Origin of the sequence: Paenibacillus pinihumi DSM 23905 = JCM 16419, from assembly GCF_000422505.1 — a bacterium.
In the GTDB taxonomy this organism is placed as follows: Bacteria; Bacillota; Bacilli; order Paenibacillales; family Paenibacillaceae; genus Paenibacillus_D; species Paenibacillus_D pinihumi.
The window spans coordinates 1-57671 of sequence record NZ_AULX01000018.1; the positions used below are offsets into that span (position 1 = coordinate 1).

The 57671-nt window shown below is 45.5% G+C and carries 41 protein-coding genes, 1 other RNA gene and 1 pseudogene (1 of these 43 running past the window's edge); 30 read left to right on the top strand and 13 right to left on the bottom strand.

The window, feature by feature from the left end; translation table 11 throughout:
• The first annotated feature begins 479 nt into the window (after positions 1-479).
• The 13 genes from H583_RS0103785 to H583_RS0103840 all read left to right on the top strand — a co-directional run bounded on the left by H583_RS0103785 (position 480) and on the right by H583_RS0103840 (position 16071).
• A complete protein-coding gene (locus H583_RS0103785) occupies positions 480-1508 on the top strand; it encodes a sugar-binding transcriptional regulator (RefSeq protein ID WP_028559301.1) in 1029 nt (342 codons plus the stop codon).
• A 106-nt stretch (positions 1509-1614) separates the two neighbouring features.
• Complete coding sequence (gene gap / locus H583_RS0103790; protein ID WP_028559302.1) at positions 1615-2619, top strand: type I glyceraldehyde-3-phosphate dehydrogenase; 1005 nt, start codon at positions 1615-1617, stop codon at positions 2617-2619.
• A 145-nt stretch (positions 2620-2764) separates the two neighbouring features.
• On the top strand, positions 2765-3946 hold the full coding sequence (locus H583_RS0103795) for a phosphoglycerate kinase (protein WP_028559303.1): 1182 nt from the start codon (positions 2765-2767) through the stop codon (positions 3944-3946).
• A 196-nt stretch (positions 3947-4142) separates the two neighbouring features.
• Complete coding sequence (tpiA, locus tag H583_RS0103800; protein WP_028559304.1) at positions 4143-4895, top strand: triose-phosphate isomerase; 753 nt, start codon at positions 4143-4145, stop codon at positions 4893-4895.
• A 1-nt stretch (position 4896) separates the two neighbouring features.
• Entirely contained in the window at positions 4897-6435 is a 1539-nt protein-coding gene (gene gpmI, locus H583_RS0103805; RefSeq protein WP_028559305.1) for a 2,3-bisphosphoglycerate-independent phosphoglycerate mutase, read from the top strand.
• Between the two features lie 38 nt (positions 6436-6473).
• Complete coding sequence (gene eno / locus H583_RS0103810) at positions 6474-7769, top strand: phosphopyruvate hydratase (protein WP_028559306.1); 1296 nt, start codon at positions 6474-6476, stop codon at positions 7767-7769.
• 200 nt (positions 7770-7969) lie between these two features.
• Complete coding sequence (locus H583_RS0103815; protein ID WP_028559307.1) at positions 7970-8731, top strand: sugar phosphate isomerase/epimerase family protein; 762 nt, start codon at positions 7970-7972, stop codon at positions 8729-8731.
• Between the two features lie 132 nt (positions 8732-8863).
• Complete coding sequence (gene secG, locus H583_RS0103820) at positions 8864-9100, top strand: preprotein translocase subunit SecG (protein WP_028559308.1); 237 nt, start codon at positions 8864-8866, stop codon at positions 9098-9100.
• 265 nt (positions 9101-9365) lie between these two features.
• The gene (gene rnr, locus H583_RS0103825) at positions 9366-12404 is read left to right on the top strand and encodes a ribonuclease R (RefSeq protein WP_028559309.1); all 3039 of its coding nucleotides are present in this window, start codon (positions 9366-9368) and stop codon (positions 12402-12404) included.
• A 184-nt stretch (positions 12405-12588) separates the two neighbouring features.
• Positions 12589-13068 carry an SsrA-binding protein SmpB gene (gene smpB, locus H583_RS0103830; protein ID WP_028559310.1) on the top strand — a complete coding sequence of 160 codons (480 nt, stop codon included), beginning with the start codon at positions 12589-12591 and terminating at the stop codon, positions 13066-13068.
• A 253-nt stretch (positions 13069-13321) separates the two neighbouring features.
• Positions 13322-13686, top strand: a transfer-messenger RNA (tmRNA) gene (ssrA, locus tag H583_RS35895).
• Positions 13687-14095: 409 nt separating this feature from the next.
• Positions 14096-14848 carry a spr1630 family ClpXP-sensitive toxin gene (locus H583_RS0103835; protein WP_028559311.1) on the top strand — a complete coding sequence of 251 codons (753 nt, stop codon included), beginning with the start codon at positions 14096-14098 and terminating at the stop codon, positions 14846-14848.
• A gap of 23 nt (positions 14849-14871) precedes the next feature.
• A complete protein-coding gene (locus H583_RS0103840; RefSeq protein WP_028559312.1) occupies positions 14872-16071 on the top strand; it encodes a spr1629 family repressor/antitoxin in 1200 nt (399 codons plus the stop codon).
• 606 nt (positions 16072-16677) lie between these two features.
• Here H583_RS0103840 and H583_RS0103850 read toward each other — a convergent pair.
• On the bottom strand, positions 16678-17430 hold the full coding sequence (locus H583_RS0103850) for an SDR family NAD(P)-dependent oxidoreductase (RefSeq protein WP_028559314.1): 753 nt from the start codon (positions 17428-17430) through the stop codon (positions 16678-16680).
• A gap of 546 nt (positions 17431-17976) precedes the next feature.
• Here H583_RS0103850 and H583_RS0103855 point away from each other — a divergent pair.
• Positions 17977-18423 carry a MarR family winged helix-turn-helix transcriptional regulator gene (locus tag H583_RS0103855; protein ID WP_028559315.1) on the top strand — a complete coding sequence of 149 codons (447 nt, stop codon included), beginning with the start codon at positions 17977-17979 and terminating at the stop codon, positions 18421-18423.
• A gap of 229 nt (positions 18424-18652) precedes the next feature.
• Here H583_RS0103855 and H583_RS0103860 read toward each other — a convergent pair whose 3' ends face one another.
• From H583_RS0103860 to H583_RS0103890, 7 genes are all read right to left on the bottom strand, one after another.
• Positions 18653-20047 carry an extracellular solute-binding protein gene (locus H583_RS0103860; RefSeq protein WP_028559316.1) on the bottom strand — a complete coding sequence of 465 codons (1395 nt, stop codon included), beginning with the start codon at positions 20045-20047 and terminating at the stop codon, positions 18653-18655.
• A gap of 84 nt (positions 20048-20131) precedes the next feature.
• Positions 20132-20977 carry a carbohydrate ABC transporter permease gene (locus H583_RS0103865; protein WP_028559317.1) on the bottom strand — a complete coding sequence of 282 codons (846 nt, stop codon included), beginning with the start codon at positions 20975-20977 and terminating at the stop codon, positions 20132-20134.
• 20 nt (positions 20978-20997) lie between these two features.
• Positions 20998-21783 (bottom strand): carbohydrate ABC transporter permease, encoded by a 786-nt coding sequence (locus H583_RS0103870; protein ID WP_245585836.1) that lies wholly within the window; start codon positions 21781-21783, stop codon positions 20998-21000.
• 272 nt (positions 21784-22055) lie between these two features.
• Positions 22056-23090 (bottom strand): LacI family DNA-binding transcriptional regulator, encoded by a 1035-nt coding sequence (locus tag H583_RS0103875; protein WP_028559319.1) that lies wholly within the window; start codon positions 23088-23090, stop codon positions 22056-22058.
• Between the two features lie 19 nt (positions 23091-23109).
• On the bottom strand, positions 23110-23802 hold the full coding sequence (locus H583_RS0103880) for a glycerophosphodiester phosphodiesterase (RefSeq protein WP_028559320.1): 693 nt from the start codon (positions 23800-23802) through the stop codon (positions 23110-23112).
• Between the two features lie 19 nt (positions 23803-23821).
• Positions 23822-24820, bottom strand: coding sequence for a CehA/McbA family metallohydrolase (locus H583_RS0103885; protein WP_028559321.1), 999 nt, complete (start codon positions 24818-24820; stop codon positions 23822-23824).
• A complete protein-coding gene (locus H583_RS0103890) occupies positions 24817-25284 on the bottom strand; it encodes a hypothetical protein (protein WP_028559322.1) in 468 nt (155 codons plus the stop codon). The genes H583_RS0103885 and H583_RS0103890 overlap by 4 nt, the downstream gene beginning before the upstream one ends.
• A 515-nt stretch (positions 25285-25799) precedes the next feature.
• On the opposite strand from H583_RS0103890, the gene H583_RS0103895 reads away from it, so the two are divergent.
• The 8 genes from H583_RS0103895 to H583_RS31820 all read left to right on the top strand — a co-directional run bounded on the left by H583_RS0103895 (position 25800) and on the right by H583_RS31820 (position 37778).
• The gene (locus H583_RS0103895; RefSeq protein WP_028559323.1) at positions 25800-26672 is read left to right on the top strand and encodes a hypothetical protein; all 873 of its coding nucleotides are present in this window, start codon (positions 25800-25802) and stop codon (positions 26670-26672) included.
• On the top strand, positions 26618-26878 hold the full coding sequence (locus H583_RS38055; RefSeq protein WP_161631186.1) for a helix-turn-helix domain-containing protein: 261 nt from the start codon (positions 26618-26620) through the stop codon (positions 26876-26878). The genes H583_RS0103895 and H583_RS38055 overlap by 55 nt, the downstream gene beginning before the upstream one ends.
• Before the next feature lie 915 nt (positions 26879-27793).
• Positions 27794-29437, top strand: coding sequence for a sigma-70 family RNA polymerase sigma factor (locus tag H583_RS0103900; RefSeq protein WP_028559324.1), 1644 nt, complete (start codon positions 27794-27796; stop codon positions 29435-29437).
• A gap of 16 nt (positions 29438-29453) precedes the next feature.
• Positions 29454-30368 (top strand): ParB/RepB/Spo0J family partition protein, encoded by a 915-nt coding sequence (locus H583_RS0103905; protein ID WP_028559325.1) that lies wholly within the window; start codon positions 29454-29456, stop codon positions 30366-30368.
• Positions 30369-30628: 260 nt separating this feature from the next.
• Complete coding sequence (locus tag H583_RS0103910; RefSeq protein WP_028559326.1) at positions 30629-30991, top strand: hypothetical protein; 363 nt, start codon at positions 30629-30631, stop codon at positions 30989-30991.
• A 190-nt stretch (positions 30992-31181) separates the two neighbouring features.
• A complete protein-coding gene (locus tag H583_RS0103915; RefSeq protein WP_028559327.1) occupies positions 31182-33968 on the top strand; it encodes an AAA domain-containing protein in 2787 nt (928 codons plus the stop codon).
• A gap of 192 nt (positions 33969-34160) precedes the next feature.
• Positions 34161-35255, top strand: coding sequence for a GntR family transcriptional regulator (locus H583_RS0103920; protein ID WP_028559328.1), 1095 nt, complete (start codon positions 34161-34163; stop codon positions 35253-35255).
• A gap of 348 nt (positions 35256-35603) precedes the next feature.
• Positions 35604-37778, top strand: a complete 2175-nt coding sequence (locus tag H583_RS31820) for a glycosyl hydrolase family 95 catalytic domain-containing protein (RefSeq protein WP_051235957.1) — start codon at positions 35604-35606, stop codon at positions 37776-37778.
• A 216-nt stretch (positions 37779-37994) separates the two neighbouring features.
• On the opposite strand, the gene H583_RS0103930 is transcribed toward H583_RS31820, so the two are convergent.
• Positions 37995-38390, bottom strand: a complete 396-nt coding sequence (locus tag H583_RS0103930) for a VOC family protein (RefSeq protein WP_028559329.1) — start codon at positions 38388-38390, stop codon at positions 37995-37997.
• Between the two features lie 338 nt (positions 38391-38728).
• On the opposite strand from H583_RS0103930, the gene H583_RS0103935 reads away from it, so the two are divergent.
• From H583_RS0103935 to H583_RS0103945, 3 genes are read left to right on the top strand one after another with little or no spacing between them, the layout of a single operon-like run.
• Positions 38729-39604 carry an ABC transporter ATP-binding protein gene (locus tag H583_RS0103935; RefSeq protein WP_028559330.1) on the top strand — a complete coding sequence of 292 codons (876 nt, stop codon included), beginning with the start codon at positions 38729-38731 and terminating at the stop codon, positions 39602-39604.
• The gene (locus H583_RS31825; protein WP_036708432.1) at positions 39601-41253 is read left to right on the top strand and encodes a hypothetical protein; all 1653 of its coding nucleotides are present in this window, start codon (positions 39601-39603) and stop codon (positions 41251-41253) included. Before H583_RS0103935 ends, H583_RS31825 begins: the two co-directional genes overlap by 4 nt.
• Positions 41234-42034 carry a DUF4097 family beta strand repeat-containing protein gene (locus H583_RS0103945; protein WP_028559331.1) on the top strand — a complete coding sequence of 267 codons (801 nt, stop codon included), beginning with the start codon at positions 41234-41236 and terminating at the stop codon, positions 42032-42034. Before H583_RS31825 ends, H583_RS0103945 begins: the two co-directional genes overlap by 20 nt.
• Positions 42035-42130: 96 nt before the next feature.
• Here the strand turns inward: H583_RS0103945 and H583_RS0103950 are convergent, their stop codons facing one another.
• The 4 genes from H583_RS0103950 to H583_RS0103965 form a co-directional block, all read right to left on the bottom strand.
• Positions 42131-43237, bottom strand: a complete 1107-nt coding sequence (locus H583_RS0103950) for a sensor histidine kinase (RefSeq protein WP_028559332.1) — start codon at positions 43235-43237, stop codon at positions 42131-42133.
• Positions 43234-43965, bottom strand: a complete 732-nt coding sequence (locus H583_RS0103955) for a response regulator transcription factor (RefSeq protein ID WP_028559333.1) — start codon at positions 43963-43965, stop codon at positions 43234-43236. The genes H583_RS0103950 and H583_RS0103955 overlap by 4 nt, the downstream gene beginning before the upstream one ends.
• Positions 43966-44228: 263 nt before the next feature.
• Complete coding sequence (locus H583_RS0103960) at positions 44229-44579, bottom strand: hypothetical protein (protein ID WP_028559334.1); 351 nt, start codon at positions 44577-44579, stop codon at positions 44229-44231.
• Between the two features lie 298 nt (positions 44580-44877).
• Entirely contained in the window at positions 44878-45228 is a 351-nt protein-coding gene (locus tag H583_RS0103965) for a hypothetical protein (RefSeq protein ID WP_028559335.1), read from the bottom strand.
• A 527-nt stretch (positions 45229-45755) separates the two neighbouring features.
• Here H583_RS0103965 and loaP point away from each other — a divergent pair.
• The 5 genes and pseudogenes from loaP to H583_RS35125 form a co-directional block, all read left to right on the top strand.
• Entirely contained in the window at positions 45756-46406 is a 651-nt protein-coding gene (loaP, locus tag H583_RS0103970) for an antiterminator LoaP (protein WP_081666974.1), read from the top strand.
• Positions 46407-47189, top strand: coding sequence for a 4'-phosphopantetheinyl transferase family protein (locus H583_RS31830; protein ID WP_051235959.1), 783 nt, complete (start codon positions 46407-46409; stop codon positions 47187-47189).
• On the top strand, positions 47186-50458 hold the full coding sequence (fabD, locus tag H583_RS0103980) for an ACP S-malonyltransferase (RefSeq protein WP_028559337.1): 3273 nt from the start codon (positions 47186-47188) through the stop codon (positions 50456-50458). Before H583_RS31830 ends, fabD begins: the two co-directional genes overlap by 4 nt.
• Before the next feature lie 114 nt (positions 50459-50572).
• Entirely contained in the window at positions 50573-56656 is a 6084-nt protein-coding gene (locus tag H583_RS35120; protein ID WP_051235962.1) for a beta-ketoacyl synthase N-terminal-like domain-containing protein, read from the top strand.
• Positions 56657-56680: 24 nt separating this feature from the next.
• A pseudogene (locus H583_RS35125) lies at positions 56681-57671 on the top strand (SDR family NAD(P)-dependent oxidoreductase); its annotated part runs 6506 nt beyond the window's last position; the annotation flags it as partial.

The following is a 57671-nucleotide window of genomic DNA, read 5'->3' on the forward strand; positions in this document are numbered from 1 at the left end:
GAGGAAGGCTGTTCCTCCGTAAAAGGTTAGGGCCTCCGATCGCTGTTGATCCCCTGATTTCTCCCGAATGTAATCTGTATGGATGATGAAAGGATGTTGAAATCAGGGTATCAAAGGCGACCGGCCTCGGCTGCTTCAATTTTTATGCTAAGGATGGCTCCTTTGTTCTTTAATTTAGAAAAGATATAAATTTTGCTTGGCGTAATAGAGGCGGGATGATAGGGCAGACTGGACAAGGGATTGCTTTTTTGTGATTTTCAGCGGACTGCAAATGGGTAATAGGACAAAGGCTGGGGTGGACAGTCCTATGCTGCCAAGTTCAGACAGGATGAAAAGCATGGTTGCACTTTGCGATAAAATTCGATACAATATTAGTGGGACTTAAAACTGCAATACTGGGACACGAAATGTCCAGGTGTTGTTGCAGAACTGTCATAGCAGTCTGCCCGTTAAACCGGGCTACAGGAGTGAACTGCCAAATGCGCAACAGTATTGAACTGCAGAAACGGCTCATGCCTGACGTCATGGAGATTATGAAGAAACGCTACACTATTCTCCAGCAGGTCAGACACTCGAACTTGATTGGACGCAGGGCGCTGGCTGCTTCACTGTCAATGTCGGAACGGGTGCTAAGAGCTGAGACAGATTTTTTGAAATCACAAGGTTTGCTTGAAATTCATACTTCCGGCATGCAAATCAGCGAAGCTGGTATCCGGCTGTTGGAAGAGCTTGAACCTGAGTTGAAGGGACTGTTCGCGTTATCCGAGTTAGAGGAGAAGCTGCGACGGCACTTTAACCTGAAGCAGGTGTGGGTGGTAGCAGGAGATTCTGAGACCTCACTGCACACGAAGAAGGAGCTTGGGAGAGTTGCTTGCGAAGCGCTGAAGAAGGCCATGTCCGGCGATGATATTATCGCGGTAACGGGCGGGACAACGTTGGCGATGACGGCAGATCAGCTTCATTCCCAGGTACCGCTGAAGGGTGTTAAATTTGTACCCGCACGAGGCGGCTTGGGCGAGAGTGTGGATTATCAGGCCAACACGATTGTTTCTACCATGGCCAAGCGGATTGGTGCACAATACCGTCTGCTGCATGTACCTGACCATCTGGGTGAGGAAGCCTATCAGTCCTTGATGCAGGAGCCTAATATTCGCGAGATTGTTGAGGTTATCCGCAGCGCGCGTATCGTGTTTCATGGGATCGGAGATGCCATGGTAATGGCACGGCGCCGCAAGGTCCGAGAGGAAATGATCACCGCTTTGAAAGAGGAAGGCGCACTTGCTGAGGCTTTTGGGTTTTATTTTAATAAGGAAGGCTCGGTCGTACACCGGATGCAGACAGCGGGACTGCGGCTTGAAGACATTCAGGATGCAGAAGTTGTAATTGGCATTGCGGGGGGCCGCAGCAAGGGTGAGGCGATCGGCGCAGTGATGAGCTTTGGACATAACGATATTCTTGTTACGGACGAAGCGGCCGCCGAGGAAATCATCGCCAACTACCAGTTATAATTAATAAGATTTAATTGCAATCATGACACTAGCGGTACAGGAAGCATAAAGCGCCGCCGGTGTTGAGATAAATGAAGTTCAAACCCAATTCTAGGAGGAAATCACAATGGTTAAAGTGGGTATTAATGGTTTTGGTCGTATCGGCCGTAACGTATTTCGCGCAGCTCTGAACAATCCGGATGTACAAATCGTAGCAGTAAACGATCTGACAGATACAAGCACACTGGCTCATTTGTTGAAATATGATACGACTCACGGCAAGCTGGATGCAACAGTTGAAGCTAAAGAAGGCGCGCTGATTGTTAACGGCGTAGAAATCAAAGTATTCGCTGAGCGCGATCCTGGAAACCTGCCTTGGTCTTCCGTTGGCGCAGAAATCGTTGTTGAATCCACTGGTATCTTCACAGCGAAAGAAAAAGCTGAGCTTCACTTGAAAGGCGGAGCGAAAAAAGTTATCATCTCTGCTCCTGCTAGCAACGAAGATATTACTGTTGTTATCGGTGTTAACGAGGACAAATATGATCCTGCTGCACACACAATCATCTCGAATGCTTCCTGTACAACAAACTGTCTGGCACCATTTGCTAAAGTGTTGAACGACAGCTTCGGAATCGTTAAAGGTATGATGACAACTGTTCACTCCTACACTAACGACCAATCCGTACTGGATGTTCCTCACAAAGACCTGCGTCGTGCCCGTGCAGCTGCTGAGAACATCATTCCTTCTTCCACTGGCGCAGCTAAAGCTGTATCCCTAGTTCTGCCAGAGCTGAAAGGTAAACTGAACGGTATGGCTATGCGTGTTCCTACACCTAACGTATCCGTAACTGACCTGGTTGCTGAACTGAAAGTAGATGTTACTGTTGAGCAAGTTAACGCTGCTCTGAAGGCTGCTTCCGAAGGTCCTTTGAAAGGTATCCTGAACTACTCCGAAGAGCCGCTTGTATCCAGCGACTTCAACGGCGACCCAGCTTCCTCCACTGTTGACGCTCTGTCCACAATGGTAGTTGAAGGCAACATGGTTAAAGTTGTTTCCTGGTACGACAACGAGTGGGGCTACTCCAACCGCGTAGTTGACCTGGCTGCTTACATCGCTTCCAAAGGTCTGTAAGAACCTATATATGTGATGCATCTGCCTTAGCCAAGGCGGGCGGATGCTCACCTTATTGTCCCGGATTTGCCAGCAAATCCGGGACAATGTCATGATTTAAGCTATATAGCCTTCTACACCCCATAACCTAAGGAGGTTTTTGCAAATGAACAAGAAAAGTGTAAGAGATGTTGAAGTTAGCGGAAAACGCGTATTTGTACGCGTAGACTTCAATGTACCGGTTGAGAATGGTGCGATTACTGATGACACACGGATTCGTGAAACACTGCCAACGATTCAATACTTGATCGAAAACGGTGCAAAGGTCATCCTTGCGAGCCACATGGGACGCCCAAACGGTGAAGTTGTGGAAGCTCTCCGCTTGACTGCTGCTGCTGTTCGTCTGTCCGAGCTGCTTGGCAAGTCAGTTGCAAAGGCTGATGAGGCAGTAGGCGAAGCGGTTAAAGCACAAGTTGCTGCTCTGAACAACGGCGATGTGCTGTTGCTTGAAAATGTTCGTTTCTATGCGGGCGAAGAGAAAAACGATCCTGAGCTGGCGAAGCAGTTTGCAGAACTGGCTGACCTGTTCGTGAATGATGCATTTGGTGCTGCTCACCGTGCACATGCTTCCACTGAAGGCATCGCTCACCACCTGCCGGCCGTATCCGGCCTGTTGATGGAGAAAGAGCTGGCTGTACTGGGCAAAGCACTGAGCAATCCTGACCGTCCGTTCACAGCGATTGTCGGTGGATCCAAGGTTAAAGACAAAATCGAAGTCATCAACAAAATGCTTGAAATTGCAGATAATGTTTTGATCGGCGGCGGCTTGTCCTACACGTTCTTCAAAGCTCAAGGTCACGAAATCGGAAAATCCCTCGTAGATAACGAGAAGCTGGACCTGGCTCTTGGCTTTATTCAGAAAGCAAAAGACCTGGGCAAAAACTTCTTGCTTCCGGTTGATATTATCGTAACTGATGATTTCAGCCCGACTGCAAACACAAATGAAGTAGGCATCGATGCGATCCCTGCGGACTGGGAAGGCATTGACATCGGACCGAAAACACGCGAGCTGTATGCAGACGTGATTAAAAACTCCAAGCTGGTTGTATGGAACGGACCGATGGGCGTATTCGAAATCGAGCCATTCTCTCACGGTACACGCGCTGTAGCTCAAGCATGTGCTGAAACTTCGGCTTATACGGTTATTGGCGGCGGTGATTCTGCTGCTGCTGCTGAGAAGTTCCATCTGGCTGACAAAATGGACCATATCTCCACAGGCGGCGGCGCTTCCCTGGAATTCATGGAAGGCAAGAAATTGCCGGGCGTAGAAGCTCTTAACGATAAATAAGATCTGCTTTATTAAATGACAAGGCTGATGGATGGCCTGAGTGCCAATAAGCAGCCTTGTCATTCCAACAAATGTGCGACGCATTTTCTTTAATGAAAATGACGTCGTTTTAACGCGAAAAATAGGCTATTATAGAACATGGAGTTTATTTTTCGCTAGGCTTACCCTTCTCAAAATGGAAAGGACGTGTACGTAAGTGAGAAAACCGATTATTGCGGGCAACTGGAAAATGTTCAAGACAGTTTCGGAGGCAGAGGCCTTCCTGGCTGAAGTAAAGGGCAAGGCTGAAGTAGAGGGCGTTGACAGTGTCATTTGCGCACCTTACATTGCGCTGCCTGCTTTGACAAAAGCAGCTCAGGGCACAAAGATTGGCATCGGCGCACAAAATCTTCATTTTGAGGACAATGGCGCATATACCGGTGAAATCAGCGGCGTTATGCTGAAGGATTTGAATGTTTCATATGCGATTATTGGCCACTCCGAGCGTCGCGCCTATTTTGCGGAAACTGATGAAATTGTAAATAAAAAAGTTCATGCAGCGTTCAAGCACGGGATCACTCCAATCGTTTGTGTAGGCGAAAAGCTCGAAGAGCGTGAAGCGGATCAAACGAAGGAAGTTTGTAACGTACAAACGACAGCTGCATTCCAAGGCCTGTCGGCTGAGCAGGCGGCACAGGTTGTCATTGCTTATGAGCCAATCTGGGCGATCGGTACAGGCAAATCCTCTACCGCTGCTGATGCTGAGGATGTAATTGCATATATCCGTGGTGTTGTTGCAGGCTTGTACAATCAAGAAACGGCTGATGCGGTACGCATTCAATACGGCGGCAGCGTTAAACCGAACAATATCAAGGAATATATGGCACAACCGAACATTGACGGTGCATTGGTAGGCGGCGCGAGCCTGGAGCCTGCTTCATACATTGAGCTTGTTCAGGGGGCTAAGTAAGATGACAGCGCCAAAACCAGTAGCGTTAATTATTATGGATGGCTTCGGTCTTCGTGATACTGAACACGGCAATGCTGTGGCACAAGCGAACAAGCCGAATTATGACCGTTATTTGGCCAATTTCCCGCATACGACGCTGACGGCTTGCGGGGAAGCGGTAGGTTTGCCGGAAGGGCAAATGGGCAACTCCGAGGTTGGACATCTCAATATCGGTGCAGGACGTATTGTGTACCAGGATCTGACCCGGATTACGAAGTCGATTCGTGAAGGGGATTTCTACGAGAACGAAACCATCCTCGGCGCAATCAATCATGCCAAAGCGAACAAAAAGAAGCTGCACCTGTATGGCTTGCTCTCTGACGGGGGCGTACACAGCCACATTGCACATTTGTTCGCGCTGCTTGAGCTGGCGAAAAAACAGGATTTCCACGATGTGTACATTCATGCATTCATGGATGGACGTGACGTTTCATTCGATAGCGGTAAAGACTTCATGGAGTCCTTGCAAGCGAAGATTGAAGAGACAGGCGTAGGTAAAATTGCTACGGTTCATGGGCGCTACTATGCAATGGACCGCGACAAGCGCTGGGATCGTGTGGAAAAGTCTTACCGTGCAATGGTATATGGGGAAGGACCTGCATTTGTCGATCCGGTTCAAGCTATTGTACAATCGTATGAGGGCAAAGTATATGATGAGTTCATCGTTCCTTCTGTCATCGTTGGTGAAGACGGCCAACCGGTCACAACGGTTGAATCTGAAGATGCTGTTGTCTTCTTCAACTTCCGTCCTGACCGTGCGATTCAGCTCTCACAGGTATTTACGAATGACGAGTTCCCGGGCTTCGACCGCGGAGAGAAGTGTCCGAGAAACCTGTACTTTGTATGTCTGACACTGTTCAGCGAGACTGTCGGCGGCCTGGTTGCTTATAAGCCGAAAAACCTCGACAACACGCTGGGTGAAGTTCTCGTTCAGCATGGCAAGAAGCAATTGCGTATTGCCGAAACCGAGAAGTATCCTCACGTAACGTTCTTCTTCAGCGGCGGACGCGATGTTGAGCTGCCTGGAGAGACCCGTATCCTCATTAATTCGCCTAAGGTTGCAACGTATGACCTGAAGCCTGAGATGAGCGCTTATGAGGTTGCTGAGGCAGCTGTGAAGGAAATCGAAGCAGACAAGCATGATGCCATCATTCTGAACTTCGCTAACCCTGATATGGTAGGTCACTCCGGCATGCTGGAGCCGACGATCAAGGCGGTTGAAGTGACAGATGAGTGTATGGGCAAAGTGGTTGAGGCTGTTTTGGCAAAAGGCGGCGTGTGCATCATTACTGCTGACCATGGTAATGCGGATCTGGTACTGGATGATAATGAGCGTCCATTCACGGCGCACACGACAAACCCGGTTCCTCTGATTATCACTTCCAAGGATGCCAAATTGCGTGAAGGCGGAATTCTGGCTGATATCGCACCTACCATTCTGGATCTGATGCAGCTTCCGCAACCGAAAGAAATGACAGGCAAAACCCTGATTTCCGAGTAAACCAAAAAATTAACGATAATAAAGGAGTGTTTTTTTTCATGTCTATCATTACTGATGTGTATGCACGCGAAGTGCTTGACTCCCGTGGTAACCCAACTGTAGAAGTAGAAGTTACACTTGAATCCGGCGGCAAAGGCCGTGCAATCGTACCATCCGGTGCTTCCACTGGCGCATACGAGGCTGTTGAGCTTCGTGACGGCGACAAAAGCCGTTACCTGGGTAAAGGCGTTCTGAAAGCTGTTGAGAACGTAAATGTATCTATCGCTCCTGAAATTATCGGTCTGGATGCAGTGGATCAAGTAGCTATCGACCGCAAAATGATCGAAATCGATGGTACGCACAACAAAGGCAACCTGGGTGCTAACGCAATCCTGGCTGTTTCCATGGCTGTTGCCCGTGCTGCTGCTGATGCTCTGGATGTGCCTTTGTACACTTACCTGGGCGGATTCAACTCCAAAACATTGCCAGTACCAATGATGAACATCGTAAACGGCGGCGAGCATGCTGACAACAACATTGATGTTCAAGAGTTCATGGTTCTGCCTGTAGGTGCTGAAAGCTTCAAAGAAGCTCTGCGTATCGGTGCAGAAATTTTCCACAGCCTGAAAGCTGTTCTGAAAGACAAAGGCCTGAACACTGCTGTAGGTGACGAGGGTGGATTCGCTCCTAACCTGAGCTCCAACGAAGAAGCAATTACTACAATTATTGCTGCTATCGAAAAAGCAGGCTACAAGCCGGGTGTAGATGTATTCCTGGGTATGGACGTTGCTTCCACTGAGTTCTTCAAAGACGGCAAATACCATCTGGAAGGCGAAGGCCGTTCCTTCACTTCCGCTGAGTTCGTAGACTACCTGGCTTCCCTGGTAGACAAATACCCAATCATTTCGATCGAAGACGGTTGTTCCGAAGACGACTGGGAAGGTTGGAAATTGCTCACTGAGAAACTGGGAGACAAAGTTCAACTCGTTGGTGACGACCTGTTCGTTACAAACACGGAGCGTCTGTCCAGCGGTATCGACCAAGGCGTAGGTAACTCTATCCTGGTTAAAGTTAACCAAATCGGTACATTGACTGAAACTTTCGATGCAATCGAAATGGCAAAACGCGCTGGTTACACAGCTGTTATCTCCCACCGTTCCGGTGAGAGCGAAGACAGCACAATCGCTGACATCGCAGTTGCAACTAACGCTGGCCAAATCAAAACAGGTGCTCCTTCCCGTACAGACCGTGTTGCGAAATACAACCAATTGCTTCGTATCGAAGATCAACTGGGCTCCACTGCAATCTACGGCGGAAAAGCTGCATTCTACAACCTGAAAAACTTTAAAAAATAAGTCTTTTTTATCAGACTGAAAAGTATCCCTGTGCCGCTTCAAGCGGTGCGGGGATATTTTTTTGTCTATTACGCAACTGCTGCATGCTTTTTTTTGATACCAAATTATTGAATATTCAAAGTTAAAGCGGGTATGCTTCTGCTGTCTTCATCTCATACTAGAAGCAAAGGCGATACGATGGGTTCAGGAGGCATGTGATTATGGCAAAAGTTGCACTACAGCTCTCCATGCTGCGGGATTTTGCCCAAAAGGATTTATTAGGGGTGATTAAACGGGCGGGAGAAATGGGGTATCCGGCTATTGAATTTTCAGGTTATTATGGGGCCAAAATCAGTGAAGTCAAAAAGGCACTGTCGGAATCCGGGCTGGAGGCCATAGGCAGCCATTATAGCATCAACTGGCAGGATCTTAAAAATATGGGCAGGGATTTAGCCAGAGAAATTGACTATGCTCAGCAACTGGGTATCCCCAATATTGTGACACCCTGGGTGCCGATTCAGGAAAATCCTGCAATGGACGACGTAGACCATCTGGCATCAGTTATTGAAAAAGTGGCTTTGCAGGTACATGCCGCAGGTTTGAAATACGGCTATCATAACCATGTGGGTGAATTCATCTCTGTTAATGGCAAGCCGATAATTGATCATCTGATGCACAGAATTCCGTCAGAACTAATGTTTTTGGAGCTGGATTTGGGCTGGGTTTATATAGCCGGATACAAGCCTGCGGAATACATACGGACATATGCGGGACGGGTGCCGTTGATTCATTTCAGAGATTTGGGGCAGCAGCGCAAGGACACCGAAATCGGGAACGGGATTGTGAATTTTAATCAGGTATTCAAGGAAGCTGACCCTGCCGGTGTACAGTATTTTATTGTAACCCAGGAGCAGTTTGAGGTTTCTTCGATGGATAGTGCGAAGCTGAGTCTGCTTTATTTTAAAAGCCGGGGATTGGTATAAAAAAGGGAGTGGAGCGGCGATGGCACCGGATTTTGGAATTGCCATTAGGCTATTGTTTATGATAAACTGAGGATAGTATGTTTTGATATGGCTTGGGTTAGCTTTATAGCTCCTGAAGCAGGAGGTGGAACTGTGGTTGCATTGAAGATTCTGTTGGTGATTTTCTCGCTGGGACTGATTACGGCTGTTCTCTTGCAAAAAGGGAAAAGCGCTGGATTGTCCGGAGCAATCTCGGGCGGAGCTGAGCATTTGTTCGGAAAACAAAAGGCTCGCGGTCTGGATCTGTTTTTGCAGCGTTTAACTGTTGTACTGGCTGTCGGGTTTTTCCTATTGTCATTGACTGTGGCTTATTTGGTCAAGGCTTCTTAACGTACAGAATAACAAGCAAAAAGCGGGGAGTCCCCCGCTTTTTTTGTTTCAAAGGTATGAAATGGTGTGAAAAGATAATAAACTTCCATTCCTTATTTTGAAACCGCTTTTTAATTTGCAAGTATAAAGGATGACCTGCGTGCAGTGATGAAACGGATGACAGACCAGGTTTTTGTATATACTTACGGATAGATGTGTAAATGAAATTGCTGTTTAGGTATGCAATGACCTCAATATACAGGGCAGGCTGGTGAGAAGAGAGATTATGGTAACAGAACAGGAACTGCTTGATTTTATGCGGGAGACCGCTTATAAGCCGATGACCTATCAGGAGCTGGAGCAGCATTGGGGAACGGAGGATGCTGAGGAAATCAAGTCTTTTTTGAAGCTTCTGAATCAGCTCGAGGAGTCGGGCCAAATTTTGCGTACGCGCAATGACCGCTATGGTGTCCCCGAGCGCATGAACTTGGTACGGGGCCGGGTTCAAGCCCATGCGAAGGGCTTTGCTTTTCTGATTCCGGATGATAAAACGCAACCGGATATCTATCTGCATGCGAATGACTTGAAGAGTGCGATGAACGGGGATATTGTGCTAGTCCGTGTTACCGCCCAGAGCCAGGGCGGCGGCCGCATGGAAGGCGAGGTTGTGCGTGTTGTCACGCGCGCAGTGACACAGGTGGTCGGTACCTTTGAGAGCCATGAAACGTATGGCTTTGTATTGCCGGATGATAAACGGATTAACCGGGATATTTTCATAGCAAAAGAAGGCTTCCAGGGCGCGGTGACCGGCCAAAAGGTTGTTGTGCGCATCGTTTCTTACCCTGAAGGCAGATCGGCGGCAGAAGGCGAAATCGTAGAAGTGCTGGGACACAAGGATGACCCGGGAATCGATATTCTATCGATTATCCGCAAGCATCAGCTGCCGGAAGGCTTCCCGGATGAAGTGCTGGCTGAGTCGGAGAGTGCTCCGGATTCCATTACGGAAGAGGAGATTATTCAGCAGGGACGTCGTGACTTGCGTGACAAGGTAATCGTCACCATAGACGGTGAAGATGCGAAAGACCTTGATGATGCGGTTAACGTGGAAATTTTGGAGAACGGCAACTATTTGCTTGGGGTACATATTGCGGATGTAAGCTATTACGTGCGGGAGAAGTCTGCTCTTGATCAGGAAGCTTTCCGCCGCGGATGCAGCGTCTATCTGGTGGACCGGGTCATTCCGATGCTGCCGCACCGGCTTTCCAATGGCATTTGCTCATTGAATCCACAGGTTGACCGATTGACGATGTCCTGTGAAATGGAATTTGATGCAAAAACTTTAAAGCGTGTCCGCCATGACGTATTCACGAGTGTAATCCGCACCAAGGAGCGTATGACGTATACGAATGTCCGCAAAATTTTGCAGGATGAAGACGAGGAAGTCAAGGAACGCTACGCGGATCTCGTTGATATGTTCAAGCTGATGGAACAACTGGCCATGCGGCTCCGCTCGATGCGCATGAAGCGCGGGGCAATCGATTTTGATTTTCAGGAGTCCAAAGTCCTTGTCGATCAGGATGGCAAGCCGACGGATATTGTGAAACGGGAGCGTTCGGTAGCAGAACAGATTATCGAGGAATTCATGCTTGCTGCAAATGAGACGGTTGCTGAGCATTTCCACTGGCTGCGTGTTCCGTTCCTGTACCGGATTCATGAGGATCCGGATGCCGAGAAGCTAATGCATTTTGTGCAGTTTGCCTCCAACCTGGGTTATACCGTCAGAGGCAAAGCGAATACTGTCCATCCGCGTGCATTGCAAACCTTGCTTGAGGAAATTAAAGGTGTCAAGGAAGAGACTGTGATCTCGACAATGATGCTGCGTTCGATGAAGCAGGCGAAGTACGATGCGCAAAGCTTGGGGCACTTCGGCCTCGCGGCGGAGTTCTATTCGCACTTTACGTCCCCGATCCGGCGTTACCCCGACCTGGTCATTCACCGGGTCATTCGTGAGGTGCTGGAGAATAAAGGAAGCTTGCCGGCGGTCCGTCAGGAAGCACTGGAAGCCCGGATGCCGGATATTGCCCAGCATTCCTCGGAGCGTGAACGTGTGGCGGTTGATGCCGAGCGTGATACAGATCAGCTTAAAAAATGCGAATTCATGTTGGACAAGGTCGGCGAGGAATTCGAGGGCATTATCAGCAGTGTTACGAGCTTCGGCATATTCGTCGAGCTGGATAATACCGTTGAAGGCTTGATCCGCCTGAGTGATCTGCATGATGACTATTACCATTTCCATGAACTGCATATGGCCCTGGTTGGAGAGCGGACCTCGAAAGTCTACCGCATTGGCGATGAAGTCAAAATTCGGGTCTCCCGGGTTAACATGAACGAGCATACGATTGATTTTGAAATGGTCGATGCCAAGTCCCGCAGCGGCGGGGAGTTCTGGAAAGGGAAGGGCGGTAAGGGCAAGCTCGCCCCAAGAGGCGGCAAAGAGCAAAACGGCCGTGACGGTAAAGGAAAGCCCGGCAAAGGCTTCAGGGAGCGGCCTTCAGCAGGCACTGGCACTGCTGCCGGAGCAGGCGGCAAACGGGGCGGCCCGGCGAAAGGGGCTGGCTGGTCCAGCAATGGCAAGCAGGACAAAAAAGGTGCACAGGGTAATGATGCGTTACGGCTTGCTCCGGGTGGACCTGGGGCTGGTGAGCGGATGCAACATGCAGAAACGCCGTCCGGCGGAGGTTCCGGAAGAAGGAAAAGAGGCCAGAGGGGTGCTGCCGGAGCGGATGCTTCCCAGGTGCAAGCGCCGACGAACTGGGCGAGTCCTGAAGAAGAGCAGCAGTGGACGGCTGCAAAGCCGCCACGCAAGCAGGGCAGCGAAAAGGCGCAGCAGGGCGGCGATTGGATTGATGCCGCTGCGAAGGCTCTGAACGAGAGCGGCAAGGCTGTGCCTGCGCCGACGCGCCGCAGCAGCGGCGGGCGCGGAGGTGACCGGGCAGGCGGCCGGAACGGCAGGCCGGCAGGGCCGGAACGGCAGAGCGACCGCATAGCCGAAGGCGGGGCGCGAGGCGGTTATGGCGGCCAAGGCGGAGCTGGTCGCGGCAGCAGGGCGTCCGGCCGTTCAGGCGGACGCAAGGATATGTGGGGCTTGCCGATAACCGCGCAAGCCCAGCGCGGCGGTGAGGACGGTTCTGGCGATGCTCCCCGCAGCAGAAGCGGGAGTGCCGGGGCTGAGGGCAGCGATGCTGCTGCGAAGCCGAAGCGCAAGAAGAAAGGCACGGGTACCAGTATGGCGGCCTTTGTGAGAAAGAAAAGCAAGCGCCAGTAACTGTTGCAAGGAATAAGGTGAATCCGGACAGCAGTGCTTGATTTCCAATTATAAACTTGTTACAATGGACTCCTGATACCATTAGGAGTCCATTGTTTTCCTGCTATAATGATGGGGATATATGCACCCTGTCCGGCAAGGTTTGCAATCATGCTGACTTCATAAGAAAAGGAGTGAATAATTCATGGGTAAGAATAAGAGTAATGATCGTCCGCTCGCCCAGAATAAGAAGGCTTCCCATGATTACTTCATTGAAGAAACTTATGAAGCAGGGATGGTCTTATCGGGAACAGAAATCAAGTCTTTGCGTCAAGGCAGAGCTAACATTAGCGATGCATTTGCAACGATTCGTAATGGCGAGATTTTCATTCACAACATGCATATCAGTCCGTTCGAGCAGGGGAACCGGCATAATCCGGACCCGTCCAGAGCGCGCAAGCTGCTGCTGCACAAGGTGCAGATTCATAAGCTGCTTGGGCAGTCGAAGCAGGAAGGTTATGCAATTGTTCCACTGAAGATTTACACGCGGAATGGTTATGCGAAGCTGCTAATTGGCCTTGGTAAAGGTAAGAAGCAGTATGACAAGCGCGATACCGCGGCGAAGCGTGACGCACAGCGTGATATCCAGCGTGCACTGCGCGAGAAGCAGAAGGTCGCCAGATAATATTGGCGGATTTTTGTTGCAAAACATGAGAATAGCAATGTTTCCAGTAGTCGCTACCGGTACCAGTAATCCTCCGAGCAAGACGAAGGGAAACGTGTTATACTATATATATGACGGTGATATACGTCATGTATGAATGTACGTCATGCATGTGCGAGTGCCGTTGAGCACCTGCTCGGTATTTAGCAAGCGGCTAGTGCAGTGAACGATGCTGCATGGCAGGCTGCCCCGAAACGGAGCGCCTTTATAACTCGGGGGCGTTTTTTGGATTCGACGGGGATAGTACGAGCAAGGGTTGCGGGTAGTGGGGACGCGGCCGCTTTATCAACGCTAAAGCCTATTAAATGGCAACCAACGTACAACTTTAGCAGCAGCTTAATAACCTGTATGCTAAGCTCCTGCCTAGCATCGCCCATGTGTTAGAATAGGGGCTCACTCTTAGTGGGATACGCCGTTTGGTCTCCGCCTGGGGTCAAACGGAAGAAGACAATCAGGCTGACCCTAGCGATAGCCGGTTACGGGGCGCTTGTTAGGGTGACATCAAATCTGTGACTACACCCGTAGAAGCCTTTGTGGCGTGATCTTCGGACAGGGGTTCGACTCCCCTCGCCTCCATAGATAGCAAGAGGGCCTCAGCATTTGCTGAGGTCCTTTTGCTATCTATGGATTGGCCAGAGGGGTCGAACCCGGGGTTCAGCCCGCGCGGAGGGAACGATGAGATGCTTCTATGATCAGCTTCGTGAGTGAGCACGGCATTGGAATCTACCGCTAAGGTCGTCATCGGGGAAAAGACTTCGTGAGGAGGTTAATCAGGATTCCAATACTCCCCTCGCCTCCATATCTAATGAACGAAAGGACAGTTGGAAATAGCCAGAGCAATGTGCATCATAGAGTCGGATATGTTTAAGTTTAAGATTTGTCCTATATTTCAGAAAAACTTTAATAAATTTAAAAAAAATCATTCCCATATGTGTGATTTTGATTTAGACTAAAGGAGAGTTATTTATCATGAATAGGAGCGATTAATTTGGAACAATATAAATTTAGTTCTGAGCATAATAAAATGATTGTTGAAGCTATTGTAGAAGGATATCATGATTACATTGAACATCGTAAGGATAGAAAAGCTAAAATGAAGATAAGTTCTGCTTTTGCTTGGACTAAAGGAAATTTTATTGAAAGTAAAGTTGCAGACGAGTGTGTTGATTACGGTTTTAAATATAGAAAATCTAAAGCAGGCTTAACATGGGACTATCTTCAATTCATTCATGGTGAGTGTAAGATTCTCTTCCTGATTAAGAATGCAGCCTATTTTAATGAAAAATGCTTCTCGCAATCTAAATTACCTGCGAATACAGGTAGTAAAGGATTTCATCGAACATATCTACATGAGTTGTCTAAAATCAATAAAGATGTGGTGTTCTCAGAGTTTCGTCAAGTAACGGATGGTGAAATATTCGAGAGTTACGAACAACTTTCATTTTTCGTTTCTGAGAACCAAGTAAAAGAGGAATTAGAAAATTTTCAATCATCCTTTACTGAATTTCATATCCTAACATATACGCTTGATGAAGCATATCAGATTTCTGAAGTAAAACATTATTTACCTAATCCAAGTGATAATGTGGCCTATTTAGTTGAAGATATGTCTGATTTTATACATGGTGCCGAATTAACTGATGAGGATCGTGAAGTGATAGCACCAGAAATGGGTGAGGAGATCATGGATCCAGCAGCTTATGATATCGGAATATTGGATGAAGAACAACAAATTGAGTAGTTAGAGGTAAGGAGGGAGCAAGCATGTTCATTGGTGAGAATCTTACCAATTTACGAATCATGCATGGATACTCTAGAAAACAGCTCTCTGAAATGTTAGATGTGACAGAACAAGCGATCTGGCAGTATGAAAATTCGTATACAGCCCCTAAAGTGCAAATTGTAAACGAGTTAAAAAGGATATTTAAAGTGAAGAGTAAATATTTTTATACTCGGGATATGGTATCGCTGTATAATGTGACCTCGAATGTCGAAGTAATGAATATCGCTTATCGTTCAAAGATCATAAATACATTCTCAAAGACGCAGTCGGAAGCAAAACATGTTGAATATTTAGATGCTTTTGTAGAACAAATTACAGCTAAGATTAGTCTGCCGACCTTGAAAATTGTTCAGTTGCGTGATGAAGTAGTGGATTACCTAAACAGAACAGATGACAATAGGATGACTCAAATAAATAAAGTAGCCCAGTTAGCACGAGAAAAGCTGGACTTTTCACATGATACAAACGATGAACTTATGTATTTAATTGAAAAAAGCGGAATTTTTGTGTTTGAAAAAGCAATTGGCGAAGAAATTGATGCATACAGTTTATGGACCCGAAAAAATCGAGCTTATATTATTTTGGGTAACATAAAACAATCCGCTGCACGTAGAAACTTTGATCTCGCACATGAGTTGGGTCATTTATTGCTTCATTATCGGGTTGAATTTGTAAATTTAGATAGGAAAGAACATAAACATTTTGAGAATGAAGCAAATTTATTTGCAGGGGAATTTTTGTTGCCAGAAAATGATTTTATAAATGATATAGTAGAAGTTACTGCTATTACAAATCCAGATGCTTACTTAGATTTAAAACGAAAGTGGAAGGTGTCATTGCAAGTATTAGGTTATCGAGCTCATAAATTAGGTTTTATTGAAGCCAAGAAACATCGGAATTTTTATGCTGCATTACACCGAAAGAATTATTTGGAAGTTGAACCTTTGGATAAATCAATTCCACTCCAGAAACCAATGAAAGTTAAAACAATTATTGAATTTTTAGCGAATAAGAAACTTGTAGATGTTCGTCAAATGATAGAAAAGGATTGGAATGTCGAAGTATCTTTTTTTAATCGAATGACAGGATTAGATGGTGGTTTTTTTGATAAATATGTAAATAAGGAGTTAGATTTTGATCTCCAGAAAGTAATTACGATTCCTAATCGTAAATCACAGTAGACACGGAGTTTTATAAACAAAGAACTCAAGGCAAGGAATTATAAGTGGAATAAGCTGATTTAGATCATGTACGATGAATAGTATGTGATTCAAGAAGCATAGCTGTGGGATGGGACGAATTAGTCCGAAACACATGCGGGGGGAGAAAAGCTTCGTTCATCAGCTTACTGCGGGTGACATCAAAACTGTGACTACACCCGTAGAAGCACATATGCCGTTATCTTCGGACAGGGGTTCAAATCCCCTCGCCTCCATAGATAGAAGAAGAACTCCAGCATTAAGCTGGGGCTCTTTTTCTATCTATGGATTGGCTAAAGGGGTCGAACCCGGGGTTCAGCCCGCGCGGAGGGAACGATGTTCTCCTTGCCTCCACTTATATACATAAAATTCTTTTATGTGTTTAAGTGGGTGGCAAGTGGTTTAGAGCCATTGTCCTTAATGACAAAAAAGGTTAGCACTATGGGAACTGACCCCATAATGGTGCTAACCTTTCTTGTTTTCCCCTGGGCAATTAACTACCAAATGATCCGATAATTTGCCCCTTTGCTTTATGAAAGACCCAACTTCAGTGCAATTGACCTCTGACAGCACAATACGGCGAACCGATTACCAAGGGATCGTTCCAAATGTTGCACTCGTGAACGTACCTGTCGGGCCGTCCGGTCCGAGCAGCGCAACGCGCACTATCTCGGAGGCGCCATTCTCGACAGTCTGCGTGCCCTGTCCATTGAGAGCCGTCTTGGTGAAGCCTGGGGAAACTGCGTTGACCTTAATTCCGGTCGGCTCCAGCTCGATCGCCATGGCGAGCGTCATAGCGTTGAGAGCCGTCTTGGAAGCAGGGTACCCGGGTCTGAAGAACGAGCGGTATTCATAGGCCGGATCCGAGTTACTCGTCAGCGAGCCAACGCCACTTGATACGTTGACTATGCTTGCTTGAGGTGCTTCGCGAAGGAGCGGCAGCATCGCCTGGTAAACGGCGAGGACGCCGAACACGTTGGTTTCCCACACTGCGCGCACTTCATCTAAGGACACATTGCTCGCAAGGCTCAATTTAGAATACTCCTCGACGGACATGGAACCCTTTCTTGTATTTGAGATAGCTGCGTTTTGGATGAGCACGTCGAGGCGGCCAAGCTCCTTGCGGATGCGCTCTGCTGCTGCGGTGATTGAAGCCTGATCTGTCACGTCCAGTTGGAGCGCGATGGCGCCCGGCCCAATCTCCTTGGCTGCAGCCTCGCCTCGCTCGAAATTGCGCGATCCGACCAGCACAGTGAGGCCGTTTGCTACAAGATCCTTTGCGACCTGAAGACCGATTCCTTGATTTGCCCCGGTAACCAAGGCCACACGTTTATTATGCATTGTAATACCATCCTTTCTTGCATCAATGTGCAACCTTGTAATATATCTGACAAGTCAATTGAGTTGACGCATCAACCTTATTGACAAGTTCACTGTAACATAATAAAGTTGACACGTCAACCTATAGAAAAGTTTACTATGAATATATTGAAGTTGGCACATCAACAACAATGGGTACTAGCCATTTACCGAATGAAGAAAATAGGGTATCCTTGTCCATGTGTTGAACCTTTTCGGTGCGTTTGGTCTTTGTAGACCAAGATGACGTTGTTCCTAAAAAAACTGTGATGATGAAAGCAAGGCGTTAACCGATGAGATCGTTACATCGGTCGGTATCGTACACAATGGGTCATGAAACAGCATATTTGGATTAAATCGTTTTATGGCACAAGCGAGCATGCAGTAATGAGTTGTTCAAGCAGGAAGCCGGATCATCACATCCTGTTTTAAAGCTATATTGTTGGCTAAGAGTGCTGTTCTTTATGAAACGCTAGTAATAATTTTCCCATGAATAATAACGAAACTAAATGAAAAGGATATGAGAATATGGATAAGAATGAGCTAAATGAAGAGGAAATGCAATTATGGTATATGTGGAAAAACACCTTTAAGAAAATCATGGATCGTGTAGTAAAAGAAATGTCCGAGAAAACAGGACTATCAGAAGAGGGTGATTTTGGAGTATTAGTTAGGTTAGTTGATTTAGGGAATGGTGAGCTTCGCCAACAGGAATTAGTCGAATCGATGGAGTGGACGAAGAGTCGATTGTCCCATCATCTAACGCGGATGGAACAACGTGGGCTTGTTCTAAGGAAACCTTTAGACACAGGTAATGGTGTTCAAGTCATCATAACTTCCTCAGGAAAATCAGCAGTGGATGCTTCTCGTCCCATATACGCAAAGGCAGTACACAAACATTTTCTTGATCAATTAACAGATCAAGACATTGAGTTGATTACTAAGTTGGCGGAAAGAGTAGATAAAATGTCTTAAAATTGATCAGTAATAAAATACGATTCATATCATTGTGACACATTAAAAAAGAAGTTATACTATTCTATTAATTAAATAAAAAACTGCTTTTATGGATTAGAAAAAACTCCGATAACGGTATCAATATATAGATTCAGGTAACAATCTTGCAATTTCCGTACTTGTGCTTAAAGAAGCTGCCGGAATGTTACTCCCCGGCAGCTTCTTCGTTATCTTTCTGATTTCCTGATTATTGAGACGAGATCCAATCGGTCGAATCTTTTTGAGCTTTGTCCAAGGCTTCCTTAGCCGTTGCTTTATTAAGCAATGCTTTCTCTACGTTTTCGGACAAGATGTATCTTGGTTGACCAGAACGGTAAGGGTAACGCGGCGTCCATAGTTGGCTCATTTGTTGCAGAATGACACTCATTTGTGGGATAGCTTTCACTTCATCCCAATTTGCAGCGGATTTGATGACTGGCATGCTTTGGTTGCGTTGCGATTCCCACATATACTTTTGGAAGAATTCACCGCCGCTGAATTTCAACCATTCCCAAGCGAGGTCTTTGTTTTTGCTAGTATTACCGATTGCAAAAGGGCTGCCTGCGAACATACCTCCCATGCCTTGGGTAGGGTTTTTGAAGAGAAGAGCGGCGTGGAAACGATCTTGAGTACCGGTTACTGCAATATCATTGACGAATCCCGGCGGCATGCGCAGGGCAATAGCGATATTGTTTTTGGCTGTCAGGAAGTTCTCTGAGCCTTGCCCGGCAAGGACACCTGTCGGTGCATATTTCGTTGCTTCAACCAACCAGTTCAGAGAATCTACCATAGTTTGGCTATTAAAATCAATCTTCATATCTTGCCAAAGAAATCCTGTTCCCCATTGACCGCCTTTGGATTCGTTAATGTTCATGACGGAATCCGCAGCGTCACCGGCTTTGTATGTAATACCGAAGTTTTGTTCGCCTGTCTTCGGGTTTTTACCCGTCATCTTTTTGGCTTTTTCCATGAGTTCTTCAGGAGTTGGCGCTTCCGATAAATATTCGACTCCCCAATCGTCAAACAATTGCTTGTCATATACGATAAGGCGAGCATCACCGATGAAGGGCAAACCGTAGATTTCCGGATTTTGATCCTTTGACCCCATCGCTTTCCAACCGTCGATTTGTCCCGTTAAATATTGATCGAGATCAAATTTATCACGATCGATGTAGGATTGAAGCGGCTCAAGCAGATCTTGTTCAGCGAACTTCGCGATGCCGGGCACTTGATAAACATCGGCTGCGTTGGATTGCAGCATGGTTTGTGTTTTTTCGTTGTAGTCGTCCCATCCCATCGTAATGAATTCAACTTTAGTTCCTGGAAATTGCTTTTCGAATTCTTCTTTGACGACGTGAAGTCCTTTCGAAGTGACTCCTGTTTTAGGATCAGTTTTATCCTCGACCGAAAAATCACCGATGACTTGAACTTTTAACGTTCCTGTGAGATTGGCATTTGGACTGGAGCTGGAAGATGCATCTGCTGAAGGGGAAGAAGTACCCGGCACGGATGATGCGTTGTTATTGCTTCCGCATGCGCTGAGCATTACAGTCAAAATGGTCATTAAAGTGATGATAAAAGAAACGGATTTCATTCTTTTCATGTTAGACGCCTCCGAATGAGATGGTTTTGTTTTTTTGTAATCCGATCTGGCTATTGTCTCTCCCACTCCTATATCCTCCTAGCGTCACTCTCCTTTCAAGCCGCTTAGTGCGACGCTTCGGATAATGTATTTTTGGAAAAACAGGAACACAAGAAGGATAGGGAGAATGCTCATTGTCGCAGTGGCCATCGTCAATCCGAGAAGACGCTGACCGTCTTCGCCAGAGAAGCTGGACAAAAATAAGGGTACGGTTTTCAAAGCTTGATCGTTAATGACCACAAGCGGCCATAAGAAGGAATTCCAGCTGTCTTGGAAGGCTAGAATCGCCAAGGTAGCTGTAATGGGACCCGTTAATGGGACGAAAATACGGATAAAGATGGTGAATTCCCTAGCGCCGTCGACTTTGGCTGATTCTCTTAATCCTTCCGGTAACCGGTCAAAGTATTGCTTAGCCAGCAAAATACCTAGAGCATTTAAGATGGAAGGGAAGATAAGCGGTGCCTTCGAATTGATCATTCCGGCGCTGTTGAACATCGTGAACATAGGAATCAATCGTGTTTCGAATGGAATCATCATGGTCGCCAGCACAACGAAAAACAATATTTTCTTACCGGGGAAGCTGCCTCTGGAGAAAGCATATCCAGCTAATAGTGCAGCTCCGACGCTGAGTAGTACGTTGAAGACGGCGACGGTCAACGAGTTGAGATAGGCTTTGATCAGCATGCCGTTCTCGAAAACGAGCTTATAGTTGAACCAAGAGAAGTTTTCCGGAATTAAGCGGGGAGGGAACGGCAGTTCCACATTGGCCAGTCTTTCAAAGCTGACACTCAACATCCATAGGAATGGATAAATGATCATGATACCTAAAGCAAGGAGGAATAGGGTAACCGCATAATCGACTGTTTTACGTTTTAATATGAAGTTGAACATAAATCGCAGCTCACTCCTTCTCAAATTTTCATTTTAGATAGTTTCGTATTCAAGAAAGTGATGAAAAGGATAAACGCGAAGAGGACGTAGGATGCAGCTGACGCCAGGCCATATTCATGTCCACCGAAGCCTCTTTCGAAAATAAAGCCCACAATCGTATGCAAAGATCTCGCTGGACTCCCTTGAAGACCGCCCAGCATGTAGGCATCCGAGAAACGTTGCAAGCCGCCGATCCATCCTACGATGAATAGAATGCCTAAACTTCCTGTCATGTTGGGTATCGTAATTTTCCACCACTGTTGAAACCGGGTAGCCCCATCGACGGATGCTGCTTCGTAGTAGTCCGATGAAATGCTCTGCAAGTTAGCGAGATTGATAATGATGACGAATCCCAGCCAGTTCCAGACAGACAGAAGGATAACGCCCCACTTGGCTGTAGTCGGATGGGCAAGCCAAATCGTCGCGGGAAAACCAAGCTTGCTTAGAGCGAAGTTCAGCAGTCCTTCCGGGTGCAAGACAGCTAAAAATACGGTTGCTGCTGCAACCATAGATGTAACGTTAGGCAGGTAGAACAACACTTTAAAGAAGTTCTTTCCTTTTGAAAGCGAGTTAATGAGACAGGCGATGATGAAGCCTAGCGGCAACGCAATCAAAAGTTGGAATACGGTTATGTACAAAGTGTTATATACGGCATGATAGAACGTCTCGGATGTGAGAACACGAGAGTAGTTATCGAGACCTACGAATTTCTCATTTCCACCGCGCGTCATGCTTAGACGAAACGATTCAATCATGGGATAAAGCATGAACAAGGCTATCCCCAAAATAGTAGGAAGGAGAAACATGTACCAGAATAGATAAGATTCCCTTTTGGATCTGAAGCGGTTGAGTGATTTCAGCATTTCAGTCGGACGGATGTGCTCCTGTCCATTCCCCCATTTCATTCCTTAATTCAAGATTATTTTGTTGGTGCAATAAAATTGGTATCGATACCAATTTGGCATGACACGGGCTCTCCATTCGGATTTGTTGCCATGGGCTCGCCCGCAAGCCAATTTGCCTTTTTTCTGTCATTCCATCAATTCCGCTCTCTATCGCTGTCTGACTTGCGGCAACTGCTGCCTACATGCAGGTGATGTGGCAAGACGACCCTTTTGAATTTTCCAGCATCAATTGTATCGTTTACGGATTCAATAAGATCGAGCAGGAGCTCGACTGTGACCTGACCCATCTGCTTGATCGGTTGCCGGATCGTTGTCAGAGCGGGTTTGATAATATCGGCGATTTGGCTTCCGTCGAAGCCGATGACCGAGACATCGCCGGGAACCGAGAGCCCGCGATCATGGAGGCAATTGATCGCACCGACGGCCATTTCATCGCTCGCTGCGAAGACAGCTTGTACCGGACTTCCTTCATCCAAAAGTTCATTCATTAATCGGTAGCCGGTATTGATTTTATAGTCTCCGTACTTAATCATGGAAGAGTCCACTTCGATTTGATAGTGCTGACAAGCAGCCAAGAAGCCCTCAAGCCGGTGCTTTCCTGCGCTAATATCGCGCAGATCGCCGGTGATCATAGCAATGCGGCGATGTCCGTTGTTGACCAGATAGGAAGTGGCTTCATAGGCTCCCTGATAGTCGTCAATATGTACGGAAGTGAGCGGAATGCCCAAGTCTGCTTGGGTCACCACAGGGATTGTTGTTCGTTCTAAAAATGTTCGAATGTCCTCGTTCATTTTACCGTGCATCAGGATAATGCCGTCTACACGCATCTCCTGGTAGATGTTCAAATACTTCACGACTTTATCTGTATCCTCGACAATGTTGGAGATGAGCAGGTTATACCCTTTTTTACCTGCCGTATCTTCAATATAACTTAGTATGGATGCCTGAAAGTTAGAGGTGATATCAGGTATAATAACCCCAATTAGATTTGTTTTGTTCCGTTTGAGACTCTTGGCGATAAGACTGGGGGAATAGTTCAATTCTTCGATCGCGCGTCGCACTTTTTTTTCGAGTTTCGCACTGATGTGTTCCCCGCCATTAATGACTCGCGACACACTTGTCACGGAAACGCCCGCAACTCGCGCTACATCTTTGATTTTGGCACTCAATAGAGCCTCTCCTCTCTGTCTATTCATGTTGCAAGCTTAGTTGTCGCATGGACACGAATTCGGTTACCTCGAATACGGATATTGCATCGACTCCCATTCCCGCATAAAGAGCGAATAGCTCTTCTTGGCAAGGGAGCGTATAAATCCATATTATTATGTCAGAAGCGTGGGCTAATCTGGTCAGTGTAGGCGTGCAAGCTTCATAATGAACATTTAGGCCTGCGAATCCCCGTTCTGTGGCTTGAGCACATAGTTGTTGCACCCATTGCTCGTAGTCGCCATCTGCTACTCCGTCATATTCGGGAACATTCTTTACGACCCGATTGGCATAGGGAGAAGATTCGATAGCCTGAGTATCGCCTGTAAAGTAGATTTGTTCCCACATGTCTAATGAATGAATGAGTGCGATGGCCGGATCGGCTGAAAAGGTGGTTTTCAAGTCCAAATTGAATTGAACGGAATCTCCTTTAAAAGCTTTCAAAACCGTGTCCAGCCGCTCTAATCGTCTTCCGTTTCGGGTTAATTCTTCGTAGGTGTATTGTGAGAACCCTGGCTCCTCGTCATGACTAAGAATACAGACGAGATCTTTAGTTACCCGAACATCGACCTCGAGCAGTTCTGCTCCTGCACGCCTGCCGGCTTGAGCCGAAAGGAGCGTGTTGTAAGGGGTATTCTCGCCCCCTGTATGCGCGATGATTAAAGGATAATTCATGGTCCTTGCCCACTCTCCATCAGTGACTTTCCAAATAAATCGGATTTGTAAATGCCAGCGTCGCTAATAGTCCTTCCTGCAAGCCATACAATCTGGCCCGTACCCACAGCAAATTGTCCGCTTCAATCGTTTCACTGAATTGGAAGTCCTCACCCGATAAAGGACCTCGGCACAGCTCACCTTGATTCGATTCAATGATAACGGAGTGTGCCTCCGTAGCGATCCATTGCCGCTCGGGAATATTTGCTTGCTGGAGCGAAACGTTAATCGTTAAAGCTCTCTTGCGCTCTTCTCCAGTTCGCCCGATGACTTCCCCAATTCCGTATGCGCGTTGATCCGACAGGATCTTGAAGAGCAGCAAAGGGCCCATGCTAATGCACAATCTGCCGCGGCTTATCGCGTCAACGACACTGAGAGCTGACAGTGGTTCAGAATCTTCAATGCCTAAATAGGTATAGGCGGCCAAGTTTTTGTCGTTGTCGGAACGATGCCAATCACGTCCGGCCGTAGCAGCTATTCGAAAGCCCTGGTTCAATAAATCGGTCCACAGCCTGAATGCTTGTGCGTTGTGGTTCCGCAGAGAAGGCATTGTCTCATGCCAAACTTCGATATAGTCAATCTGATTCCAATCGGTAATTTCGTATTCCCAGTGGCATCCCGTGCAGATTGGACTTCCCATGCTGTAGGGGTGAGCAATCCCCACAATTCCGCCTTTTTGATGAACCCTTTCTATTCCCTTGCCGATATCGGCAGGACCCAGATCACGCCATTCACAATAAGGCGCTCCGAGTGTCAGCATGTGTCCGTAGAACGTCGTCCATTCCATACCAGGAATAATGGCCACTCCGGTCTCTTTGGTTACCTCGTCCGAATCGATTAATCCAGAAACCGTATTGTGGTCGGTGAGCGCGATGCCGCTTAATCCGAGTTCCTTCGCTTGTTTGCACATTTCCAGCAACGTGTGAGTACCATCACTATGCGGCGTATGCGTGTGAAGCTCGAAAGGATGCCATTTCATAGGTGTTGTTCTCCTTCCGTAACTCGCAACAGGTAATTGCAGTCGGGGGTAACGACGCAATGGACGCTTATGGTTATGCGCCAGATGCCTTCGAGGATAGCACCCGGAATAAAACCAGGCGATGCTGACGATGTTGCAAGGAGATAACTTTGCTTCTCGGGGTGGCGATGGGCCGATCCCCGAAATTCACTCGGATCGTCCACCGAAATCGTCAATAAGTTCTGCAGAGGCATATACTGTTCCCATTTATCCATATAAGCTGCTTGCATGGAGGGGTGTACATATTGCTCGATGGATTGCTCAATTAATCGGCGGGACCCACTCTTGTCCTCTGACTTCTTCGGAGCGTACTGAAAATCGATTTGAAGTGATGGAAGTGGAGTGGGAATATGGAATTGATACGTAATATGGGTTTTGGAGCTCGATGGGTACAGCTTGCCTTCCACCGCCAGTAATTCGTGCACTCAGGTCAACTCCTAATCGGGTGTTTATTTTAATTGGTATCGATACCAATTAAGTTTGTAAGGTATAAAACTATGTATTTGTTCTAAATTTAACAGTCAATTGTAATTTGCGATCTTGCCATTTGTAAAATGTATATAAAACTTGAGGTCTATTTCACGTACTTTTAGGGATACTTTGAGAGGGTAGCTCACATTCTGAAATACACGGAAGATATGGAAGTCAACAGACAACATGGTTTAAACAGAAGTATCTCCCCGGCCTATTCATGATTCTTCTATTTATTATTAAAAAGAAGGATAATTTGATCTGGCATTCTTGTAGTCTGCTATGAATGATTTCGATTTGCCTTGTTATAACACATCATAGAAAAAATGTATGGATACAAAGATTTTATATAAATAATATTAATGTTTATTTTAATTCAAGCTAATACAATTCCACATTCTTCCTTGTAAACTATAGTTGAGGTTGCGAATACCGCACTTTAAAATTAACAAATAAGGAGATGTAATTGATGAACATCCGTAAAAGCATTACCTCTGTAGTTGCCGCTGCTGTACTCGGTACCGCTTTAATCGCCAGCTTGGTCAATGTAGGACCCGGTACTGCTGTTGCAGCGAAGCCTAACATGACGCCGAATTATGAGATTCACGCGCTGCTGGATCCTAATGCAGCTTTGAATCCGGATCACACTTTGAATAGCACGGTGCTGAGTGTGTTCAACATTACCGCCGCTCCGGTCCAAATGAATGTTCAGTATATGGATACTAACAATCAAGACCTCAATAAAGAAGGCTGGTCCGCACGCATTCGCAAAATGACCGGTGACACCAAATTTAAATTAAACTATAAGAAGCGTTACCCGATCACAGGCAACAACATTACCGCAGCTTTGAATCAAGCCAATAAGGATGGCTTCGACTCCAGTGACACGAACTATGATGCACAGGTAGAATGGAGTTATAGCTCTAAGACACTCAGCATCTCGATCGACAAGAATGTCAGCATCGCCGGTTACAGTGGCGTGACCCTGCCTAACCAGGCAGATTCGGTCGCTGCAATTGTCAACAACATTCCGGGCAAGCTGAATAAATGGACAAGCCCAGGCTGGGGAACTTCGGTTCTGAGCCAATCGCGAGTATACGGACCCGTATATGCTACACGTTACACAGGCACATTTAACGGAATGAAGACGTACATTGAAGTCTGGCCGATCAAAAATACGTCCGGAACAGGATACGATTATATTGTAGAGGCTTCGTTCAAAGTTGACACAGAGACCGATGCAGCTAATTCTTCCAGCCAATTGTTTTCTTTCCTGCAGTCCCACGGTTGGTTCCTTCCACAGGACGCATTGAAAACATCAACCATCTTGCAGCGTTATTAATTATAAGAAAGAGCTTTGCAGCCCTTGGGTGCAAAGCTCTTTTTCGTTTAGCGGCCAAAGTAGGACATCATCAAGAGTCTATTACACATATTGAGAATGGCGGATCAATCGCTCGGTTAGACATTGTGTTTCGACTAGCAATTGCTCTTGGAATGAAATTAAGCTTGCATAGTTTGATAGATGCTGCCAAGACAAGAGTAGGCTGATTAAAGGGGGGGGATGACATCCAAACTGTGACTACACCCGCAGACGCCTTTGTGGCGGGATCTCCGGACGGGGCTCAGCCCGCGCGCAGGAAAAGAATGAAAAACTCGATGATGATAGACTTCGTGTACGAGCACAGCATCCAAATCTACCAATAAGGATGTCATCGTGGCAAAGACTTCAACTACAGTTTAATAAGGATTTGTATACTCCTATCGCCTTCATTTGTATGATTTAAAAAGCTATCTTAATCGATCGTTTTTTTGTGTTCTTTATGTGTTGGGGCTAGTAACACCGTGCGAATTACGTGCGCAAAATAAAAAAACTAGCTCTGATGACGAAGGAGGGGAAGGTTTTCAAGAGTATAGTCAGCTCTTGCTAATGAAGTGGAGAAGCTATACTCAGCCTTATTATTTCTCTATAATCATAGTGTTATTTGTGAAACTAAAGTCAAGTTTTTTCTTTGGCCACATAGACATTTGAAAATCAATAATGAAGTTAGGCTCAGTGGTAACAATGAAGCATCTGAATCTGAGAAATACAGACATTCAGAGTATATGATACAAAATAGAAATCTTTTCGCCAATTGCCTCAAAATAAAGAGCTACCCGCCACAGATATCTGTAACGGGTAGCTCTTTGATGTATTATACAAGATAATAAAATTATTTCAATCCACAGATGTATATCTGACTCTTACATGATACCATGTGTCTGAAATAAGTTCAATTTAATTATTTTGTAATTTTATATTGAAGTATATTTTTGGTAAGTGTATACTAATTTAGAAAAATATAATTTCCAAAAAGAGAGAAAGATAAAAACTATTGTTAAATGAATCATCAAATGAAAATGTAATGCTAAGGGAAAATGGGTTAATAGTGAATGAAGTCTTGGGTTCAATAGACCAGGAGAGGAATGAGGACTATTTTAGCACCTAATTGCCGTAAGGTGGAAGAATCGGACGAAATAGTCTACCGCTACTCAAAACACATAGAAAGGAGAGCGCATAGATTTATTAAACAGTGGAGAGGCAGTAAAGATTTAAAAGAAGAATTAGTTCAACAGGGATATTTAGGACTTTTGGAGGCTCGTGAAGGATTTAATAGTAGTAAAAATAATAATGGCTTTTGGAGTTATGCGTGTAGTTTTGTAATAGGAAGAATGAAGGATTTTATAATATACAATATGAATCATATTCGTCCAAGCCAAAAACTAAATTCAATTATCCTTCAAATTTATAAGGAAGATTTAGTATATTCTAAACCTGAATATATTGCTAACTACCTTGGCTGCACACTCGGCATGGCTAAACAGGGGTTGGAATATATTAGAATTCGCAATGTTAAATCACTTAATCAGCCGTTATTGCATAATGATACTCACGGAACCTTGGAATTAATCGATTTGATAGAATCTAATGAAGAACGAGATATTCTATTTCAAATAGAAGTGATTAATGAATTTTCAGCAATTGAACAAGATGTCATAAAAATGTTGATAGACCGATATAGCGTTAGGGATATCATTAGGCATTACAAAATATCAAAGTATACTCTAAACAACATTTTGAAGAAAATAGTAATTAATTGTGGGTATGACTGCACAGCTATTTTGAATAGAAATGAGGGATGGTTAATGAATCTTGATCAAATAGATTTGGATGATGGTGAAGAAAAAGCGAGAGCCCAACTGAAGTGGGTATCTTTGAACCAAGTGTTGCCTAATCCGAAAAATCCAAGAAGGGATTTAACTGTCAAGACAAAGCATTTACAAGATCTAATAGAATTAATTGGCTGGGAAGAGCCGCTTACGTGTTATGAGTCGGGAAATAACTTTATTATTATATCAGGACATCGAAGATGGAATGCAGCGGTACAGTTAAAGAAAACAATAATTCCAGTGTACATTGTTGAGGCTCCAAAAAGCGAAAAAGAGGAATTGGATCGCATTGGTTCGGTACAAGGTGGACAGGTGGAATGGAGTCAATATGATCAGGTCAAATATACCTATGATAGGTGGGTTGCTTCTGGAAAAAGATCTTGTGATTATCTTGGTAATGAACTAGGTATTTCAAAGGGAGTGGTTGCGGCAAGAATTCGTATATACAAATACTATCCAAAGGATGAAATTGAGGATAAGCTAAATAATCGGATGTATTCTATAACGATGTTAGATTATATTTATACATGGATCAAACGGCTTGATAAAAATCATCCTGACTTAGTCGAATCGTTGGGGGAACATTATATAAGACGGTTAATGTTGAAAAAGTATGAAAATCGGTGTTTTAATAGCAAGATAGTACATGATACATTTGTTATAAACGCAGATTCTCAAGTTATCCGTGAGTTCCTAATAGATATAACTAAAAAGCTACAAGATTGCCAAGTAGAATTAACCTATATTAGGCATAATGAGATCAATTCTTCAGCAATTGCTTCTGAAATCAAAGGTCTCCAAGCACATACAAAAAATGAGGCGGAATTACTTGTGTTCGGATTAGAAAAATTGTTGGCGAGTCTTGAACATAAGAAAGAGCAATTGGAAAATAATTTATAGAATGAGGTAGATAAAATTGGGAAATGTTAAAATGATTTGGGCGAGTATAAGTAAAATCGTTCCTAATCAAAAGAATCCAAGGGGGGATCTTTCTGTAAAGACAAATGAAATGCAACAGATTATTAAAAGTAAAGGTTGGGAAACAGGGATTACATGCTATGAGAAGGACTCCAAATATATTATTCTTTCAGGACATCGTAGGTGGCATGCTGCGAAGAAGTTAAAAATGAAAGAGCTTCCTGTTATTTTGGTTGAAGTTCCAAAATCAGAAGAAGAGGAATTAAAGCGTTTATGGAGTGTTCAAGGAGGAAAAGAAGACTGGACTGATTATGAGTGGGCCAAATATACTTACGAGTTATGGATCGGTTGGGAAAAGTGTTCTTTTGAAGAGCTTGCCAAAAAAATGAGAAAAAGTAGTAGGTGGGTTGCTGAAAGAGTAAGGGTTTTTCAATATTATCCTCATAGTGAAATAGAAGATGGATTCATCAAAGGATCCTTGAGCGTAGCGGTGTTATATCGTTTGATCGGGTGGTTTGAGAAGTTATCAAATCAAAAATCGAGATTAGTTGCATCTTTCAGTCTCAGCATGATCAGGTCTACTATGCTACAAAAAATAGAAAACAGATTGGTCAGTATTAAAGACTTAAAAAATGAAAGATTTATTTGTGAATCTAGTGATGAACAAATAAAGAGATTTTTGCTGGATAGTAAAATGAAATTATCAGATTGCTTACTGACAACGGAAGTCGGAAATACTTTAGAAGGGAGAAAAGAGGTTTCGTCATATCAACAGACACTTAAAAGCATAACGGCATGTTTCAATCAGCTTAATGTAGACACTATTACAAATATTCAAGAGGCATTAGCTCATATAAATCATGTTAGAGATGAACTTTTAAAAAAGCAGAGTGAACTAAGAGCATTAATATAGAAGCGCGTACTTGGAGGAGTTACGAAGTGAAGGAATGAGAACTTGCTCCTCCCCCTCTTCCATACCTATAGGGAAATACGACCCTTGGACAGGGATTCAGCCCTCGCGGAGATGGTGTTTTTGCTATTGTTCATCAGCAGCCCCTTCTACAAAGCTTCTTTGTTATAATTATTTATAAGAGTGTATTCACTGTTAACGACGGATCTCTAATCATTAACATCTTTTTATAAATATAACTATATTTGGGCTGGTGAGTCTAAATGAGTGAAAAATTCTGGCTAGTGGTACAGTACCCTCTGAAAAGTGCAAAAGGCAGCCAACGTGACCACTGGTTAAGAGAAAAAGTAATGGAATACTTAGAAATATCTTTGGCCGATGCTAACTTAGGCTATGTTGATGGCTTTGACATGGGGAATTGTATTTCCGACCCGAAAAGATATGCTCTTAATATATTTTGTGTAGTTACGGAAGAAGAGCGGGGTATAGCCTTGGTAAAAAGAGTTTTAAGAGAAAGTAGACTTGATTATACCCGCATAAAAATTGCTACAATGCCATATGGAAAAGAAGAAACATATACGCTGAAATATGCATATAAAAAGGGCATTACCGATTTTTCACTATAGCATGGTATTGTGATATATTTGTGTTTAAATTACAACTACACCCGCAGAAGCACATGTGACTTTACCTCTGTACAGGAGTTCACGGCATCTAAAGATATCCTCAGTCAATATTTTCTCTCAAGGCAGGAATATTCATCCATTTTATAGAAGACTCAGTATATTACATGACTACACGTATTGAGAGGCTGCTATGGACGAAGAGAGATTTATGATCATCATTAAAGGTGACGACAAAACCAAGGATATATCCTCATATGATTTAGTTTCTCCGTTTGTATATATTGTTTATAAAGGGTCTTCCAAGGTCTATAAATACCAGCCTATTGATATTCAAATATTAGAGCCAATCGTTCAAGAAATACAGGAAGATATGGCTGTTTTCTGTGATGAGTATCCCTTTAATAATGTGAAACGGATATTAGATTTCGGTGTTAAGGTTCGCGTATGTTTTAATAATGGAGATATTCGGACATATGATAGCAAGCGAATAGAAGTTAAACAAAGTACTATAAAGAACGTTACTGCTTACCATATCATGGATTACTGGAGAGCTATTTCTCAATTTGTAAAGAGTGAGGATGACCAGGGAAACAAGGAAAACTTTTTGAGTAAGCAATTTGCTAAATTAAAATATGTAGATCCGAATAGCGCCTTGAGCCACTATTTATTGAAGAATCCCATAAAGAGTGATGTATTGGTTACAAGTGAACCTATTTTTCCATTCAGGTACAATTTGAGCCAAAGGGCTGCGCTTGAGCATGCATTAAAAAGCTCGATCAGCATAATTGAAGGGCCTCCAGGTACGGGAAAAACCCAGACGATATTAAACATTCTTGCAAATTTGGCGATTATGCAAGGTAAAAAGGTAGCCGTTGTTTCTGGTAACAATGCTGCTGTATTGAATGTACAAGAAAAGATGGAAAAGCAAGGCTATCACTTTTTTGTTGCCAGTTTAGGCAAGCAAGACAATAAGAAAAAGTTTTTTGCCAATCTGCCAGATTGGGACGTATCGGATTGGTCAAGCGATATGTCGGAAGACGAATTAAACGCTAAAATCAAAGAGTTGGATCAACGTGTTCTACTTTTGATGAACCTTGATAGAGAAAAGGCGCAGCTTAAACAACAATTAATGGCCTACTTGCTTGAGCAAGAGCACTTTGAGCATTATTATGCAAAGCAGAATGTTGAGCCTCTAAAGAAGCTTTCATTCTATCGGCAAACATCAAAGCGTGTTTTGGAGTTTATGAAAGACAGCTTCCTGGCTGTAGAGATCAAAAGGAAATATAAGCTTTTATATCAATTTAAGTTATTTTTCAAACACGGTTTTACGGATTTCAAGCGATTGAAAAATCAGGGATTGGACGTTATTTTGAATTTTCAAAGGAATTTTTACGTTTTAAGGGTGGAGGAATTAAACGGTCGTATTAAAGAACTTGAGGCAGAATTGAATTCTCAAGACTATCAAGCCTTAATGGATCAGCACCAGAGGTACTCTGAAGTGCTCTTTCGTCATCGCTTACATGATAAATATTATAATCGTAGAGCTGTTGACGTTAATGAAAAGACATACACTCGCAGCAACAACTTTAAAACCTTCATCGAGCATTACCCAATCGTACTGAGTACTACCCACTCATTACGGAATTGTGTCCCCGCGAACTATTTGTTTGATTATTGTATTATTGATGAAGCCTCACAGGTTGATTTGCTGACAGGTGCGTTGGCTCTATCTTGCTGCAAGCAGGCCATCATTGTAGGGGACACCAAGCAGCTGCCGCAGATCGTTGACCAGGGAATCGAACAGAAAATTCAATCCGCGGCAACTTCATATATGGATCCAGCTTACGGATATTTTGAGCATAGCTTATTATCATCTATGTTGGCTTTATATGGCGAATCTGTTCCAAAAATAATATTAAGAGAGCATTATCGCTGTCACCCTCATATTATTGAATTCTGCAACAGAAAATATTATAACGGCGAATTAATTGCTTTTACCGGTCTGGAGTCCTCCGAATCGCCTCTATTGATCTACAGGACAGCTCTAGGAAATCATATGAGGGAATTAACCCACGGTAAAAAAGGAAAGTTCAATGCGAGAGAACTTGACGTTATTGAACAGGAAATTCTGTTGGGGTATTCCGAAACTGCAGCCGGTCATGCGGATATCGGCTTTGTGACTCCTTATCGTAAGCAGGTGGAGAAAGCCGCTCAGAAATTCACCTCAAATATTGAGATCGACACTATTCATAAGTATCAGGGACGCGAGAAGCCCATTATGATCATGTCTACAGTGCTTGATCGGACAAGAGCTGGAAGCATGGGGATGAAATTTGTGAATGATCCTTGCATGATTAATGTGGCAGTATCAAGGGCGCAGAAGCAATTTATTTTAGTGACCGATCAATCTGCTTTTCACAAGTATGGGAATGAAGTGGGAGATCTCATGCGGTATATGGAATATAGCACGCTGGATGACAATGTAGTAAACAGCGAGATTACTTCAGTGTTTGACTTATTGTACAAGGAATATTCAGAAACGCTTCAAAGCTTTCGTGAACGTGTGCGTTTTTTTAATAAATCAAGACATCATAGCGAGAACATTATGCACGCCTTAATCGATAAAGTGTTGAAGGAGCCTATTTTTAATGATTTTGAAGTCGGAAACCAAATATTGTTATTAAACTTGTTTCCTGACCTAGATCGTTTAGATGAAGAAGAACGCAAGTTTGTGAAGCATCGATCATCTGTTGATTTTGTCATTTATCATAAACTTGATAGGTCGATATCGCTGGCAATTGAGGTGGACGGATTCGCTTTTCATGAGAACAATCCTGAACAAATGGATCGAGATAGGAAAAAGGAAAATATTTTTAAAAAATTTGGAATGGAACTAAAAAGATTTCGTACAGAGGGCAGTTCAGAAGAACAAAAACTTCGAGATTTATTAATCAGCGTGTTAGCCAAAGCGGATTAACCTGTATGCAAAGTTCCCAGCATCACACCGCGGCAGGTAGAAGCCTGTTCAATTCGGATGAGTGATTAATAAATGTGTGTTTTGGCCAATCAAATCGGAGGCAACTGATTTTCCCCGTGTATCAATAAACTTGACACAGATAAATGCGGAGGGTACAGTGGGAAATAAGATCTGACGAGGGGAATGTAAGGCGTGGCGAAGTATGCGGTTATCAAGGAAGATATTAAACGAAGGCTGATGATCGGAGAATGGACTGAAGGCTACAGATTGCCATCCAGCCGGGAATTTGCCCAATATTATGAGTCTAGTGTGAATACCATTGAAAAGGCTGTCAAAGAACTGGCGGAGGAAGGCTGGCTCATTCGGGATAGCAGGAGAGGGACCTTCATGAATAAAGGGAGGGGACCTCTGCAAAGCGGCACACGTCTAGTGGCTGCGTTTGTTTTCGGCATTGATAATCCGATCTGGGCGACCGCCTTGAGAGGCGTTGAAGATGCCTTGTTTTTACGCGGCTATCATTTGCTAAGCTCAAGTGATGACCGCAATCTTGAAAAGCTGGAGTCCCTTGTACGGGGGGCGGTGGAAAGAAAAGTAGAAGGGGTAATCTTAAGCCCGTTCATGAGCCAAGGGCACGAAGAGATCAATAATCGGATCTTCTCTTTGCTTCAGGACAATGGGATCAAACATGTAAGTTTGGACCGGATTATCTACAACTCGAATGTCCCGTATGTCACAAGCGATAATATTGCTGGTGCTTACAACCTGACCAAGCTGCTGATTCAACAAGGGCATCGGAGAATATTATTTATTAAAAATTCAAATGTAAGTACGGTAAATGAACGGCTTTTGGGATTCAAACAGGCAATAATTGATTCAAACCTGGAATATAACGATGAATTCGAAGTCTTCATTTCAACGAGGTTTGAGGATTTCTCCGATGAATTTGATACATATTGTGAAGTTCTGGAGAAAAAAATGAAGGAGATGAGGTTCACGGCCGTTTTTACAGCGAATGATCAAATTGCCGAGGCTGCAATCCGTTCCTTTGAAAATTTGAATTATCGTATACCTGAAGATATATCACTTGTGACCTATGATGCCGAGAATTTAAACCGTAAAATTAAATTAAATGTAACTGGAGTCACCCAGCCGTTTTATGAAATGGGACAATGTGCCGCAAGAATGCTGCTGAACCTGATAGACGGCAATGAAGACCCGTATTCCTATGGCCAAGTGTGCAACTCGAAAGTTTATATCGGGGAGTCTGTGAACCCGATTTCATCATGACTGTCATTTAAAGCCTGAAAGGCCAGCTCTATAAAAACATAAACAGCGATCTTTTGAAACTTCTTTCTGAATTTCAAGAAATCGCTGTTTATTTTGAATTTAAAGGTATATTCGTGTGTTTCAATTGACTTCTGTATTATAATTATTGAGTAAATCAAACTTTATCATTATTTTATTGACACAGATGTTCAATAATTGTATTGTTTATTGTAAGCGGAAACATATTAAAACTCATTCTGCAAAATTGGTTTTGCCAGATTTTTTAGAGCAACTATGGAGAGACGGCAATGTACGCAACATAGCGAGACAGGCATAATTCGAACACTAAAAATTGGTGGTGGCTATAGCATGAAAGCTTTGGAATGGAAACAAAGATTGGAGAAATATAAAGGGGTCTTCACGGAACCGCCGAAAATAGTACCTACGGACAAGGTCGTCGACAGCCCGGTAATCGGGAATGGCGATCTTGGTGTTACAATTAGCGGCAATGCTGAAAAGCAGCGGTTATGGATATCGAAAACGGATTTTTGGAAGGCAAAGCTGATGTATTCGAATGGAAGTCCATGCCTGCTCGGCGGGATCGATATTCATATGCCCGATTTGAAGAATGCTTCCTATTATAGTGAGCAGAGACTGGATGAAGCAAACGTCGTGTCGACCTTTCATGGAGCTGCAGCATCGGTCAGCATGACCTCCTGGATTTCAGCAATGGAAAATGCGCTAATCGTGGAGCTGAATTGTGAAAGACAAGCGGTATCGGTGACGCTTGACCTGTGGGTACAGCAAGGGAATGAATCGGCAACGGGGTACGGCCAAGATGGCGATGTTGCATGGGCGACACGGAAATTCACGGGTGAGGACATCGAATGGCCGACAGAAGGTGTTATTGCCATGCGTTGCTCGGCGGGCAGTCATTCATTTGAATTACAGCCTGGAACGAAACAATATATTATTGCTTATGTGGCAACGAATCATGATGAGGAAAATTATTTTCAGGGGTCGATCGGGAAAGTAGGACGTATTGACGAGAATCGGATTGATTCGATGCGTTTGGAGCACGCTCAATGGTGGAGTCAGTTCTGGGCAAAGTCTGCTATCGAAATCGGGGATGAGCTGCTCGAGAAGTTCTGGTATGGCTCCCATTACATTATGGCTTGCTGCAGCCGCAACAAGAAGTTCGCTCCCGGTTTATTTGGCAATTGGATCACGACGGATAACCCGGAATGGGCTGGAGATTATCATTTGAATTACAATTATCAGGCCCCATGGTGGGGTGTTTATTCGTCCAACCACGTCGAACTGAGCGAACCGTATGATACGCCGCTGCTGGAGTATATGGAGAATGGCCGCCGCTATGCCGATGAATATTTGGGCTGCAGAGGGATCTATTATGATGTCGGCATTGGCCCGAAAGGTTTGCCTACTGCATTGTGTAATACACCTTATGAGCACGGTCACATGTTTCTGGGACAGAAGAGCAACTCGGCGTTAAGTACAGTCAACATGCTGATGCGGTTTTACTATACGTATGATTTGGATTATGCCCGCCTGGTGTACCCGTTCCTGATTGAGACAGCGAATTTTTGGGAGGATTATCTGACCTTCGAGGATGGCCGTTACGTCATTTACCGTGATGCTATCCATGAAGTCGGAACCTATACAGAGTCGCACGATAATGATGATTGGGACCGCGGCCTGGAGGATATGAATCCGATCCTTTCATTAGCGCTCATCCGGATGTTATTTAAAGGGCTAATCGATATTTCCGGGCAGTTACAGCTCGATGCGGATCGGCATGAGAAGTGGGCGCATATTTTAGGGCACATTAGCGATTATCCGACTTTTGAGCGCGAAGGGAAAACGATATTCCGCTTAACAGAGCAAGGGTACGATTGGTGGGGGGATAATACCCTGGCTATCCAGCATATATGGCCCGCAGGCGGGATAGGTCTTGACTCAGATCCACAGCTTTTGGAAATTGCCAAGGATACGATTACGGTTATTAATCGCTGGACGGATTATAACGGATTCCCAACGATATTTACCGCCGCTGCACGTGTCGGTTATGATCCTGAAATTATTTTGAGGCAGCTTCGCCGCCAGTGTCTGGAGCATAGCTTCCCGAACCTGTTTATTTTCTTCGGCGGAGGGGGAATCGAGTGCTGCAGCGGAGTCCCTTCGGCAATTAACGAAATGCTGATGCAAAGTCATGAGCAGGCAATCAGGCTGTTCCCTGTTTGGCCTGGAGACAAAAATGCCCGCTTTAAAAACCTAAGAGCTGTTGGGGCTTTTGTTGTATCCAGTGAGCTGTCGGACGAAAACATCACGCACGTTGAGATCAAAAGTGAGAAGGGCAGAACTTGCCGCATCTTTAATCCTTGGCCGAACAGCGCATTCTCTATTGAGGAAATAGACGGTGAGCGCCGAAGAACAATTGAATGGCAGTTGTCTGCAAACGTCATCTCTTTTCAAACACAAGCCGGTAAGTCTTATACGCTGCAATGTCATCCGGACGTCAACTAAGAAGCGCTGCGACTTTAAAATCTAAAATTTAAATTGTAAAGGCAATCCGAACCTCATAGCTATAGTCAGCTGCTGTTGGATCGGGGTATAACGTTCTTTACCATGCAAAAATCCACAACCATATGGTTGTGGATTTTTGCAGTCACTCCTTCATTCAAAACACCAGGTTCAGGCATAGCATGAATAAAATGAGCAGTTCCGAACAATTGTCAAACTCTATTTCGCATTTTTATCCGGCTGATGAATACCAAAAATATTTCCTTCTGTGTCCATGTAATACCCTTGCCATGCCATTCCCGGCAGTGCATATTTTGGAAGTGCGAGCTTGCCGCCAAGATTAATAATTTTGGTTTCCGTTGAATCGTAATCTTCTACTCCCATCGTACATGCATATCCATTCACAGACTGGCCAGGTTGTGGAGAATCACCTCTACGCTGGACCAACGCCCCGTTGATGCCGAGTTGATCCGCATCGCCGGTCACCGCACCGAAATAAGGCATTCCGGCATACTCGCTCCAGTCCTCGAACGTCCATCCAAATACCTCGCCATAAAACTTCTTAGCACGCTCCATGTCCCCGACATGAATTTCAAAATGAACAAGTCTTCCCATATTGATTGTCCTCCAATGTTTTGACTTCATACATGCTTCTACTATTATACTTCCCTATTTCGCTAGAAATATAAAATTCAGTTAAACATTTTCTATGTAAGTGCGGGGCTTTATTTGAAATATTGGAATACTCCCTGAAGAATCGATTTTTACAAGCTCTTTATTATTTGTATTGTGTAACAGTTGATTTTGGTATTTTAAGAGCGTTTAAAATATATTTTTTATTTGCTATTATTTTACTCTATTTTTAATTTCAATTAGTATACTTTGCAGAGGATAGTGAAAATAAATAATGGATGAAATAGAAAATAAATTTAGACGTGCCGGAGGGGACCACAATGGAACTGGCTATTGAAAATGTTACGAAGGTGTATGGATCCAAGCAAGTCTTGCATGGCATTAATTTAAAATTGAAATCGGGTATTCTCGGATTGTTAGGTCCAAACGGGGCAGGTAAGTCTACTCTAATGCGAATGCTGGCCACGATCGAGAAACCTAGTGGAGGAACAATTACCTGGAATGGTATGGATATAGCGAAAAATCCGGACCAACTGCGTTTTGGACTCGGTTACCTGCCCCAAGACTTTGGGGTTTATCCTAATATGAATCCATTAGACTTTCTAGAATATATGGCGGCGATGAAAGGCTTAACGATGAAATCGGCCCGCCAACGGATTAATGAACTACTCGAACTGCTAAATCTGTCCAATGACCGGAAAAGACTTCTGGGTAGCTTTTCTGGAGGGATGAAGCAGCGGGTGGGGATAGCACAGTCACTACTCAATGACCCTTCCTTGTTAATCGTCGACGAGCCGACTGTCGGCCTAGACCCGGAGGAGCGAATCCGGTTCCGGAATCTTCTCTCGACTTTGTCCTCCGACCGGATTGTGATTCTGTCCACTCACATTGTGACCGATATTGAGTCAATTGCCCCACACATTGCAATTCTTTCAAAAGGCCGGCTTGTTACGTATTCAACCCCAGAGAAGCTTATCCAAGGTGCGGAAAATAAAGTATGGCTCAATGTTATTCCGTCCGATGATTTGCAGGATTTGCAGGAGAAATTCACGGTCAGTAGTGCGATTCACCGTAGTGACGGAGTACATGCAAGAATTGTATCTAATTTTAGGCCTTCACCGAATGCCTCACCGCTCCCATCATCATTGGAAGATGCTTACTTATACGCCGTATCTTCAATAGAGGCCAGATCATGATTAAAACTTGGACCATCTTTTATTATTTGATTAAGAATAATTTGATCAAACAGATGAGAAGCTACACTTTCCTGATAGTTGTAGCTCTAAGTATCTTTCTTGGATATGCTTGTGTGCCGGCTGCTTCCGACGGATATGAAGTATTCTATATTGGTGGCGTAAGGGGAATCTATAATTCCGCTTGGCTTGGCGGCATGGTGGCAATGATATCCACTTTGATTTTATGGTTGTTTGGGTTCTATATGCTGAGAAGCCAAATTTCCGAAGATGGAAGATTGAAAGTTGGTCAGATTATAGCTTCTACGCCAACCAGTAATTTCAGATATATCTTTATAAAAACCTTGTCCAATTTTGTAGTTCTTGCCGTCCTTGAAGTAATTCTGCTTCTAGCGTTTATAGCTATGCAGATGTTCCGGGGGGAAGACTACAGTTTGCAGCTCAAAGAATACCTTCTGCCACTGCTGTTTATTGCGCTGCCATCTTTGTTTGTCCTAGCCGCGCTTACAGTGTTGTTCGACGTGCTTCCAGGGATGAAGGGCGTTGTGGGAAATATTATATTCTTCACAATTTGGATAATGTTCAGCGTCATTTCAATAGCGGTTCCTAACAGTTTTTGGGATGTTTTCGGCTTGGATATTATTCGATCTGATATGGTTCGGGTAGCTACGGAACATTATCCGTTTCTGGAGTCAAGCCAGGAGGGAGGAAGTTTTGGTTATTACCCGGTAGAAGGAAGTATTCCTACCTTCAACTGGCAGGGGGTTGAATGGGATTCGCAATTGTTGACTATGCGGTTTGCTTGGGTAGGGATCGCGTTCCTGATTGTTATCTTGACCTCGCTGTTATTCACCCGTTTCAGGTCTCAGAAGGACGGGAAGGCAATTGGAAGCCTGATGATGGTGAATGTACATGGCAATAAGAACCCGATTGGAAGCCCTAGGGGGAAAACGGATTATCAGTTATCACCAGTAATCAGGGATAAGAAAATCCGAATCACCCGTCTTATCAGGGCGGAATTGCTTATCATGTTAAAGGGTTTCTCCATCTGGTGGTATATATTTACGGCTGGTGCCATAGTGGGGAGCATACTGATTCCACTTGATAAGATCCATAGCTGGCTCCCGGTCATCATGTTATTTCCTATTGCGATTTGGTCGCAAATGGGAACAAGGGAGCAGCAATTCTTTACAAAAGATTTGCTGCTATCAAGTTGTCCGCCCCTTTATAAATTCACGGCTGTCTTGATCTCAGGCATTCTTGTCACCATGTTGATTTCATCGGGGGTGCTGATTCAATTTGCATTGAACGGCAGTTGGACATCGTTTGTTGCGTGGATTGTCGGCGCAATATTCATTCCAACAACGGCTCTTGCTTTTGGATACTCCAGTGGTTCTCGCAAACTCTTTGAGGTTATTTACATGTTGTGGTGGTATCTGGGACCGGTCAATAATATTCCGTATCTTGATTTCCTGGGACTATCCAGCACGAATCACCGATTGTATATAATGCTGATCTTCTTGGCGCTCTGTGTGGCACTGATAGCTCAGCAGGTGAGGGACGGGGGAAGCTTAAAAGTAAAGGGCGTTCAAGTAAATGATTACAAAAAACAATACTCTAAAGGAGAATATAATGAAAAAGCAAAACATTAAAAGACTTACTGTTGTTTGCGCGATTACCCTAATGGTTTTTATAACAGGATGCGGTTTAGAGACAGGCTCGGCTAAGCAGGTCAAGGCCTTTGAAGGAAAGCAGGTACAGGAAGTCGTCATCAAGACTGAGGGACAAAATATTTCAGTGCGACCATCCAGCAGTCAAGAGGTGAAAGTCAGCATTGATGCGGATAAGGAAGTGCCAATGGACCTGAATGGAGGTGTACTTTCGATTGAACTGGGATCATCTTCAAACTTTATTAACTTTAAAAACTCCACGCTCCATGTGGAATTGCCTTCCCAGGCTTACCGGAAATTGAGTCTGATTACTGCCTCTGGCCAGATTACTGGTGAGGAGCTTCGAGCAGACGAGCTGCAACTCTCAACAGATTCAGGTGACATCAAAATCAACGGATATGATGGAAGTCAGATTACGGGCGAAGTAGCGGCCGGCAGCATCGACCTGAAAAACGTTAATGGCAACATTGTTCTTAATAATGACACTGGAAATATAAAAATATCTCATAATGGGAAAATAGGTAAGGAGAGCGTGATCAGAACGGAAACAGGTTCAGTTGATTTCGCCTTTGAGAATAAACCAGCTTCTTTGCAGCTTGACGTATCGACTGAATCGGGGAGTATTAAATCCTCTCTTACTTCTCCCGAGGATATTATTCCCAAAGGAGCGGGGAGCAGATTAAATGCAGTCATAGGATCGGAAGACGGGGGAGTTCCTCTGCTCACGATCCGTTCCTCATCTGGCAGCATCAATTTAAAGTAATGTTGCAAGTATAAACATTCAATTCGAATGGGCGGTTTTTATTTATAGGAAAGACCTTAATAAAAGTGACCCTCTTGCGGGTCACTTTTATTTTAATCAAGGAACGAGTTCAGAAGGAAGTAGAATTGTAAAGGAAGTACCATTACCTGGAGTGCTTTCCACCGAGATTTGTCCTCCATGGGCATGTATTAAATTTTTCACAATAGCCATGCCAAGCCCTGTACCAAATTCAGAAGAAATAGTTGTGGTTCCACGATAATATTTTTGAAACAGGTTGCTTAAGGTCTCTTGATCCATACCTACCCCGTTATCCGTTATCTTGATAGAGATGGACTGATTGGATTCCTTCTGTATGGTGACGTCAATTGCGGTACCAGGGGGATTATGCAGAATAGAATTCATCAAGAGATTCTGTAGGACACGGTACATCAATCGTTCATCGAAAGTTATGGGGATGTATTCTTCCTTCGAGTTAAATTGCAATTCATAAGAAAAAGCTCGCGGATCATTCCATGTATCTGCTAACAAATTTTTAAGAAAAGAGATGATATTGGTTTCTTTTTGGTTGAGTGGTAATTTCCATTGTGCACCATTAATTTGAAGCGAAATATTTAAATCTTGTATTAATGCTTCCATATGTAATCCTTTTTTTTGGATTTCATGTAGAAAAGATTTTTTCTCTTCTTCACTCCATGTGTATTCCTCATTCAGGAGCAGGGCTGAATATCCTGTTATGTAGGTAAGTGGGGTTTTCAGGTCATGGGAAATGCCTGCTATCCAATCTTTTTTAGCTTCTTCTAATCTGTTTCTATCCTGTTTAGCTTTTTGAAGTGATATGGATAAAGAGTCTATATTAGAAATTACCTCATGATAAAGCCGATATGGTCTCCTATGCGTATGACTTCCGGTAAGTAGGGATCGTTTGAGTTCCGGAGGGGAGTAAACTCCTTGTGACAAGTTGGAAATCCATCCCATCATATACCAAAGAGGGCTGCCGAAATACCAGCTGAAGATTATACTACAGGCGGTAATGTGAATCAGAAAAACAAGGAGCACCCAGATATCATAGTAAGGATCCCCATCAGTCACGTGCAAAAGAGGGAAGAGAAATTCGATCGTCAGCATAATTGATATTCCCATGCTCATCAGCCATATAAAGAGACCAATTACAAAATGGATACCAAATCGAAGCTTGATCTTCATTGTGGTTCTCCATGAAAAGGCGGTACAAATTTATACCCTATCCCCTTTAAATTGATGATCATCTCAGGAGATTTAGGATTGGACTCCAGCTTTTTTCTGATTTTAGATATATGCATAGCAACGGTCTTTTCTTCCCCATACTGAGGAAGTTCTTTCCAAACCAATTCATAGATTTGAGATGAAGTGAAAATACGGTTCGGATTCTTAAAAAAGAAAAGAAGTAAATCCAGTTCCTTGGCTGTGCATTCCAGATGATGTTCATTTACTACAAGCGTTGCATGGTCAAGCAACAGTGCAACGGGTCCAAAACGCAGCTCATTTTTTTCATTTTTGTCGGGATGGGGGTGTCTTAACGAGTTTTGTCTCCGTAACAAAGCTTGAATTCTGGCTACAATTTCAAGAGGGTTAAACGGTTTGGTAATATAATCGTCTCCGCCAATTCCAAAACCGATCAATTTGTCAAAATCACTTGAACAGGCGGTTACAAAAATGATAGGAGTATTTGTTAAGTTACGAATCTGCTTACACAATTCGAGGCCACTTATATCTGGAAGCATTACATCCAATAAAATGACATCATACACATGATCGCGGACTAAATCCAAGGCTTTCTGGCCGGATGTACAGGTAGTAATGTGAATGTATCGCTCTTTTTTTAAGGTGATTTCTAATAAGGTGAGTATGCCTTCCTCATCGTCCACCAAAAGTATGCGTTCCTGTTTTAGCAAAGTGTAATCCTCCTGAATATGAATCTATAATTAAATCTCTAAAATGGAAATAAACGTGTTCAATTGCATTTTAACCTTCAAAGAGATTAACATGCAATATATGGAATGAAAATCTATAAATCTTGCTTGCTAGGAATTTCGATAACTCAGCTGAGGCTTAGTCTAGCAGGTCAATAAAAAAGGGCTCCATTCATACGCATTCAAAATAAAAAGACGGCAGCATCAGAGCTGTCGTCTTACATTTGTTATATGGTTTTAAGGTGTTACTCTTGAATCAGTTGATCCGAGTAAACATTAACGGTTCCAACAGAGTTTGTAACTCTCAATTTGTAGTAATCTGCCGGAAGGTTGGAAGCTAACAACAATTTTTGGGTTGTTGTCTCAAGCGGACGCACAGTAAAATACCTGGAGCCTACTGGAACGTCGCCGTTAGGGGTGACTCTGAGCAACGTAATTTCAATACTTCCATGCCCATTAAAACTCGGATTGTAGGCGCTGAACTTGTAGGAAACATTGCCTGAAAGATAGATAGGTGACGATGTTCCAGCTGAAGCGATGGACGATAAGGACAATAGCATGATCATCATGATGGCGATAACAGAAAACTTTTTCATAATTATACTCCCTTTCAAAATTATAATATAAATTACATTTTCATTCTATATTTCTATTTTAATTATGTCAATATATTCTTAATTAGTAATTTTATTGATTTTAATGCTCAATCTGAAAATTAATTCTTGATGATTTAAACCGGAATCCGATGCCGGTTACATTCCAATAGAATCCTGTCTTTATAGTTGCGGTGATTGCAGGTATGCTTCTTCTTGATTGCGTAGTCAACTTTCAGTGTTGAGCCTAATTCAAACATAAAAAGACGACAGCTAGAGTTGTCGTCTTATAATTCCGGTTTTATTCTTGAATCAGCTGGTCTGCGTAAACATAAACGGTGCCAAAGGAATTCGTAATTTGCAATTTGTAGTAATCCGCCGGGAGGTTGGAAGCTAACAGCAATTTTTGGGTAGTTGTCTCAAGCGGACGAACAGTGAAGTAACTGGAAGTAACTGGAATATCTCCGTTAGGAGTTACTCTGAGCAACGTAAATTGAACAGCTCCATGCCCATTAAAGCTCGGATTGTAGGCAGTGAACTTGTAATAAACATTGCCCGCAAGAGGGATAGGTGGGGATGTTCCGGCTGAAGCGATGGACGATAAGGAAAGCAGCATGATCATCATGATGGCGATTACAGAAAACTTTTTCATAATTACACTCCCTTTCAAAATAAGTATATAAATTACATTTTTATTCTATATTTCTATTTTGATTATGTCAATATATTCTGAATTGTCAGTTTCATTGTTTTTTTTAAGATAAAAGTATAGCATATAGAAGTTTATCACTTGCATTGTCCATGTACGAGAGGTTCTGCTTGGGTGGCTGTTTGTCCAGGGTCAAGCATAAATATACAAAAAAATAAAATCGACAACAAATTACGACATACAAACCTATTTATCCTATTTATAATAAATATAGTTCGAATTTCTGTTTTGAGGAAGGTTTTGTTACACAAGAAGAGGAAAAGGCTATTTGATTTGTTAGTATAACTATTAGCAAACCAAGACATTTAAACGCTGTTTCGGCACGTTAAGTGATTCGCTTAGCCACACACCAGTTCGGGTAGTGCAACTGTTGCTTGCACGATTGGGCGAAGCTATGACTAAGGGTTATAAGCCGGGCGCCCAAACTTCTGTACCATTTTCATATCATCAACGTCTAAGCGTTTGATGAGATGAAAATGGTTTTTTTTAATTTTCATTACAGAAGGATAACCGTAAGAGGTGGGGTTTGGATGAAGTGGTATGCTGTGTTTGTTACGACCGGCAAGGAAGAGGATGTCAAACGAATGTTCCAACGCAAGCTGGGGGAGGAAAATTGTAAATGCTGTATTCCAAAAAGAAAGGTTCCTGAAAAGAAAGACGGCCAGACTTGTCACGTGGTAAGGACTATGTTCCCTGGCTATGTTTTTGTTCATGCAAAAATGGATTTCAAATTCTATTATAAGTTGATGACAATTCCGAATATCGTATCCTTCCTGAATTATTCAAATCAAAAGGATTTGAAGTTTCACCAGGTTATTCAAGATGAACAGGCCTTTTTCAAGCATATCCCCGACGAAGAAATGTCAGAATTATTGACACTGATCAATAATGAAAACGATACGATGGAGTATTCGGAATTCTATTTTCAAAATGGCAGTATGACTATTTTATCCGGTCCCTTGGCTGGCAGAGAAGAGAAGATAAAGAAAATCGACAAGCGGAAGAAGAGAGCGAAAATATCCATTCGTTTTTTGGGAAAGGAGAATTTGATTGATATTGGCTATGAAGCGTTAAATCCATTAACGGAATTATCCGACTTAAGCAGAGGAGAAGGGAGTTAATTGACGTTCTATATGTTTCGTACAGAATGCGTATTGCAGCATCTAAGGCTGCAAACAGCGGAAAGAGACTATCCTGTCGTGATGAGCGTGTTTAATTCGCCGGGCAGGATGGAGGACAACCTGGATTGGCTTCATCCGGGCGAATTTGAATATTTGCATACCTTGAACTTCCCCAGACGCAGGCACAGCTACTTGGCAGGCCGATATGTTGCCAAACATGCCGTGGCTGGATTCATTGACGCATATGTTCCGTTTCATGAAATCGAAATCAGTCACGGCCTGTTGGGACAGCCGGTCGTGACTGCTGCCGGGCGCCCCAATATTCAGGTAAGTATTTCGCATTGTGATGATGCAGCGTCAGCCCTTGCATTTCCTGAGTCGGTTCCGCTCGGAATTGATGTAGAGCTGATTTGTACGTCGAGGCTTGATGTGCTGTACAACCAGCTTACAGACCGGGAACGTGATGTGTGGAACCGGCTTCCATTTGCGCCAGAGGCTTCATTGACAATGCTGTGGTCGGGAAAAGAGGCGCTCTCCAAAGTGCTACGGACCGGATTGACTATGCCGCAGCATTATTATGAAACCATAGAGCTGGAGGTCAATTCCTCCGGTTTCTATGGTCGCTATGCAAATTTTCCTCAGCATCGTTTTTTGGCTTATGCCACAGAGTCCCATTCCTATGCAATTACGTATCCTTACCACACCATAATCACAGATATTGATGGACAACCACTGGAATCTAATTTCCACAGGTATTTAAAAACGGGGGATAGCAACGGATGAGCGAATCGAAGCCGATTGTGTTTATGTACTCCGGTCAGGGGTCGCAATATTACAATATGGGCCGCGTACTGTTTGAACAGGAGCCGGTATTTCGCGATTGGATGCTCCGTCTTGATCAAGCCGCTTCCGCCCTGATTGGCGAATCTCTGTTAGAGAAACTTTATGATGGCAAGCGAAAGATAACAGAGGTTTTTGACCGCACGCTATTCACCCATCCTGCTATTTACATGGTTGAAATTGCGATGACACAGCTCCTGCTGGCCAATGATATTCATCCTGACTATGTAATGGGTGAAAGTCTGGGGGAGTTCGCAGCGGCAACAACAGCAGGGATAACGGACTGGGAAACCGGCCTGGAGATGGTAATCCAGCAGGCCCGGACGATTGAAGCCTGTTGCGTTGAGGGTGGCATGCTTGCGGTACTTGGTGATATTTCATTGTACACGGATAGCATCTATCTTCGTGAGCGATGCGAGCTGGCTTCTGTCCTTCACAACTCCCACTTTGTTCTTACAGGAGGCAAAGACGCGATTGGGGAAATAGCTGAATGGCTGAGCCGGAAGCAGATCATGAAGGAGCCGCTGCCCGTCTCCCATGCCTTCCATTCCACTCTTCTCCATGCTGCCGAAGACAGTGTTCAGCGTAATTATTCTCAAAAAAAGTTCCGTCAGGGAACCGTACCGTTAATATCGGGAATCAACGGCGCCATGCTGCGGGAACTGCCCTCCGGGTATTTATGGCAAGCGGTCCGGCAGCCGATCAGGCTTGCCCGGAGCTTAGGGATAGTGGAAGACAACGGCCCGGCAGTTTATCTCGATCTTGGGCCCTCCGGCGGTATGGCCAATCTGGCCAAGCGAAGTTTGCGTCAAGGCTCACGATCGGAGAGCAGGACGATTATGTCGCGCTTCCAACAAGACGCTGCAAACTGGGAAATATTAAAGAGAGAGCCAAAATATAAACGCCATAAGGCCCAACAGGGTAAGGAGGAACGGTCAATGCGTGCTTATTTGTTTCCTGGACAAGGTTCCCAACACCTTGGTATGGGTGAGGGGTTGTTTGATAAATATCCCGAATTGACAGCTCAAGCAGACCGGATACTGGGATACTCCATTAAAGAGCTGTGTCTGGAGGATCCAAACGGTGTTTTGGGCAATACGAAATATACACAGCCCGCGCTATATGTTGTGAATACACTCCATTATTTGGAGATGGTAAACGATCAAGGCCCTCCGGACATTGTAGCGGGTCACAGCCTGGGAGAGTACACGGCACTTTACGCAGCGGGTGTGTTTGATTTTGAAACGGGCCTGCGGCTCGTCCGGCACCGTGGGGAGCTGATGAGCGAGGCGACCGGGGGCGGCATGGCGGCCGTAATCGGATTGAGCGAGGATAAGCTTAGACAGACACTTATGGATCATGGCCTGCAGCAGGTAGACATTGCCAACTATAATCATGTGACACAAATTGTGATTTCTGGTCCGCAAGCTCAAATCGAACAGGCCCAGCAAGCCTGCGAGAAGGCCGGAGCCCGAATCGTCATTCCGCTAAAAGTGAGCGGTGCATTCCATTCTAGTATGATGATGGCTGCTTCGGAACGCTTTGCTGCTTTTTTGGAGGAATTTTCATTCAAAGAACTTCAAATACCTGTTATCTCTAACGTAACCGCGAGACCATATAAGCAGCATGAGCTCAAAAAATACTTGAGCAGCCAAATCACCCACTCTGTACAATGGACGAATACTATTCAATATTGCATGGGCTTGAATGTCACGGAATATAAGGAGGTCGGGCCGGGCAATGTGTTAACGAAGCTTGTTGCCGCAATCCGCAAGGACGGAACACCATTAATTATTAATGATGAGCCGAGTGAACAACAGGAACATTCAAGCGGCTTGTCTTCGGTGGAAGCGAAGGCTTTGGATAGTGACAGCATGGGCATGAAGCTGGGCGATGCGCAATTCAAACTCGAATACGGGCTTAACTACGCGTATGTGACAGGAGCAATGTACAAAGGGATTGCTTCCGAGCAGATGGTCGTGCGGACGGGCAAGGCAGGAATGCTGGGTGTCTTCGGGGCAGGGGGATTGCAAATTGAACGTGTTGAAACAGCTATTCGCACCATCCAGCAGCAGCTGCAGAACGGGGAGCCGTATGCTTTTAATTTGCTGCATGATCCTGAACAACCGGAGAGGGAAGATAAACTGGTAGATTTGTATGTGAAATATAAGGTGAGCGTAATTGAAGCGTCTGCCTATATGAGTGTAAATTCAGCCCTGGTCAGGTATCGCGCCTTGGGATTAAGCCGGAATTCCGATGGAAGTCCAGCCATTGCAAATCGGATTATTGCCAAGGTATCACGCCCGGAAGTGGCGGAGTCCTTCTTAAGCCCGCCCCCTGAACGGATGATCAACAAGCTCCTCCTTCAAGGGCTTATTACAGCGGAGGCGGCAGAACTGCTGCGGGAGGTCCCGATGGCTGATGATATTTCGGTAGAAGCCGATTCCGGGGGACACACGGATCATCGCTCGCCTTACACCCTGTTGCCGTCCATTATCCGCCTGAGGGACCAGTTCATGAAAGTTTACGGCTATAGCAAGCGTATTCGTGTTGGTGCAGCAGGAGGTATCGGGACGCCAGAAGCTGCACTTGCGGCTTACATGATGGGTGCAGATTACATCGTCACGGGCTCCATCAATCATTGCACAGTTGAGGCCGATACGAGCGAGCCGGTCAAGGATCTGCTCCAGCAGGCCAATATTCAAGATATGGACTATGCCCCGGCCGGCGACATGTTCGAGCTTGGAGCCAAGGTTCAAGTGTTGAAAAAGGGCGGATTCTTTTCAGCACGTGCGAATAAATTGTATGAACTGTACCGCAATTATAATTCGATTGATCAGATTGATGCCCAGACACGGAAGATGATTGAGGAGAAGTTCTTTCATAAATCATTTGATGACGTGTACAGGGAAGTAAGGGCCTACAAGGCGCCGGGTGATATTGAGAAAGCGGAGCAGAATCCCAAACATAAGATGGCGCTTATTTTCAAGTGGTATTTTGCCATGTCTAACCGGGCGGCGCTTCTCGGTGATCCTGTCCAGCGTCTCAACTATCAAATTCATTGCGGACCGGCGCTGGGCGCATTTAATCAATGGGTGAAAGGGACGAGCCTGGAGGATTGGCGGCAGCGCCATGTAGATGAGATCGGCCAAAAGCTATGTGACGAGACCGCTGGCCTGCTTCAGCGTCAAGTATTGCAATATGCGACATAAGCTTTTACATCGCAGCAGCTGTTGTAGAAAAAGCAAATGCCAGACATCTCAAGATGCCAGGCATTTGCTTTATTTGTGTGCTTCTAAACCTGTTTAAGAGGAGAAAAGTTCAATATGGAGCATAAAAGCGAAGTAATTGAGGAATTAGGCCGTGCAGATGGGCGAAATGATATTGCCATCGTCGGCATGGCATGCCGGTTCCCGAGAGCCGGCCATTATGATGCTTTTTGGGAGCTGCTTGTATCGGACCGTTCCAGCGTAGGGGAAATACCGCGCGAGCGCTGGGACTGGTCGGCTTACTGGGGAGATGAACAAGGAGAGGGCAATACCAGCTATAGCAGGTGGGGCGGATTTTTGGACAATGTCGATGCTTTTGACCCCGGATTCTTCGGCTTGTCGGCACGAGAGGCGGAGACGATGGATCCGCAACAGCGATTAATGCTGGAATTGACGTGGAATAGTCTGGAGGATGCCGGAATCGTCCCTTCCCGTCTTTCGGGGACGAATGTCGGCGTATACATCGGTGCGTTCAATTATGATTACAAAGAGCTTCAGGAACAACAGGCACAGGTTATTCAGACGTATCATTCTACCGGAACTGCGAACGCTGTAATTGCGAACCGCATTTCGTATTTTTTTAATTTCAAGGGCCCAAGCCTGTCTCTGGATACGGCTTGCTCGGGTTCCCTGAATGCTATACATGCAGCTGTACAGTCATTGCAGGCAGGTGAATGCAAGATCGCACTTGCGGGCGGTGTCAATCTGTTGCTGACCCCGACGCGCTACATCTCGTTTGCCAAAACAGGCATGCTATCGCCTACGGGCTCCTGTAAAACATTTGACGACAGTGCAGATGGTTATGTCCGCGGCGAAGGGGCCGGTGTGCTGATTCTCAAGCCGTTGGAACAGGCACTTGAAGATGGGGACCGCATCCATGGCATTATAAAAGGCAGCGCCATTAATCATAACGGCAAAACTCATACGCTGACTTATCCAAATCCGGATGCCCAGGCGGAGGTCATTTGCGAAGCTTACCGCAAGGCCGGGATATCACCGCAAAGTGTCAGTTATATCGAGACGCATGGAACGGGGACGCCGAAGGGTGATCCCCTGGAATTTCAGGGACTGTGCAGGGCATTCGAACAGCTGGCGCAAGAAGGGGAAATTGAACTCAAAAATGGCTATTGCGCCTTGGGAGCAGTAAAGTCCAATATCGGACATCTCGAAGCAGCAGCCGGCATAGCAGGTGTCATCAAGACACTGCTCGCCTTCAAGCATAAGCAGTTGCCCAAACTGCACCATTATAACAAGCTGAATCATCGGATTCAGGTACGCTCCACCCCTTTTTATATGCTAGATGCCCTTAAACCGTGGAGAGCGCTTAAGGACCAGGATGGACGAACGCTGCCGCGGCGGGCGGGGGTCAGCTCGTTTGGCTTCGGGGGTACGAATGCGCATATTTTGTTGGAAGAACCTCCGGAAATACCTTCACTTCGCAGAGGAAGGACCAGCTTTTCCGCTTATCTGATCTGCTTGTCAGCAAAGACAGGGGAGGCATTGAAGGAGAAGCAGCGTGAGCTTGCCCTTTGGCTTCAGGGCGACGGGCGGGAGGCGAATCTGCTGGATGTCAGTGCTACCCTGTTGGTAGCCAAGGAGCATTTTAACACGAAAGCGGCATTCGTAGTCTCCGGTACAGAGGAGCTTATTGCCAAGTTGGAACAGAATCTCAGCGGGAAAACGCCGGAGGGCTTTTTCGTTGGACAGGAACCAGTCAGCCAGCAGCCGGATAACGATGCTCCGCTCAAGCTGGCTGCGGCGCTTGCGGATAAAAAAGGCAGTAGTACGGCATACCGAAACCGGCTTATTGCCCTTGCCAAACGTTATATTAACGGAGAACGATGGGATACAACGGGGCTTGGGGAGCGTATTCCATACCAGCGTCTGACTTTGCCGGCATATCCTTTTGCAAAGGAGCGGTACTGGCTGCCTGAGCTTGAGTCAGCCCCGGCTGTTGCACAGGACCTCTCCGCCTCACAGTTCCATAATCTTCACCCGCTTTTGCACCGGAACACTTCGAGTCTGCAAGAGCACCGCTACAGTACAGCCTGGACAGGCAGGGAGAGCAGCATCCTGTCAGGGATAGAGAAGCCGGGGACTGCCTTGCCGTCGCTGCTCTTATTGGAAATGGCCCGGGCTGCGCTCTCTTTATCGGACGGGACAGGCAGCGGCATTGGGAGTGCAATCAGGCTGCAGGAGATTGTCTGGCCGCAACCGATGGCTGCTCCGGTGGAAGGGCAGGAAGTGCATACGGCATTAATTCCATTCGGAGATGAAACTGTAGGGTTTGAAATCTACAGGGATGCACAAGGCGATCAGCCGGGTGTGATTTATTGTCAGGGTCATGCCCGCCGGCTGGTTGAGGGAGCGGCGGGCATCGCGAGTCTGACCTTGCCCGGGCTGGACCGGAACTGGACGGCAGAAGTCTCTCCCGGACATTTGCCGTATATTAAGGAGTCTTACCGTTACAATAAGCAATTCCTTGTACGCCTGCATGTGGCCGATAATTCTGTACAAACAGACGCTATGTTCCTGCATCCCGGCATGCTGGATGCCGTTATTGGGGCCGCCTGGACGGCTGTCGGCGTGAACCTTGAAGCGGCAAATACAGTTCTTGTTGCTGTAGGAGAGCTCGGAATTTATGGGGCCTGCTCTTCAGAGATGTGGGTGCTTATCCATGCAGACCACAGCAAGGACAGCGGGATCCTTCATGTCAACATGATGCTGTATGATTCAGAGGGAAGCTGCCGGCTCGCAATTAGAGGGATGGAGCTTGAACGAAACGGTGCGGAGTCTATTCCCGATGAAGAAATCAAGGATACTGAAAGGCAATGGTTTAGTGTGCAGAAGAGCTGGACGCCCCAGCCGCTCATTCCCGGGGAACTGGCAGAAGGAGCTATTGCGGTGCTGGCGGATTCAGATACGGAAAGCCTGGCATTATCGCTCCAGAAGACGCTGAATGCTCATTCGGTAGAGCTCATCCGGGCGGATGCTTCTGCGGACCAGTATGGCGGGCAGGATTGGAGCAGATACAGCGCTTGGATTGACTTGACTGGCTGTGGCAATCAGATGGAGCCGAGCTGGGATTGGATTACGGTACTGCAGCAGGCAGTGGAGAACAGCCGCCAGAACGGAATACGGCTGCTGGGCATTACCAGAGGGCTGGAGTCATTGCAAAATGAAAGCATCCATCGGGCGGGTGCGGCTCGTGCAGGACTGTACCGGATGCTGCAAAGTGAATACCGGCATCTGATCTCCAGGCATATTGATGTGGAAGCCTCTGCGACAGCGGAAAGCATTGCAGCAGTTATTGCCGGAGAACTGGCGTCTCACGGGGAAGATAGTGAAATTTGCTACCGTCATGGCACCCGCTACAAGGCGGTGCTGAATGCCATGGAACTGCCTGAAGGAAAGTTGGAGCAATCGTCTAAGCTCCGGTTTTCAGAGCAGGAGGTATTGTGGATTACAGGTGGAACAAGGGGATTAGGCTATCTGTGCGCCCGGCATTTTGTCGAGCATCATGGTGTTAAACGGCTGGTTCTTAGCGGGAGAGAGGAACTGCCGCCACGCGAGCATTGGAACCAGCAGCTGCCGGCGGGCCAAAGAGCCAAGGTAGAGGCGATCCTCCGTCTGGAAGCGCTTGGTGTCCAAGTTAAGGTATTGTCCACTCCGCTTTCCGACCGTGAGGCGATGAACCGGCATGTGCAAACGATACGTACCGATTGGGGCCCGATAGCAGGTGTCATTCATTGCGCCGGCAGTTGGGATTTGGATTATCCGGCCTTTATCCGCAAACCGCTGGATGTTGTTAAGCAGGTAATGGAGCCAAAGACGGAGGGATTTGAAGTATTATTTGAGAGCGTAAAGGCGGAGCCCTTGCGTTTCTTTGTGCTGTTCTCATCGGTATCTGCCATTATTCCAACCCTGGGTGCAGGGAGAAGCGATTATGCGATGGCGAACGCTTATCTGGATTACGCAGCGGAAGCCCACCGGGATTCGTGCCCGATCATTAGTATTCAGTGGCCGAGCTGGAAGGAAACAGGACTTGGCGAGGTGACCAATAAAGCTTATGACGATACGGGACTGTGCAGCATTACGAATAAAGAAGGCCTGAAATGGCTGGATTTGCTTCTCGCGGAAGGCAAGGGGCCGGTCGTAATGCCTGTTGTCGTACAGCCGGATAAATGGCGTCCCGAGAAGTTAATGGAACGGTACCTCGCTTCAGCCTCCACAGCTGAAGAAGGCAGAGTGACAGCACATCATCCGGAAGATAGCCAGGCTGATGAAAAGCTGTCTGAAGCTGCGAAGGCATGGCTGACATCCTTGCTGGCCAGAGAATTAAAAACGGATGCTGAAAAGCTGGCAAGCGATGCGCCGTTCCAGCAGTTCGGGATGGATTCCATTATGCTGGCGCAAGTTGTCCGGCAAATGGATCGAAGCTTAGAGGGACTTGCCGTTGATCCGGCAGCCTTTCTTGAGCATGGAACAATTGCGGGCATGACCCGCTACCTGGTGTTGAATCATGCGGAGGCTGTATCGGCGCTGGTGCCTTCCGAATCGCATACCCCTGCGGAGCCTTCAGCAGGAACGGGGAATGAAGACAGCGGTACATTCACGTATACAAGCAAAGCTTCCAGTCAAAAGACTGTTGTCTCTATACGGCAAAGAAAGGGACAGCCGGCACCTGGCAGCGCTGACATACGCAGCAGGATTGCTGTTATCGGCATGGCCTGCCACTTTCCGGAGGCGGCTACGTTGGATGCGTACTGGCGCAACCTGCGCCTTGGAAGGGACAGTATAGGTGAAGTTCCGTTGTCGCGATGGGATTGGCGGCGTCATTACGAACCCGGCCGGCATCGGGAAGGCAAGAGTATTAGCAAGTTTGGCGCCTTTTTGGAGCAGATCGAATACTTTGACCCTGGCTATTTCCATATCGCCGAGTCATTGGCCGAGCAGATCGATCCTTTGCAGCGGCAATGGCTGGAGGTGAGCGCCGAAGCGCTCGCGGATGCCGGTTACGGCAAAAAGAATGTGTGGGGCAAACGTGTGGGGGTATTTGTAGGCGCCCGCACCAGTAATTTCGGTCTCAAGTATTGTGCTGCAAACAAGGACATTCTCGTGGCTACAGGCCAGAATTTTATTGCGGCCCATCTGTCGCACATCTATAACTTCAAAGGGCCGAATATGGTGGTAGATGCTGCTTGTGCAAGCTCACTGACTGCCATTCATTTGGCAGTACGCAGCATCCAAAGCGGGGAGGCGGAGATGGCCCTTGCAGGCGGGGTGGAGATTTTGCTGGATGAATCCATGTATTTGGACTTGAGCGCAGCCAAAATCTTGTCGCCGGAAGGGCGCTGCCGTACATTCGACTCCAGTGCAAACGGAATAGGCCTTGGGGAAGGCTGTGGTGTGCTGGTGCTTAAATCCTTACAATCAGCTATTGCAGACGGGGATAAAATTTACGGTGTTATTGACGGTACAGCTGTGAACAATGACGGGAATACAATGGGTGTTACGACTCCGAATCCCGAAGCGCAGCGGGAATTGATTGAAGCGGCGATCAAGGACGGCAATGTGCATCCGGACACGATTACCTATGTGGAAGCGCATGGCACAGGGACGCTGATCGGGGATCCGATTGAGCTTAAGGCACTCACCCAAGTCTTCGGCAATTACACAAGCAATAAGCAGTTTTGCGGTGTTGGAAGTGTGAAGACGAACCTGGGGCATTTGCTGAGCGCAGCGGGAGCAGCCAGCATTATTAAAGTGCTTCTGTCAATGACAGCGGGAGAACTGCCGCCTACATTGAACTGTGACCAGCCGAACCCCCGCTTTAATTTCAATGACTCTCCTTTTTACCTGGTGAGAGAGACGATGCCTTGGCAGGGCGAACAGAATGTACGCCGGGCGGGCATCAGTTCTTTTGGACTGGGCGGCAACAATGCGCACATTATTGTAAGCAATGAGGGAATTCCCGGGCGGCTTCGGGCATCACTTGCGCCTAAGGGAGAGAAGGTTGTATTCAACAGACGCAGATTTTGGCCGAAGCCGCCGCTTGAAGAAGAGTTGCAGCACGCGTATGCGGAAGCGGAGGATGACGGATTTGCGGGATTTTTTGAGCCTGTCCAGATTACAAGGTAAGGAGTATCGCTAATGACCAGTCCAATGCAAAAGCAAGAAAGCTATGTCCAGCGCATTACGCACGCCAACTATATTGTCCGGGATCACCGGGTTCATCAAATTCGTACACTCCCGGGCGTCACCCTGCTGGATATGGTATACCGCCTGTCACTGCCCTACTTGGGTACACAGGCGATTGAGCTTCGAAATATATTGTTTATCCAGCCAATCGTCACCTCGCCGCAATTTGATCAGGAAGTGAGTGTAACCTTTACGCCTGAGCAAGCCCATTATAAAGTGCAGGTGACAAGCCGCAAGGTGACCGGAAATACAATCGTCGATCCGAAGTGGCAGGCCAACATGGAATGCATCCTGTCCGTCAGGCCGGAACAGGCCGAACTGCCCCAAATCCGGGATATGCAGGCAATCATCGGCCAACACGATCAGCAGTGGGATATGGATGATGTGTACGCCGTAGCACGGGAAGCAGACATTAGCCATGATGCATTTATGAAAACGCTGGGGAAAGTTTACCGTCGCGGTCAGGAAGAAGTCATGGAATTGCAGCTCGGGGAGTTAGCGGAAAAGTATCGCTCCAAATTTGTTGCGCATCCGGCTTTTCTGGACGGCTCTACCTTTGCCGGCTACTCATTTCGTCTGAGCGGGGAACGCGATCATATCTTTGATGCAGGCAAGGCGTACATTCCGTTTATGATCGGCCGCTTTTGCATTTATAAAACGCTGCCCGATACGATCTATACGTATACGCGCAGGTCGCCTGCGGATGAGGCGGAATCAGGCGAAGCGCGGGATGTATTCTCAGCCAGCCTGGAGATTCGGAATCAAGCAGGAGAGCTGCTGGTTGAATTTGAACACCTGACGTTAAAGCGAATCCGGGGGCTGCAATCTATTCAGCGCCTGATTCAATTGGATGCGGGGAATGAAGCGTCTGCTGAACTTCTGGAGGAGAGCGTAAGTGCATCCGGCTTCTCAGAGCGTCAGTCTGAAGCGGCAGTCTCAAGCTCTTTGGGGCAAA

Excerpts from the sequence above, each read along its gene's own strand:
- H583_RS0103785 (WP_028559301.1), top strand. The coding sequence starts at position 480 with ATGCGCAACAGTATTGAACTGCAGAAACGGCTCATGCCTGACGTCATG.
- gap (WP_028559302.1), top strand. The coding sequence starts at position 1,615 with ATGGTTAAAGTGGGTATTAATGGTTTTGGTCGTATCGGCCGTAACGTA.
- H583_RS0103795 (WP_028559303.1), top strand. The coding sequence starts at position 2,765 with ATGAACAAGAAAAGTGTAAGAGATGTTGAAGTTAGCGGAAAACGCGTA.
- gpmI (WP_028559305.1), top strand. The coding sequence starts at position 4,897 with ATGACAGCGCCAAAACCAGTAGCGTTAATTATTATGGATGGCTTCGGT.
- eno (WP_028559306.1), top strand. The coding sequence starts at position 6,474 with ATGTCTATCATTACTGATGTGTATGCACGCGAAGTGCTTGACTCCCGT.
- H583_RS0103815 (WP_028559307.1), top strand. The coding sequence starts at position 7,970 with ATGGCAAAAGTTGCACTACAGCTCTCCATGCTGCGGGATTTTGCCCAA.
- rnr (WP_028559309.1), top strand. The coding sequence starts at position 9,366 with ATGGTAACAGAACAGGAACTGCTTGATTTTATGCGGGAGACCGCTTAT.
- smpB (WP_028559310.1), top strand. The coding sequence starts at position 12,589 with ATGGGTAAGAATAAGAGTAATGATCGTCCGCTCGCCCAGAATAAGAAG.
- H583_RS0103840 (WP_028559312.1), top strand. The coding sequence starts at position 14,872 with ATGTTCATTGGTGAGAATCTTACCAATTTACGAATCATGCATGGATAC.
- H583_RS0103850 (WP_028559314.1), bottom strand. The coding sequence starts at position 17,430 with ATGCATAATAAACGTGTGGCCTTGGTTACCGGGGCAAATCAAGGAATC.
- H583_RS0103855 (WP_028559315.1), top strand. The coding sequence starts at position 17,977 with ATGGATAAGAATGAGCTAAATGAAGAGGAAATGCAATTATGGTATATG.
- H583_RS0103860 (WP_028559316.1), bottom strand. The coding sequence starts at position 20,047 with ATGAAAAGAATGAAATCCGTTTCTTTTATCATCACTTTAATGACCATT.
- H583_RS0103865 (WP_028559317.1), bottom strand. The coding sequence starts at position 20,977 with ATGTTCAACTTCATATTAAAACGTAAAACAGTCGATTATGCGGTTACC.
- H583_RS0103870 (WP_245585836.1), bottom strand. The coding sequence starts at position 21,783 with ATGCTTTATCCCATGATTGAATCGTTTCGTCTAAGCATGACGCGCGGT.
- H583_RS0103880 (WP_028559320.1), bottom strand. The coding sequence starts at position 23,802 with ATGAATTATCCTTTAATCATCGCGCATACAGGGGGCGAGAATACCCCT.
- H583_RS0103885 (WP_028559321.1), bottom strand. The coding sequence starts at position 24,820 with ATGAAATGGCATCCTTTCGAGCTTCACACGCATACGCCGCATAGTGAT.
- H583_RS0103895 (WP_028559323.1), top strand. The coding sequence starts at position 25,800 with ATGAACATCCGTAAAAGCATTACCTCTGTAGTTGCCGCTGCTGTACTC.
- H583_RS0103900 (WP_028559324.1), top strand. The coding sequence starts at position 27,794 with ATGAGGACTATTTTAGCACCTAATTGCCGTAAGGTGGAAGAATCGGAC.
- H583_RS0103910 (WP_028559326.1), top strand. The coding sequence starts at position 30,629 with ATGAGTGAAAAATTCTGGCTAGTGGTACAGTACCCTCTGAAAAGTGCA.
- H583_RS0103915 (WP_028559327.1), top strand. The coding sequence starts at position 31,182 with ATGGACGAAGAGAGATTTATGATCATCATTAAAGGTGACGACAAAACC.
- H583_RS31820 (WP_051235957.1), top strand. The coding sequence starts at position 35,604 with ATGAAAGCTTTGGAATGGAAACAAAGATTGGAGAAATATAAAGGGGTC.
- H583_RS0103930 (WP_028559329.1), bottom strand. The coding sequence starts at position 38,390 with ATGGGAAGACTTGTTCATTTTGAAATTCATGTCGGGGACATGGAGCGT.
- H583_RS0103935 (WP_028559330.1), top strand. The coding sequence starts at position 38,729 with ATGGAACTGGCTATTGAAAATGTTACGAAGGTGTATGGATCCAAGCAA.
- H583_RS31825 (WP_036708432.1), top strand. The coding sequence starts at position 39,601 with ATGATTAAAACTTGGACCATCTTTTATTATTTGATTAAGAATAATTTG.
- H583_RS0103945 (WP_028559331.1), top strand. The coding sequence starts at position 41,234 with ATGAAAAAGCAAAACATTAAAAGACTTACTGTTGTTTGCGCGATTACC.
- H583_RS0103950 (WP_028559332.1), bottom strand. The coding sequence starts at position 43,237 with ATGAAGATCAAGCTTCGATTTGGTATCCATTTTGTAATTGGTCTCTTT.
- H583_RS0103960 (WP_028559334.1), bottom strand. The coding sequence starts at position 44,579 with ATGAAAAAGTTTTCTGTTATCGCCATCATGATGATCATGCTATTGTCC.
- H583_RS0103965 (WP_028559335.1), bottom strand. The coding sequence starts at position 45,228 with ATGAAAAAGTTTTCTGTAATCGCCATCATGATGATCATGCTGCTTTCC.
- loaP (WP_081666974.1), top strand. The coding sequence starts at position 45,756 with ATGAAAATGGTTTTTTTTAATTTTCATTACAGAAGGATAACCGTAAGA.
- fabD (WP_028559337.1), top strand. The coding sequence starts at position 47,186 with ATGAGCGAATCGAAGCCGATTGTGTTTATGTACTCCGGTCAGGGGTCG.
- H583_RS35120 (WP_051235962.1), top strand. The coding sequence starts at position 50,573 with ATGGAGCATAAAAGCGAAGTAATTGAGGAATTAGGCCGTGCAGATGGG.